The 55,488-nt window shown below is 71.0% G+C and carries 50 protein-coding genes and 2 pseudogenes (1 of these 52 running past the window's edge); 27 read left to right on the forward strand and 25 right to left on the reverse strand.

The window, feature by feature from the left end; translation table 11 throughout:
- Window positions 1-236 precede the first annotated feature (236 nt).
- Window positions 237-455, forward strand: a pseudogene (locus tag ACK4TH_RS03350) (phage integrase N-terminal SAM-like domain-containing protein); the annotation flags it as partial.
- Window positions 456-774: 319 nt separating this feature from the next.
- Window positions 775-1,962, forward strand: coding sequence for an SGNH/GDSL hydrolase family protein (locus ACK4TH_RS03355; RefSeq protein ID WP_409622667.1), 1,188 nt, complete (start codon window positions 775-777; stop codon window positions 1,960-1,962).
- Between the two features lie 34 nt (window positions 1,963-1,996).
- Here the strand turns inward: ACK4TH_RS03355 and ACK4TH_RS03360 are convergent, their stop codons facing one another.
- Window positions 1,997-4,492 (reverse strand): Lon protease family protein, encoded by a 2,496-nt coding sequence (locus tag ACK4TH_RS03360; RefSeq protein ID WP_409622670.1) that lies wholly within the window; start codon window positions 4,490-4,492, stop codon window positions 1,997-1,999.
- A 68-nt stretch (window positions 4,493-4,560) separates the two neighbouring features.
- Between ACK4TH_RS03360 and ACK4TH_RS03365 the strand changes: the two genes are divergently transcribed.
- The gene (locus ACK4TH_RS03365; protein ID WP_409622673.1) at window positions 4,561-5,688 is read left to right on the forward strand and encodes a hypothetical protein; all 1,128 of its coding nucleotides are present in this window, start codon (window positions 4,561-4,563) and stop codon (window positions 5,686-5,688) included.
- Between the two features lie 29 nt (window positions 5,689-5,717).
- Window positions 5,718-6,545, forward strand: a complete 828-nt coding sequence (locus ACK4TH_RS03370) for a UPF0149 family protein (RefSeq protein ID WP_409622676.1) — start codon at window positions 5,718-5,720, stop codon at window positions 6,543-6,545.
- A 24-nt stretch (window positions 6,546-6,569) separates the two neighbouring features.
- Here ACK4TH_RS03370 and ACK4TH_RS03375 read toward each other — a convergent pair whose 3' ends face one another.
- From ACK4TH_RS03375 to ACK4TH_RS03395, 5 genes are read right to left on the reverse strand one after another with little or no spacing between them, the layout of a single operon-like run.
- Window positions 6,570-7,100, reverse strand: coding sequence for a CinA family protein (locus tag ACK4TH_RS03375; RefSeq protein WP_409622679.1), 531 nt, complete (start codon window positions 7,098-7,100; stop codon window positions 6,570-6,572).
- Between the two features lie 4 nt (window positions 7,101-7,104).
- Window positions 7,105-7,590 (reverse strand): phosphatidylglycerophosphatase A, encoded by a 486-nt coding sequence (locus tag ACK4TH_RS03380; RefSeq protein ID WP_409622897.1) that lies wholly within the window; start codon window positions 7,588-7,590, stop codon window positions 7,105-7,107.
- 53 nt (window positions 7,591-7,643) lie between these two features.
- Entirely contained in the window at window positions 7,644-8,528 is an 885-nt protein-coding gene (locus ACK4TH_RS03385; RefSeq protein WP_409622682.1) for an NUDIX hydrolase, read from the reverse strand.
- The gene (thiL, locus tag ACK4TH_RS03390) at window positions 8,525-9,559 is read right to left on the reverse strand and encodes a thiamine-phosphate kinase (protein WP_409622685.1); all 1,035 of its coding nucleotides are present in this window, start codon (window positions 9,557-9,559) and stop codon (window positions 8,525-8,527) included. Before thiL ends, ACK4TH_RS03385 begins: the two co-directional genes overlap by 4 nt.
- 39 nt (window positions 9,560-9,598) lie before the next feature.
- Entirely contained in the window at window positions 9,599-11,602 is a 2,004-nt protein-coding gene (locus ACK4TH_RS03395) for a site-specific recombinase (RefSeq protein ID WP_409622688.1), read from the reverse strand.
- 117 nt (window positions 11,603-11,719) lie between these two features.
- On the opposite strand from ACK4TH_RS03395, the gene rpe reads away from it, so the two are divergent.
- The 10 genes from rpe (at window position 11,720) to ACK4TH_RS03445 (ending at window position 20,203) form a co-directional block, all read left to right on the forward strand.
- Window positions 11,720-12,397, forward strand: a complete 678-nt coding sequence (gene rpe / locus ACK4TH_RS03400) for a ribulose-phosphate 3-epimerase (RefSeq protein ID WP_409622691.1) — start codon at window positions 11,720-11,722, stop codon at window positions 12,395-12,397.
- An 89-nt stretch (window positions 12,398-12,486) separates the two neighbouring features.
- Window positions 12,487-12,681 carry a hypothetical protein gene (locus tag ACK4TH_RS03405; protein WP_409622694.1) on the forward strand — a complete coding sequence of 65 codons (195 nt, stop codon included), beginning with the start codon at window positions 12,487-12,489 and terminating at the stop codon, window positions 12,679-12,681.
- Between the two features lie 111 nt (window positions 12,682-12,792).
- A complete protein-coding gene (locus tag ACK4TH_RS03410; protein WP_409622696.1) occupies window positions 12,793-14,868 on the forward strand; it encodes a methyl-accepting chemotaxis protein in 2,076 nt (691 codons plus the stop codon).
- 141 nt (window positions 14,869-15,009) lie between these two features.
- A complete protein-coding gene (locus ACK4TH_RS03415) occupies window positions 15,010-16,203 on the forward strand; it encodes an MFS transporter (protein ID WP_409622900.1) in 1,194 nt (397 codons plus the stop codon).
- A 97-nt stretch (window positions 16,204-16,300) separates the two neighbouring features.
- The gene (ssb, locus tag ACK4TH_RS03420) at window positions 16,301-16,798 is read left to right on the forward strand and encodes a single-stranded DNA-binding protein (RefSeq protein WP_409622699.1); all 498 of its coding nucleotides are present in this window, start codon (window positions 16,301-16,303) and stop codon (window positions 16,796-16,798) included.
- Window positions 16,799-16,806: 8 nt separating this feature from the next.
- Window positions 16,807-17,409: a sigma-70 family RNA polymerase sigma factor gene (locus ACK4TH_RS03425; RefSeq protein ID WP_409622702.1), complete on the forward strand. Its 603-nt coding sequence runs from the start codon at window positions 16,807-16,809 to the stop codon at window positions 17,407-17,409.
- Window positions 17,410-17,491: 82 nt separating this feature from the next.
- The gene (locus ACK4TH_RS03430) at window positions 17,492-18,529 is read left to right on the forward strand and encodes a permease (RefSeq protein ID WP_409622903.1); all 1,038 of its coding nucleotides are present in this window, start codon (window positions 17,492-17,494) and stop codon (window positions 18,527-18,529) included.
- A 20-nt stretch (window positions 18,530-18,549) separates the two neighbouring features.
- Complete coding sequence (locus tag ACK4TH_RS03435) at window positions 18,550-19,518, forward strand: MBL fold metallo-hydrolase (RefSeq protein ID WP_409622704.1); 969 nt, start codon at window positions 18,550-18,552, stop codon at window positions 19,516-19,518.
- 4 nt (window positions 19,519-19,522) lie between these two features.
- Window positions 19,523-19,759 carry a thioredoxin family protein gene (locus ACK4TH_RS03440; protein ID WP_409622707.1) on the forward strand — a complete coding sequence of 79 codons (237 nt, stop codon included), beginning with the start codon at window positions 19,523-19,525 and terminating at the stop codon, window positions 19,757-19,759.
- Window positions 19,760-19,783: 24 nt separating this feature from the next.
- The gene (locus ACK4TH_RS03445; protein WP_409622710.1) at window positions 19,784-20,203 is read left to right on the forward strand and encodes an OsmC family protein; all 420 of its coding nucleotides are present in this window, start codon (window positions 19,784-19,786) and stop codon (window positions 20,201-20,203) included.
- An 88-nt stretch (window positions 20,204-20,291) separates the two neighbouring features.
- Here ACK4TH_RS03445 and mnmA read toward each other — a convergent pair.
- Window positions 20,292-21,452: pseudogene (mnmA, locus tag ACK4TH_RS03450) on the reverse strand (tRNA 2-thiouridine(34) synthase MnmA); the annotation flags it as partial.
- A gap of 76 nt (window positions 21,453-21,528) precedes the next feature.
- On the opposite strand from mnmA, the gene ACK4TH_RS03455 reads away from it, so the two are divergent.
- Window positions 21,529-21,831, forward strand: coding sequence for a type II toxin-antitoxin system HigB family toxin (locus ACK4TH_RS03455; RefSeq protein WP_409622713.1), 303 nt, complete (start codon window positions 21,529-21,531; stop codon window positions 21,829-21,831).
- A gap of 25 nt (window positions 21,832-21,856) precedes the next feature.
- Window positions 21,857-22,231, forward strand: coding sequence for a type II toxin-antitoxin system HigA family antitoxin (locus ACK4TH_RS03460; RefSeq protein WP_409622716.1), 375 nt, complete (start codon window positions 21,857-21,859; stop codon window positions 22,229-22,231).
- A gap of 18 nt (window positions 22,232-22,249) precedes the next feature.
- On the opposite strand, the gene ACK4TH_RS03465 is transcribed toward ACK4TH_RS03460, so the two are convergent.
- Both ACK4TH_RS03465 and ACK4TH_RS03470 read right to left on the reverse strand, forming a co-directional pair.
- Window positions 22,250-23,530, reverse strand: coding sequence for a glutamate-5-semialdehyde dehydrogenase (locus ACK4TH_RS03465; protein ID WP_409622719.1), 1,281 nt, complete (start codon window positions 23,528-23,530; stop codon window positions 22,250-22,252).
- Entirely contained in the window at window positions 23,527-24,003 is a 477-nt protein-coding gene (locus ACK4TH_RS03470) for a MarR family winged helix-turn-helix transcriptional regulator (RefSeq protein ID WP_409622722.1), read from the reverse strand. Before ACK4TH_RS03470 ends, ACK4TH_RS03465 begins: the two co-directional genes overlap by 4 nt.
- Window positions 24,004-24,122: 119 nt before the next feature.
- On the opposite strand from ACK4TH_RS03470, the gene ACK4TH_RS03475 reads away from it, so the two are divergent.
- From ACK4TH_RS03475 to ACK4TH_RS03490, 4 genes are all read left to right on the forward strand, one after another.
- Window positions 24,123-25,328 (forward strand): 3-hydroxybenzoate 6-monooxygenase, encoded by a 1,206-nt coding sequence (locus tag ACK4TH_RS03475; protein ID WP_409622725.1) that lies wholly within the window; start codon window positions 24,123-24,125, stop codon window positions 25,326-25,328.
- A 27-nt stretch (window positions 25,329-25,355) separates the two neighbouring features.
- Window positions 25,356-26,471 (forward strand): cupin domain-containing protein, encoded by a 1,116-nt coding sequence (locus ACK4TH_RS03480; protein WP_409622728.1) that lies wholly within the window; start codon window positions 25,356-25,358, stop codon window positions 26,469-26,471.
- A gap of 32 nt (window positions 26,472-26,503) precedes the next feature.
- Window positions 26,504-27,223: a fumarylacetoacetate hydrolase family protein gene (locus ACK4TH_RS03485; RefSeq protein ID WP_409622731.1), complete on the forward strand. Its 720-nt coding sequence runs from the start codon at window positions 26,504-26,506 to the stop codon at window positions 27,221-27,223.
- 85 nt (window positions 27,224-27,308) lie between these two features.
- Window positions 27,309-27,914, forward strand: coding sequence for a hypothetical protein (locus tag ACK4TH_RS03490; RefSeq protein WP_409622734.1), 606 nt, complete (start codon window positions 27,309-27,311; stop codon window positions 27,912-27,914).
- Between the two features lie 53 nt (window positions 27,915-27,967).
- Here the strand turns inward: ACK4TH_RS03490 and dacB are convergent, their stop codons facing one another.
- From dacB to ACK4TH_RS03505, 3 genes are read right to left on the reverse strand one after another with little or no spacing between them, the layout of a single operon-like run.
- Window positions 27,968-29,416, reverse strand: a complete 1,449-nt coding sequence (dacB, locus tag ACK4TH_RS03495; protein WP_409622736.1) for a D-alanyl-D-alanine carboxypeptidase/D-alanyl-D-alanine-endopeptidase — start codon at window positions 29,414-29,416, stop codon at window positions 27,968-27,970.
- The gene (locus ACK4TH_RS03500) at window positions 29,416-30,585 is read right to left on the reverse strand and encodes a S1C family serine protease (RefSeq protein WP_409622739.1); all 1,170 of its coding nucleotides are present in this window, start codon (window positions 30,583-30,585) and stop codon (window positions 29,416-29,418) included. The genes dacB and ACK4TH_RS03500 overlap by 1 nt, the downstream gene beginning before the upstream one ends.
- Entirely contained in the window at window positions 30,575-31,039 is a 465-nt protein-coding gene (locus ACK4TH_RS03505; protein ID WP_409622906.1) for a phosphate-starvation-inducible PsiE family protein, read from the reverse strand. Before ACK4TH_RS03505 ends, ACK4TH_RS03500 begins: the two co-directional genes overlap by 11 nt.
- 206 nt (window positions 31,040-31,245) lie before the next feature.
- Between ACK4TH_RS03505 and tsaB the strand changes: the two genes are divergently transcribed.
- From tsaB to ACK4TH_RS03520, 3 genes are read left to right on the forward strand one after another with little or no spacing between them, the layout of a single operon-like run.
- Window positions 31,246-32,016, forward strand: a complete 771-nt coding sequence (tsaB, locus tag ACK4TH_RS03510) for a tRNA (adenosine(37)-N6)-threonylcarbamoyltransferase complex dimerization subunit type 1 TsaB (protein ID WP_409622742.1) — start codon at window positions 31,246-31,248, stop codon at window positions 32,014-32,016.
- A gap of 11 nt (window positions 32,017-32,027) precedes the next feature.
- Window positions 32,028-32,636, forward strand: coding sequence for a ribosomal protein S18-alanine N-acetyltransferase (gene rimI, locus ACK4TH_RS03515; protein ID WP_409622745.1), 609 nt, complete (start codon window positions 32,028-32,030; stop codon window positions 32,634-32,636).
- Complete coding sequence (locus ACK4TH_RS03520; RefSeq protein WP_409622748.1) at window positions 32,633-33,511, forward strand: uracil-DNA glycosylase family protein; 879 nt, start codon at window positions 32,633-32,635, stop codon at window positions 33,509-33,511. The genes rimI and ACK4TH_RS03520 overlap by 4 nt, the downstream gene beginning before the upstream one ends.
- Before the next feature lie 61 nt (window positions 33,512-33,572).
- On the opposite strand, the gene ACK4TH_RS03525 is transcribed toward ACK4TH_RS03520, so the two are convergent.
- The 7 genes from ACK4TH_RS03525 to ACK4TH_RS03555 all read right to left on the reverse strand — a co-directional run bounded on the left by ACK4TH_RS03525 (window position 33,573) and on the right by ACK4TH_RS03555 (window position 41,607).
- On the reverse strand, window positions 33,573-34,628 hold the full coding sequence (locus ACK4TH_RS03525) for an ABC transporter ATP-binding protein (RefSeq protein WP_409622751.1): 1,056 nt from the start codon (window positions 34,626-34,628) through the stop codon (window positions 33,573-33,575).
- Window positions 34,625-35,629, reverse strand: coding sequence for an ABC transporter ATP-binding protein (locus ACK4TH_RS03530; RefSeq protein ID WP_409622754.1), 1,005 nt, complete (start codon window positions 35,627-35,629; stop codon window positions 34,625-34,627). Before ACK4TH_RS03530 ends, ACK4TH_RS03525 begins: the two co-directional genes overlap by 4 nt.
- A gap of 15 nt (window positions 35,630-35,644) precedes the next feature.
- Entirely contained in the window at window positions 35,645-36,556 is a 912-nt protein-coding gene (locus ACK4TH_RS03535) for an ABC transporter permease (protein WP_409622756.1), read from the reverse strand.
- Window positions 36,557-36,592: 36 nt separating this feature from the next.
- Window positions 36,593-37,573 carry an ABC transporter permease gene (locus ACK4TH_RS03540; protein WP_409622758.1) on the reverse strand — a complete coding sequence of 327 codons (981 nt, stop codon included), beginning with the start codon at window positions 37,571-37,573 and terminating at the stop codon, window positions 36,593-36,595.
- Between the two features lie 103 nt (window positions 37,574-37,676).
- Entirely contained in the window at window positions 37,677-39,248 is a 1,572-nt protein-coding gene (locus tag ACK4TH_RS03545; protein ID WP_409622760.1) for an ABC transporter substrate-binding protein, read from the reverse strand.
- 127 nt (window positions 39,249-39,375) lie between these two features.
- A complete protein-coding gene (locus ACK4TH_RS03550) occupies window positions 39,376-40,482 on the reverse strand; it encodes a 6-phosphofructokinase (protein WP_409622909.1) in 1,107 nt (368 codons plus the stop codon).
- 27 nt (window positions 40,483-40,509) lie between these two features.
- Entirely contained in the window at window positions 40,510-41,607 is a 1,098-nt protein-coding gene (locus ACK4TH_RS03555; protein WP_409622762.1) for a murein transglycosylase A, read from the reverse strand.
- Between the two features lie 211 nt (window positions 41,608-41,818).
- Here ACK4TH_RS03555 and ACK4TH_RS03560 point away from each other — a divergent pair, with 211 nt between their 5' ends.
- A complete protein-coding gene (locus ACK4TH_RS03560) occupies window positions 41,819-41,989 on the forward strand; it encodes a hypothetical protein (RefSeq protein ID WP_409622764.1) in 171 nt (56 codons plus the stop codon).
- 35 nt (window positions 41,990-42,024) lie between these two features.
- Here the strand turns inward: ACK4TH_RS03560 and ACK4TH_RS03565 are convergent, their stop codons facing one another.
- Entirely contained in the window at window positions 42,025-42,831 is an 807-nt protein-coding gene (locus ACK4TH_RS03565) for a carbon-nitrogen hydrolase family protein (protein ID WP_409622766.1), read from the reverse strand.
- Complete coding sequence (locus tag ACK4TH_RS03570; protein WP_409622768.1) at window positions 42,828-46,982, reverse strand: YhdP family protein; 4,155 nt, start codon at window positions 46,980-46,982, stop codon at window positions 42,828-42,830. Before ACK4TH_RS03570 ends, ACK4TH_RS03565 begins: the two co-directional genes overlap by 4 nt.
- Window positions 46,983-46,990: 8 nt before the next feature.
- Between ACK4TH_RS03570 and glnE the strand changes: the two genes are divergently transcribed.
- Together glnE and ACK4TH_RS03580 are read left to right on the forward strand one after the other, a co-directional pair.
- The gene (gene glnE, locus ACK4TH_RS03575; protein ID WP_409622770.1) at window positions 46,991-49,765 is read left to right on the forward strand and encodes a bifunctional [glutamate--ammonia ligase]-adenylyl-L-tyrosine phosphorylase/[glutamate--ammonia-ligase] adenylyltransferase; all 2,775 of its coding nucleotides are present in this window, start codon (window positions 46,991-46,993) and stop codon (window positions 49,763-49,765) included.
- 39 nt (window positions 49,766-49,804) lie between these two features.
- Window positions 49,805-50,401: a glutathione peroxidase gene (locus tag ACK4TH_RS03580; protein ID WP_409622773.1), complete on the forward strand. Its 597-nt coding sequence runs from the start codon at window positions 49,805-49,807 to the stop codon at window positions 50,399-50,401.
- A gap of 6 nt (window positions 50,402-50,407) precedes the next feature.
- Here ACK4TH_RS03580 and ACK4TH_RS03585 read toward each other — a convergent pair whose 3' ends face one another.
- A complete protein-coding gene (locus ACK4TH_RS03585; protein WP_409622776.1) occupies window positions 50,408-50,959 on the reverse strand; it encodes a C40 family peptidase in 552 nt (183 codons plus the stop codon).
- A 49-nt stretch (window positions 50,960-51,008) separates the two neighbouring features.
- Window positions 51,009-52,064 carry a DNA polymerase III subunit delta gene (gene holA / locus ACK4TH_RS03590; protein WP_409622779.1) on the reverse strand — a complete coding sequence of 352 codons (1,056 nt, stop codon included), beginning with the start codon at window positions 52,062-52,064 and terminating at the stop codon, window positions 51,009-51,011.
- Window positions 52,065-52,124: 60 nt separating this feature from the next.
- On the opposite strand from holA, the gene rocF reads away from it, so the two are divergent.
- A complete protein-coding gene (gene rocF / locus ACK4TH_RS03595; RefSeq protein WP_409622782.1) occupies window positions 52,125-53,081 on the forward strand; it encodes an arginase in 957 nt (318 codons plus the stop codon).
- A 147-nt stretch (window positions 53,082-53,228) separates the two neighbouring features.
- Here the strand turns inward: rocF and lptE are convergent, their stop codons facing one another.
- Window positions 53,229-53,780, reverse strand: a complete 552-nt coding sequence (lptE, locus tag ACK4TH_RS03600; protein WP_409622785.1) for an LPS assembly lipoprotein LptE — start codon at window positions 53,778-53,780, stop codon at window positions 53,229-53,231.
- Window positions 53,780-55,488: the 3' portion of a leucine--tRNA ligase gene (gene leuS, locus ACK4TH_RS03605; RefSeq protein ID WP_409622788.1), read on the reverse strand. The gene runs 994 nt beyond the window's last position; the window shows 1,709 of its 2,703 coding nt (coding positions 995-2,703); the start codon falls outside the window, past its right edge; it ends in the stop codon at window positions 53,780-53,782. The genes lptE and leuS overlap by 1 nt, the downstream gene beginning before the upstream one ends.

Here is a 55,488-nt window from a genome sequence, read left to right on the forward strand (position 1 = left end):
CAGCTAACGTGTTATAGGGAGCAAAACTGCTGCATAACACCGACGGCTGTCTCCCTAACACCGGCGGCTCGATCGGGCGCAAAGCCTTGCCCAGCCTGCGCTTCCAGGCATTGACTGGATGTTTGTACAGTACTAAATTTCATGCAAATTGGCGCAACGTTCGTACCACGCACTTTGCCTGTGCGCGCGGGCGTGGGCAATCCCCCCCGAAAGGGGGCCCCAAGGGAGAGAACAAGATGCATGACCCCCATCCGCCCGCGGGCAGGCCGCCACGGCGCGGTGAGGCACTGCCGTCTTTGAAATCGACGCGGCTGCTCGATCAACTGCGGGAGCGCATCCGCGCCCTGCACTACAGCCTGCGCACCGAAGAGGCCTATGTGTACTGGTGCCGCGCCTTCATCCGGTTTCACCGGCTGCGTCACCCGGCCGAGATGGGTGCTGCAGCAGGCCAAGCGCGCCGCGCGCGGCTTCACGACGCCGGTACCCTTCAGCATACCTGTGCCATGCTTACTCACATGCCCCTCCCTTCTTGCATGTCGTTGATGATGCGTGCCGCAAAGACTGGCGACACCGGGTCAAGTGTATTCAATTGGTTGATCGCTCGAGCCCGCCCCGCCCACGTGTTGCATGCCCGCGACACCTCCGCACGAACCAACCCTTCGGGAAATTGGGGGCGATCATCCAAGCGGCAACATGTACCGGGTACTTCATCCGCAACGACGCCCCAATGTCGCCCGCCCGACAAACTGCAAGGGAGAACCCGAATATCCAGACATGCGCACGGATTTCTACAATGCAGTATTCGGATTTACCTTGGAGGAGCCACCCACGCGCTGGATGCATCGCCTGACCGCCGTTGCCGTGGCCGCCGTGTTGACCGCTTGCGGCAGTGGCTCCGATGTGACGGCGCTCAAGGTGGCCGGCGACAGCCTCGCCGATGCCGGGACATTCGGGTTCAAGTTCACGGTGCAGGGTGCGACACTGGCCCAGACGCGGATCTGGGTCGATCACGTGGCGGACGCCGTGGACGTGAGCCCACTGTGCCCGCGCTACACGGCCACCGGGCCGAATGCCGTCGCGGCCAACCCGGCGGCGGCCCACTGCACCAGCCACGCCGTCGGGGGTGCGCGCATCAATGTCGCGGGTACGGCCGGGGACAGCACCCCGCTGTCCATCCAGCAGCAACTGCGCGATCTGGGGGCGACCGCCTACGGCGATCGGGACGTGCTGCTCGTCGTGGGAGGTGGCAATGACGCCGCCGACCTGATCGGAGCCTATCTGGGCGCCTCGGCGGACGGTGGGGCGGCATATGTGGCGCTGTTGGGCGAGCTGCTCAGCCCCGCGCAAGTCGCCCAGGCTGCGGCCGGGGGCAATGCCGGGCTCGCGCAGGCGGGCGGACTCTATATGGCCGCGCTGGCCGATCAGTTGGCCGATACCCTGCAGGCACAGGCCTTGGCCAAGGGGGCCAAACGGGTGGTCGTGCTCAACGCGCCGGACGTGACGCGCACCCCGCGCTTCCTGGCGCTGCTGGCAGCCGTCGCCCAATCCAGCGGCGGGGGCGCGACGGGGGCGGCCATGGCCGAGCAGATCGCCACGACGGCCCGCGCCTGGGTGAGCGCCTACAACAGCCGGCTGGCCCAGCGCTTTGCGACCGAATCGCGGGTGGCGGTGGTCGACTTCTTCGGCGCCCTGAACCAGTGGCTGGCCTCACCGGCAACCTATGGCCTGACCAACACGACCTCACCCGCATGCCCTGCCACGGGGACCGATGCCCGGGGTTTGCCGACGTACAGCATCCAAACCTGCACCGAGGCGTCGCTGACCGCTGCCGCGCCGGCCGGCGCGGGCGCGGGTTGGTGGAACAGCTATGTGTTCTCGGACAACTTCCACGGCACGCCCCGCACCAACGCGCTGATGGGCAACCTGGTCAACGACACGCTGCGCGCGCGGGGGTGGATGTAACAGACGCCGGGCGGGTATAACCGCCCGCAGACCCTCACCCCCTGCGCCGCCACGCGCGCGGGTTGCCCGCCCGCAGGCAGGCGCGGCGGTAGGCGACCAGCGTGGCCGCGGCGCGGCCGAGCACGCTGTCGGGCGGGAAGGCGTCGTCCGGCGGGGCGACGCCGCCGCCCACGGCCCGGGCCCCTTCGGCGCCGAAGGGCACGCCGGTCAGCAGGGCCATGCCGTCGGCGACGTGGTCCACCGCCCAGACGTGGAAGCGCCCCGCAGCGACGGCCTCGCAGACCTCGTCGGCGAGCATCAGGTGGCGGCGATTGCGCGCGGGGATGAGGACGCCCTGGCTGCCGTCCAGCCCGGCCGTGGCGCAGACGCGAAAGAAGCCTTCGATTTTTTCGTTGACGCCGCCGATGGGCAGCACCTCGCCGAAGGCGTTGATGGCGCCCGTGACGGCGATGCCTTGCCGCAGCGGCAGCCCGGACAGCGAGGACAGCAGGGCGTAGAACTCGGCGCACGAGGCGGAGTCGCCTTCGATGCCCGCGTACTCCTGCTCGAACATGATGGAGGCGGTCAGCGCCAGCGGGGCCAGGGGGGCGAACAGGGCCGACAGGTAGCTGTGCAGCACCAGCACGGCCTTGTCGTGGATGGGGCCGGAGAGGGCCACCTCGCGCTCGATGTTGAGCAGCCCCTCGGTCCCTGGCAGGGTGCGGGCAGCCACCCGAATGGGCAGGCCGAAGCGGTAGTCGCCCAGGTCGATGACCGACAGGCCGTTGAGCTGCCCGATGCGCGCGCCGTGCAGGTGGACCAGGCGGTCGCCATCGGCCACGGCTTCGCGCAGGCGCTCGTCCGGGTAGTCGTGGCGGCGGTTGCGCGCGGCGATGGCGGCGCAAACGTCCTCGCCCTCCACCCGGCGGGCGCCGCGGCGGCGCGCGACTTCGGCGGCCTCGACCGCCAGGGCCTCGGTGCGCGCAAAGGTGGCGCTCTGGCGCGCGCGGTCTTCAGCTTCGCGGTGGCTGTCCTCGATCAGGCGCGCCACGGCCGCCGCGCTAAAGGGCGGCAGCCCCAGGCGCGCGCCGGTGTGCGCGACGAAGACGCCGGTGGCGCGCCGCGTGGCGTCGTTGGCGCCGAAGGTCTCGGCAAAGTCCACCTTGATGCGGAAGTGCCGCGCAAACTCGGGGTCACCTTCCTGCAGGGCGTAGAACTGCTCGTTGGAGCCGATCAGCACCAGCTTGACGTCCACGTCCACCGACTCGGGCTCGAGTGAGGTGGTGGCCAGCGCCGAAAACATCGTGCCCGGCTCTTCGATCTGCAGCCGGCCGCTGCGCAGAAAGCGGCGCAGCTTCTCCCACACCAGGTCGTCGGCGAACAGGTCGCGCAGGTGCAGCATCAGAAAGCCGCCGTGCGCGCGCAGCAGGCTGCCGGCGCGGATGCGGCTGAAGTCGGTGACCAGCACGTCGTTGTCGGTCTGGTATTCGATGCTGCCGAACAGCGGCCGGTACAGGGGGTTGTTCTCGATGATGACCGGCGCGCCGACCGTCTCGGCGTTGTCCACCACGAGGTTGACGCGGTAGCGCTGCAGCCGGCGCTCCAGCGCGTCGCGGCGGTCGTCTTCGTCCTCGGGGTCGGCGGGCTCGAACAGCTCCAGGTGGTCGAGCACATCCTGCTCGACCGCGTCCAGCCATTGGCCGAGCTTGCGCGTGTCCTTGAACTGCTTGCGCAGGCCCTGGCGGATGGCGTCGAGCTCGCGGTCCAGCACCGGACGCACGGCCTGCCGGCGCAGCGACTCCACGCCGTCGCGCAACGCGCGCTCCAGCGGGCCGGTCACCTCCAGAAACCGCAGGATTTCGGCGCGCAGCTCGCGCTCGCCCTCGTCGTAGGCAACCCGGCGCGCGGGATCGAGCGCGGCCATGGCGTCGGCGGTCAACGGCTCGCCCCGCTCGTCGATGAGGGTGAAGATGAGCTGCCCGCTGTCGCGCCGCAGCGCGAAGTGCCGCGCCCGCGCGAACGCGGACAGGGCGGCATAGGCTTCGGCCTCGCGGTCGCTGTAGGTCTTCTCCAAGGCGGACAGCGCGGCTTTGAAGCTGGGCTCGTTGAGGCGCTTGGGGATCTCGGCCTGCAGGACGCGACAAAACTCGATCATGCGCTGGCGCAGCGCACGCCCCTGGCCTGCAGGCAAGCGCAGCGCACGCGGCCGCTCGGGGGTGGCGAAGTTGTGCAGGTAGCACAGGTCGGGCGGCACGGGGCGGGTGGCCGCGGCGGCGCGCATCTCCTGCTGCAGCAGGGTGGAGCGCCCAGTCCCCACCTCGCCGAGCACGAACAGGTGATAGTGCGGCTGGTCGATCGCCAGGCCGAAGCGGGCGGCGGTTTGCGCCCGCTCCTGCCCGATCCAGGGCAGCGGCTCGTGCGCCAGCTCCGCCGTGTCCTCGAAGCCCAGGGTGGCCGGGTCGATGCGCAGACGCAGCGCGTCGGCCGGCAGCCGCTGCGCACCGCCGGACGGGGCGCCGGCATTTGCGGCGACGGTAGCAGGGTGGTCCATGCGGCCAGTCTAGCGCCGTTCGTCGGCGGCGACTGCAGCGCGGGCGCGACAGGGCCGATATCCCAGCCATGGAAATCGCTCACAGCGCCATCCACCTGCACAGCCAGATGCAGCAAACCCGGGCCACCGTCTTGCACGAGCGGCTGCAGGCGTGGCGCGGCCCACGCCCGGGCGATGCCGGGGGCGCGCCACCGACCCGGGTCCCGGCCTCCACGGCGGCGGGCTCGCGACCGTCGGCACAGGTCGAACTGTCGCCCCAGGCCCTAGCCGCCCGGCAGGCCAAGCCCTCCAAAACGCCCGACGTCCCCGATGCGCCGAGCGCCGCGGAGGACGCGGCGGAACACGCCTCGCTGGATCCGCGCCTGCGCACGCTGGTGCACATGATCGAGGCGCTGACCGGCCTGCGCGTGCGGGTGTTCCAGGCCGAAAACTGGCCCGACGCGGCATCCGCCGAGGCAGTGGCCCAGGTCCCGAGTGGGGTACCGTCTGCCGCCAGCCCGAACGGCGCGGCGGGGGAAGCGCCCGCATCCGTGGGGTGGGGGCTGGCTTACGACCGGGTCGAGATTCGCGTCGAGTCCCAGTCCCTGGCCTTCCAGGCCAGCGGGCGGGTGGTGCTGACCGACGGCCGCACGATCGACTTTCGGTTGGGGTTGCAGTTGCAAAGCAGCTCGGTGGACGTGCGCACGCTGTCGCTGCGCGCGGGCGATGCCGCGCTGCGCCTGAAGGACCCGCTGGTGCTCTCGCTGGACGGCGCAGCGCCGTCCTTGACCGACACGCGCTTCGTCTTCGACCTGGACGCGGACGGCACGGCCGAATCGATGGCTTTCGTCGCGTCGGGCAGCGGCTTTCTGGCGCTGGACCGCAACGGCAACGGTGCCATCGACGACGGTCGGGAGTTGTTCGGTGCCACGAGCGGTGACGGGTTTGCCGACCTGGCCGCCCTGGACAGCGACGGCAATGGCTGGATCGATGCGGCGGACCCCGCCTTTGGGCAACTGCGGGTGTGGACACGGGACGGCGCCGACGGGGGCGACCGCCTGCAGACGCTGGCGCAAGCTGGCGTCGGCGCGCTGTATCTGGGCCGCATCGCCACGCCGTTTGCGCTGGGTGACGCGGGGCGCCTGCGCAGCAGCGGGCTGTACCTGACCGAAGCCGGCACGGCGCGCACACTGCAACAGATCGATCTGGCCGTCTAACCGACGGCGCCGCGCCCTACACTTGGGGGATGAACACCCCGGACACCCCCGATCCCGCTTTGGCGCAGCCACTGTCGGACGACGACTTCGAGCGGCTGGAGAGCATTCTGGACGACTTGGCCGAGCGCAGCGACGGCATTCCCTCCTCGTGGGAGTACTGCGACGGCTTTCTGACCGCGCTGATTTGCGGGCGCCGTCCGCTCGCGCCCAGCGAGTATTTCCCCGTGCTCTTTGGCGGCGCACCGGGGGACGCCGCGGGTTTTGGCAAGGCGTCCTTCCGGGACGAAGCGCAACTGCGCGACTTTTTGTCGCTGTGGATGCGCCGCTGGAACGAAATCGCCGCCGCACTGCAGGCCCCCGTGGAGACGCTGGACGACGAGCGCACGCTGCAACCCTATCTGACAGACGTGCGCACGGTGCTGGCCGAACTGCCGCCCGAGGAGCAGGAGCGGTTTCAAGCGTCTTTTGGCGACGAGCCACTGCCGTCGTTTGCGCAGTACTGGGCGGTGGGCTTTTGGGATGTGGTGCAGGCTTGGCCCGACGACTGGCGCACGCCGCGCGATCGGGAACTGGGGCGCGACTGGGAGGACGCGCTGATGGCCATCGCGGCCTTGCTCGAGGCCGACGAGGACGAGCCTGCGGTCAACCCCGTGCGCGACGATGGACCGCCCACCGTCAGCGCGGATCGGATCGAGCGCTTTGGCGACGCCATCTGGGCGGTGTATGACCTGCACGACATCGCGCGCTCGCTGGGCCCGCCGATCGAGACGGTACGCAAGGCGGCCGAACCCGGCCGCAACGACCCCTGCCCTTGCGGCAGCGGCAAAAAATACAAGCGCTGCTGCGGGGCGAATTGAGCCGCCGGCGGGGGCGTTGAGGCGTCAGCCCGCCCCCACGACCCGGCTGTGCAAGCCCGCCAGCGCATGCCCGACGGCCGCCGCCCGCACCGCGGCGCGGTCGCCGTCGAAACGCTGGCACTGCGTCTGGACTTGCCCGTCCACACACCAACCAAACCAGACCGTCCCGACCGGCTTGGCGGCGCTGCCCCCACTGGGCCCCGCAATGCCGGTGATGGCCAGCGCCGCCTGCACCTGCGCCGCAGCCGCAGCGCCGCGCGCCATGGCCTGCGCGACCGGCTCGCTGACCGCGCCGTGGGCGGCGATCAGGCCGTCGTCCACGCCCAGATCGGCCACCTTGGCGGCGTTGGAGTAGGTGACGAAGCCGCGCTCGAACCAATCGCTGGAGCCGGCCAGCGACGTGCAGCACGCGGCCACCAGCCCGCCCGTGCAGCTTTCCGCCGTGGCCAGGCGCCAGCGACGCGCCAGCAGCGCGACCGACAACTCGGCGAGCAGCGGCCAGACCGTGGGGGGCAGCCACAGCAGCGGCGAGGCGGCAACCGCGGGCGCACTCACTGCCTTACCCCCCGAAGCCGAAGCGCCACAACGCGATGACGAGCAGGGTGCAAAAGGCCGCCACCAGATCGTCGAACATGATGCCCCAGCCCCCGCGCCAACCGGTGCCCTTGCAGACGCGGTCGGCCCAGGCGACCGGCCCCGGCTTGGCCGCGTCGAAAAAGCGGAACAGCGCAAAACACACGAGCTGGCCCCACAGTCCATGCGGCGCCGCCATCCACAGCACGAGCCAGAAGGCCACCACCTCGTCGATGACGACGAAGCTGGGATCGGCCACGCCCGCGCGCCGTGCGGTGGCGGTGCTGGCCCACCACCCCAGCAGCAAGGCCGCGCCGATGAGCAGCGCCCACCCCCGGTCCCCGGGGGCGGCCAACGCATCGATGACCAGAAACGCCGCCCATGCCCACAGGGTGCCAACGGTGCCCGGCGCCAGCCGCGACAGACCGGCGCCGAAACCCAGCGCGATCAGGTGCGACAGCCGCGCGAACATGAAACGGGCGGACGGCACGGCAGGCGGGGCCGCGGCGGCATCGGGGAACGCGCTCACCGGAACCACCCCTCGAACCCATCGAAAGGCTCGAACCGGCCCTCGACCAGCCGCAGCCGGGTCGGCCCGGGCAACGCCCGGGCGCGCACTGGGTGGCGCTCGTCGCCGGGGTAGCACATGGCGCGGTGCTCCCCGTCGCGAAACTGCTCAGGCTGAATGCACGGGGGCGGGCGGTCGGCCGCCTCGGCCCAGGCCGACGCGACATCGGTATGCCGGGCCAGCTGCGCCAGCCCCATGAGTTGGGGCGGGATCAGCTCGATCTCGCGCGCCCAGTAGCGGGTCAGGGCCTCGCGCGGCGTCATCCAGGCGCTGTCGCTGGCCTCGAAGGCGTCGTGCCGGACTTGCGCCCCCCGGGGCAGACAGGCGAGGAAGAAGCGCGTGTCGAACCGCGGTGTGCCCACGGGCGGATGGCGCGGCGTGATCCAGCGCGACCACGGGCGCAGCGCCGCCGTGGTCAAGCGCGCACCGGCCTGGGCCAGCCGTGCGCGCCAGGGACGGGCGGCCTCGGCGAGCTCGTCCGCGGCGCGGGGCAGCGGGGCATCCACCAAGGCCACGCCGGCTTCCTCCCACAGCTCGCGGGCGGCGGCCACGAACAGCGCCTGCGCGGCAGCCGGTGTGAGCGCGGGCTCGCCCAGCCGGGCCGGCAGTCCGGCGGGCGGCTGGTCCAACAGCGCGGCCCATTCGGGCGCGGCATCGTCCGCATCCACTTTGCCACCGGGAAAGACATACAGCCCGCCCAGCACGCGGGAGTTGGGGTGCCGCCGCAGCAGCAGCACCTGCAAGCCCGGCACCCCGTCACGGATGAGGACGACGGACGCCGCATCGCGCGGCGGGGCATCGTCGGCGGTGGGCGGAAGGGGGGGCGCGACGGCGGTGCTCATACCGGCATGGTAGCGAAATGGTCGAACCCCCCCAGCGCCACGCCGGGCGGCAGTGGATACGGCCGCCCTTGGGCGTCGCACAGGTGCACACGCGCCGCGCCGGAGTCCAGCACATGGCCGGCGGGCGGTCCGGCCACGATGTGGCCGATGCGCGTCACCGGGGTGGCAGCCTGTTCGGCCGCGCGCTGCACGGCCGCGCGCCGCTCGGGCGGGGCGGTGAAGACCAGCTCGTAGTCGTCGCCCCCTGCCAGCACGCAGCGCAGCGCCTCCGCAAGGGGCAAGGCGCGCACCGCCGGATGCACCGCGCCCGAGCCGAGCAGCGTTTCCACATCCACCCGCGCGGCCACGCCGGAAGCGGCCAGGATGTGCCCGAGATCGCTCAGCAGACCGTCGCTGATGTCCGCCGCGGCGTGGATGATGCCGCGCAAGGCCAACCCCAGCGCCACCCGGGGCGTGGGCCGCTCCAGCCGGGCACGCGCATGCTCGGCACCGGGCGGCGCGGGGCGCTCACCGAGCAGCACGGCCAGGCCCAGCCGCGCATCGCCCAGCGTGCCGCTGACCCACACGTCGTCCCCGACGCGGGCGGCATCGCGCCGACTGGCCTGCTGCGCCGGCACCTCGCCCACCACGGTCAGGCACAGATTGAGGGGCCCGGCCGTGGTGTCCCCCCCGATCAGCGTGCAGCCGTGCGCATCGGCCAGCGCGAACAGACCACGCGCCAACGCTGCAATCCAGGCCGAATCCGCCTGCGGCAGCGCCAGGGCCAGCGTGAAGGCCAACGGACGCGCGCCCATGGCCGCCAGATCGCTCAGGTTGACCGCCAACGCTTTGTGGCCCAGCGCCTCGGGGTCCACGTCCGGCAGAAAGTGCCGCCCCACCACCAGCATGTCGGTGGATACCGCCAGCGTCATGCCCGGTGCGGGCGCCAGCAGTGCGCAATCGTCCCCATTGCCCAGGCGCACACCACTGCCATCGGGCCGCGCTGCCGCGGCACGCCAGAAATGGGTGCGGATCAGATCGAACTCGCCCATCGGGCATCGGCCTTCTGTGGGTGTTCCGGCCCGCGGCGCTCAGGCGCGCGGCGGCGCGTCGTCCGCCGGCGGCCACAAAAAGCTGCCGGGCGCTTTGCGCCAGCGGTGTGCCAGCGCCTGCTGGATGCGCTGGCGGTTGACGGCATTGATGCCCTGCGCCTTGAGCGCCAGCCGGAACGCCAGATAAAAACTCACCGCCAGATTGATGGGCCCGACCAGCAGCGTCGCCAGCACGGCCGAGGCGACGTCGCCACGCAACAGCGCGTCGGGCCCGAGCGCCGCCACCGCCGCGGTGAGCTGCCCGGTGACCAGCGTGACATGGCGCACTTCGAAACCGATGCCGAAAAACCCCAGCAGCGCGGGCACCAACCCCAGCAGCAAGCCCAGCGAGACATTCGCCGCCAGCCCCGAGACATTGGCCCGCAGCCAGGCGGCCCAGCGACGGGCGCGCGCTGGCCCCAACCAACGCACCCAGGCCGGGTGATGCGCCAGCGCGCTGTCCAGCCGGTAGAGCACGAAGGCATTTTCCGCCCAGCCGGCGATCAGGCTGCTGGCGAACAACAGCACTCCCGTGCCCGCCGCCATCAGCAGGGTCGGCCCCCAAAGCTGATGGGCGGCCAGGATCTGCTCGGCCTTGGCCACACCGATCAGGGGCGCGCCGCGCCAGAGCCGCGCCGCCGCATCCAGCAGCAGCACTGCCGGAATGACCGCCAGCAGGTTGCCGGCAATGGCCGCCACCTGCGAACGCAGCAGGTGCGCCACCTCGTCGACGAAGCGCAGCACCGCCTCGCGGCTGTGCAGATGCTTCAGCCGCGCGGCCAGCGCCGGTGCCGTCATGGCGGGCTGTTTGGTCGCCACCGTCCAATGCAGCAGCATGATGAGCACGAACCACGCGGCATAGTTGAGGCCCGCCACCAGCCCACCCCAAAACGCCGTCAGGCCGAGCGAGGTCAGCGCCAGCTTGCTCCACGTCGTCAGGCCGAGCACGGCGCCACCGCCCAGCGCGCGCCGCAGCATGGCACGGTACTCGGCGCGGTTGCGGCTGATGTAGTGCTCGCCCGTCTCGGCATTGCGCTCGGCCACGCGCTGCGCCAACTGTTGCGACGTGCGCGCCACGAGCGGGCCGATGCGGCGCGCCTCGTGGCTGGCGCGCACCAGCCGCGCCAGCAGGTGCACGGCGGCCCGCTCCTCATTGGGGCTGGCCAGCGCATCCAGCAAGCGTTTGGCACGCAGCACGCGCTCGCGCAACTGGCGCAGGCGGAACACGACGGCGGTGGAAATGCCGTGCTCATCCAAGTGGGCATAGGCCGTGTAAGCCGCGCTGCGGCATTCGTCCAGCCCGTCGCGCAGGGCCTGCAAAGCGGCCCGGGTGGCGGGGGCATCCCGCCCATGCGCGGCCAGCGCATCCCGCAACGCATCGAGTCGGCGACCCAGATCGTGGAAAGCACGGCCGCGCTGCGCCGACGCCGACATGCGGTGCCGCAGCTCGGGCTCGAACCCCGCCACCGCCACCTGGGCGACACAGATGCCCAAGGCATCGAGCAGGGCGGGCCACCACACCGTCGCCGCCGAGAGGGGCGGTCCGTCCGCGGGCGCGAGCAGCCGGGCCAGGCGCTGCACCTGGCGCGCCGGGATCGCGGCCAACCAGCGCGCGTCCAAGGGGTCATCGAACACCCAGCCGAACCACTCCGACACATCGGTCGTCTCGGGCGACACTGGCAGCAACCGCCGCCGCAGTCGGTGTCCGAACTCTGCCCAAAACTCGGGCCGGCGGGCAATGCCTTCGTCGGCCAGCAACGGCGCCCAGTCCAAGCCCTGCGCCGACCAGGCCTGCCACGCCTGCGCCAAGCGGCCCCGCGCGACCGGGTCGGCCTCCAGCGCGCTCAGCCAGACATCCAGCCGGGCCAACACGGCGCGCACCTCGACCTGCAGTCCGCGCAGCCAGCGCACCCAATCCCGCAACCACACCCGCAGCGCAACGCGGCCAGCACGCGGATCGGGCGCCAACAGGGCAGGGGGCGGCAGCGGGGTGGCGACGGTCATCGGGGCATCACACCTTTTCTTTTGGGATAGCCGGATGGTAGCGGCAAGGCCAGGAATCGCGCCACAATAGGGCCCACCCATCCACCCGCCCGCCCGCCCGCACGCACGCCCCAAGCCATGAACCGCTACCGCATTGCCCCGTCCATCCTGTCCGCCGACTTCGCCCGCCTGGGCGAGGAGGTGCGTGCCGTCATCGACGCCGGGGCGGACTGGATTCACTTCGACGTGATGGACAACCACTATGTGCCCAACCTGACCGTTGGCCCGATGGTGTGCCAGGCCCTGCGGCCGCACGCCCGCACCGCCGACGGGCAGCGCGTGCCCATCGACGTGCACCTGATGATCCAGCCGGTGGACGCGCTGGCCAGTGCCTTCATCGACGCGGGAGCGGATCTGGTGAGCTTTCACCCCGATGCCAGCACGCATGTGCACCGCAGCATCCAGGCCATCAAGGCGCGCGGCTGCCAGGTCGGGCTGGTGTTCAATCCCGCCACGCCGCTGGATGTGCTGGACTGGGTCATCGACGACCTGGATCTGATCCTGATCATGAGCGTCAACCCGGGCTTTGGCGGGCAGTCGTTCATCGACGGTGCGCTGCGCAAGGTGGAGCAGGCGCGCCGCCGCATCGACGCCTGCGGCAAGGACATCCGGCTGGAGGTGGACGGCGGCATCAAGGCCGACAACATCCGCCGCGTGGCCGACGCGGGCGCGGACACCTTCGTCGCCGGCAGCGCCATCTTCGGAAAGCCCGACTATAAGGCCGTCATCGACCAGATGCGCGCCGCGCTGGCTTGAGGCGTCTGGTCCAACGCCGGTGAAATGTCACGTTTCCTTGGTGTTTTCTCGCAGCGGGCATGATCCCGTTCTGACCGATACTCGACACCATGCGTAGCAACGTCTTCACCCCCGCAGTGGCACTGCTGCAGCGGCTGTCGATGCCGATCAAGATGATCGGGATGGCAGCGATCGTCGCGGTGCCGATGTTGATCGTGGCTTTTTTGCTGGTGGCCGACAACTGGCGCGCCTTGCAAACCACCGAAGAAGCCCGCGACGGCATCACCGCCATGCGGGAGGTGTAGACCCTCATCCACGCCGTCCAAGACTGGCGCGACGCCGCCGACGTCGTATCGGCCGGTGAGACAACGCTGAAAGGCACCCAGGATCAAGCCGCGCAGCGGGCCGCCGACGGATTGCGAGCGGTCCATGAGCGGCTGCAAGCCCATCCGGAGTGGAATACCGGTGGCCTGTGGAACCCCTTGCGCGAGCAGTTGGAGGGGCTGCTCAAGGACAACCAGCGCGCCGCATCCGTCCGCCACGCCGATGCCACGCAGGCCCTGACCCGACTGCAGCGTCTGAGCGGCTGGATCGGCGACGCCACGGGCGTACAACGCGACACCGACGCCCTGACGGCGCACCGCGCCGCTTTGGCTTTCGAGGGACTGCCGCCGGTGCGCGAGCTGGCCAGCCAGTTGCGCGGCCGCGCCACGGCCATGCTGACCCACCCGGACGCCATGACCGACGCCGTCATCATCTCCAACATGGTGCGGCAGGCGGCAGCGGCGGACCAGATCGAGGCCCTGCTGCCCGCCCTGCAAGAGCGGGCGGATGCCCTGCAGCGTCGCGGAGCCAAGGTGCCCGCGGGCTGGAGCCCCTTCCGCAGTGCCACGGATGAGTTGGTGCGCACGACCGCCGCCCACCTCAAGACCGCGGCGATGACGGTGGACAAAAAAGAGTTTTACGCGCAGGCCACCCGCGCCATCGACGCGCTCGTCACGCTGGAGCGCGAATTGGCCGACGCCGTGGAAGCCGAATGGGCCCAGCGCAGCGCCAAACTGCAACGCGAAAGCGTCATCGTCGCGGCCGGCTGCACGGTGGTGCTGCTGCTGTTGGCCTACATCATGGTGGCGTTTTACCGCGCCACGGTGGGCGGGCTGCACCACCTGAACGACGCGATCGACCGCGCCGCCGAGGGCGACCTGACCGGCGACGCCGTGCTGCCCGGCCGCGACGAGATGGCCGACATGAGCCAGCGCCTGCGCCACATGCTGCAGGCGCTGTCGGAGCTGGTGGCCGACGTGCGCAGCGCCGCGGCGGTGCTGGGCCACGTGGGGCTGCAGCTGGTGCAGGACAGCCAGGAACTCGCCGACCGCACGCAGACCCAGGCCGCCAGTCTGGAGCAAGCCACCAGCAACGTGCGCGCGGTGGCCGAAACGGTGCAAACCAACGCCGACAGCGCGCAGGACATCCGGCGCCTGACCGGCGAGCTCAACCGCGAAACCGAGCGCGCCGGCGAGCTGATGCAGCACACCGTCGGCGGGCTGGGCTCGCTGCAGGCCACCTCGCAGCGCATGACCGAGATCATCGGCACCATCGACGGCATCGCGTTCCAGACCAACATCCTGGCGCTCAACGCCGCGGTGGAGGCCGCGCGCGCCGGCGAGGCCGGCCGGGGCTTCGCGGTCGTGGCGGCCGAGGTGCGCCGGCTGGCCCAGCGCAGCCAGGAGGCCGCCAACGAAGTGCGCCAGCTGATCGCCGAGTCGGCCGAGCGTGTGCAGGGCACGGTGCAAGAGATCCGCTCCGTCCACGAGGCCATGGACGTGCTGGTGCGCGGCATCCGCGACATCGCTGCGCGCATCGGCGAAATGGCCGACGCCAGCCGCCAGCAGAGCACGGCGCTGGCGGAGGTGGTGGCCGCGGTGGGCGACCTGGACAAGGTCACCTACGAGAACTCCGCGATGGTGGAGCGCACCACGCACCGCGCCAACCGCCTGATGGAGCGCACCCGCGACCTGGACGAAGCCGTGCACCACATGAAGCTGCGCCAGGGCACCGCCGACGAGGCCTACGAACTGGTGCAGAAGGCGCTGGCGCACGTGCGTGCGGTCGGCTACGAGCGCGCCGCCGAGGACTTCCACGACAAGAACGGCCCCTTCGTCGACCGCGACCTCTACCTCTTCGTGCTGGACCCGGAGGGCACCTACCGCGTCATGGGACTGGACCGCGCCAAGGTCGGCACGCGCGTGCACGACGCCCCCGGCATCGACGCCGAGGCCTTCCTTGCCGACGTGCGCCACCGCGTCGCGCAGGGTGGCGGCTGGGTCGAGTACAACATCATCAACCCGGTCACCGGCCAGGTGCGCGCCAAGTCCTCCTACGTCGTGCCGCTGGACAACGGGCTGATTCTGGGTTGCGGTGCCTACCGCAGCGCGCTGCGCGCCGAGGCGGCCGATGGGCGGCCCGCGTCGTCGTCGGCGCTGGACGACTGACGCCCCCGGCGATTTCCCCCGAAAAGCCCCGTCGGCGACCACCCCACCAGCGGGGTGCGGCAAAATCCCAGGTTTTCCTGGTCCGTCGCTGACCGCCCCGCCAACGTGGATGCCATGTCCTCCCCCCCCTCCCCCGATCGCATGAGGCCAAGCGAGCGCCGTGCGAGTCTGGCGCTCGCGGGCATTTTCGCGTTGCGTATGCTGGGCCTGTTTCTGGTGCTGCCCGTTTTTGCGCTGGAGGCGGCTCGACTGCCCGGCGGGGACGACCCGGCGCGCGTCGGGCTGGCCATGGGTATGTACGGCCTGGCGCAAGCGCTGCTGCAGATTCCGCTGGGGCTGGCATCGGACCGCTGGGGCCGCAAACGCGTCATCCTGACGGGGCTGGCGCTGTTTGCCCTGGGCAGTGTGCTGGCGGCAACCGCCTCGACGCTGGACATGCTGACCCTTGCCCGCGCGCTGCAAGGCGCGGGTGCGATATCGGCCGCCGTCACCGCGCTGTTGGCCGACCTGACGCGCGATGCCGTGCGCACCAAGGCCATGGCCCTGGTGGGCGTGAGCATCGCGCTGGTTTTTGCCCTGTCGCTGGTCGCCGCCCCGCCGCTGGCGGCGGCGATTGGGCTCGGGGGGCTGTTCTGGCTCACGGGCGCGCTGGCGCTGGCCGGCATGGCGGTCGTGGTGTGGGTGGTGCCAGCGGAGCCCCCCCGATCGATCGCACCGGCGCGGGGCGGGCTGGGCGCGGTGCTGCGCCACCCCGACCTGTTGCGGTTGGACGTGGGGGTGTTGACCCTGCACACGGTGCAGATGGCGATGTGGATGGCCGTGCCCGGCCTGCTGGTCAGCGCCGGGATCGACAAGGCGCACCATTGGCAGATCTATCTGCCGGCGCTGCTGGCGTCGTTTCTGATCATGGGCGGCCTGCTGTTCCGGCTGGAGCGGCGCGGCCACCTGGGTGCGGTGCTGCGCGGCGCCATCGGCTTGCTGGTGCTCGCCCAAGGGGGACTGGCGTGGGCCGCCAGCCACGAGGCCGGCAGCGTACTCATCACCGGGGTGTGGCTGCTGGTGTTCTTTTTGGGCTTCAACACGCTGGAAGCCAGTCAACCCAGCCTGGTTTCGCGGCTGGCGCCGACCCATGCCCGGGGCGCCGCACTGGGGGTGTACAACACACTGCAGTCGCTGGGGCTGTTTGCAGGCGGCGCCCTGGGCGGCTGGCTGATGCGCCACGGCGGGGCCGCCGGCGTCTTCGCCCTGGGCGCCGCGCTGTGCATGCTGTGGCTGGTACTCAGTTGGGGCCTGCGGCCACCTGCGGCCGCCCCCTCGGCGCTGCCGCAGACCTGACCGCTCCCCTCCCCCGCCCAGGGGATGGGGCCACCGGGACGATTGCGGCACAATCGGTCGAATCCTGGGCAATCGCCCCATCCTCGAGGACACCCCCATGGCATCGGTCAACAAAGTCATCCTGGTCGGCAACTGCGGCCGCGACCCCGAAATCCGCTACCTGCCGTCCGGCCAACCCGTGGCCAGCGTGAGCATCGCCACCTCCAGCCGGCGCAAGGACCGCAACTCCGGCGAGATGGTCGAAGACACCCAGTGGCACCGCGTCACCTTCTACGACCGGCTGGCCGAAATCGCCGGCGAATACCTGAAAAAGGGCCGGCCAGTCTACGTCGAAGGCCGGCTGAAGTACGGCAAGTACACCGGCCAGGATGGCATCGAGCGCAACACGGTGGACATCATCGCCACCGAACTGCAACTGCTGGGCAACCGCGAGGGCATGGGCGCCCCGTCGGAGGACGGGGGCTACGCGCCGCGCGCTGCCACCCCCGCCCCGGCACGCAGCGCTTCGGCCCCGGCCAGCCGCCCCGCGCCGCAAACGACCCCCGCGCCGGCCGCCAGCGGCTTCGAAGACATGGATGACGACATTCCGTTTTGAGGACGCTCATGCGCCATGGCACTGGGGTCAAGGTTTCGGGCGCGCGAGCATCCGCCGCTCCCTACCTCTGTGTCGTGCGCGCCTGGCAGGCGCACGAACGCGAGCTGCGGCGCTTTCTGGCTCACCACCTGCACGATGAGGTCGTCGCACAGGACTTGGTGCAAGAGGTGTTCGTGCGCGCACTGCAGGCTGGACGGGACTTTTGTGCGCTGCGTCAACCGCGCGCGTGGTTGTTTCAAGTGGCACGCAACGCCATGGTGGATTGGACGCGTCGGCAGCGGGCGCATGATCCTCTGCCAGACGATGACCAGGCTGGGTTTCTCGCATCACCTGGGCTGGACGACCAGGCCAGCCCGGTGGACGCACTGGCCGACTGCTTGGAAGCGGGGTTGGCCACCCTCTCACCCCAGGATGCCGACATCCTGCGGCGCTGCGATCTGGAGGGCGTCGTACAGTCCAATTACGCTGCCGCGCACAGCCTCAGTTTGCCTGCGACCAAGGCACGCCTGCGACGTGCACGTCTGCGACTGGCCGAAGCCCTGACCCGGCAGTGCGGTGTGCAGCGCGATGCGGACGGCCGTGTCTGCTGTGCGACCACCCCCCGCGATTGATGTGGCGTCAGGGTGCATCCTTTGGCGGGGCAACGCGTCTTCTGCATCAGATGCCCCTGTTGTCAGGATCTGCCCGACCATGATGAACGCCCCTGCTGTGAATTTGCCCCGGCGACATCCACGCCTGTTTCTGGTGCTGGCCGCGCTGCTGTGGTGGGGTCTTTACCAGAGCCTAGTGCCGCTGTCCGAGGCGCTGGTGGCCGCGCTGCCGGTGGCGCGAGACGATCACCTGGGCCGCGCGCTGCAGTTCTTTTTCTACGATGCCCCCAAGGTCCTGCTGCTGCTGACCGGGGTGGTGTTCGTGATGGGCGTGATCAACACTTGGTTCACGCCCGAGCGCACGCGCGCATTGCTGGCCGGACGGCGAGGCGGTTGGGCGAATGTGCTTGCCGCCATGCTGGGCATCGTCACACCGTTCTGTTCCTGCTCGGCGGTGCCGCTGTTTATCGGCTTCGTGCAGGCCGGTGTGCCGCTGGGGGTGACGTTCTCGTTCCTGATCGCGGCCCCGATGGTCAACGAGGTGGCGCTGGCGTTGCTGTTTGGCCTGTTTGGCTGGAAGATTGCCGCGCTGTATCTGGGGCTGGGCTTGGGTCTGGCCATCGTCGCCGGCTGGGTGCTGGGCGTGCTGCGTCTGGAGCATCAACTGGAAGACTGGGTACGCGAAATGCCATCCGTGCAGGCCCGCGTAGACGATGGTGGCCTGCCGCTGGCCGAGCGCGTGCGCGCCGGCGGCCAGGCCGTGCGCACCGTCGTCGGCAAGGTCTGGCCTTATGTGTTGGCAGGCATCGCGGTCGGCGCGGGCATCCACGGCTGGGTGCCGCAGGATCTGATGGCCGCCGTCATGGGCAAGGAGGCTTGGTGGTCGGTGCCGCTGGCCGTGTTGATCGGTGTGCCAATGTACGCCAACGCTGCGGGGGTGCTACCGATCGTGCAGGCGCTGCTGGCCAAAGGCGCGGCACTCGGCACCGTGCTGGCGTTCATGATGAGCGTGATCGCCCTGTCGCTACCGGAGATGGTGATCCTGCGCAAGGTGCTCAAGCCGCGTCTGATCGCCACCTTCGCGGCCGTCGTGGCGAGCGGGATCCTGCTTGTTGGCTACGTGTTCAATGCCGTGCTGTAACGGTCCCCTTGGAGATTTCGTTGGCATGCCTACCCAAAAGCCCACGCCGTCTGCACGCGTGGGCAACCCGCGCGGCTGCAGTCGCCTTAGGCCTGACGCTAGCCGTCGCTGCGCGCGCTGCGCAGGCGCTGGAGATGGCCTTCGAGCCGGTGGCCCCGGGCGTGTACGCCTACGTCGGTGACACCGAAGGCCGCACCTACGACAACGAGGCCCTCAATGCCAATCTCGGTCTGGTCGTCACGCCCCAGGGGGCGCTGCTGATCGACAGCGGGGCCACCCGCAAGACGGCGCAACGCATCGAGCAGGCCGCACGGCGCGTCACGCCGCAACCGATCCGCTGGGTCATCAACACCGGCGGGCAGGACCATCGCTGGCTGGGCAACGGGTACTTCCGGGCCCAAGGCGCCGAAATCATGGCCCACGCCAACGCCCGCGCCGACATGCTGGCGCGCGGCCATGAGCACCTGCGTGCCCTGGCCCCGGTACTGAAGGACAAGCTGGACGGCACCGAGCCGGTGCTGCCGACTCGCTGGCTCAGCGAGCCGGACACCCGGCTGGACCTGGGCGGGGTGGCTGTGCATGTGATCCACCGCGGTGGCGGCCACACGCCGGGCGACAGTATGGTCTGGTTGCCCCAGGCGGGCGTGGTTTTCACCGGTGACGTGGTCTACGTCGACCGAGTGCTGGGCATGCACGCGGTCAGCCGCAGCCGGCCGTGGCTGACCACCTTCGAGGCGCTGGAGGCCCTGCAGCCGCGCGTGGTGGTGCCGGGCCACGGCCGCGTCACCACACTGGCGCAGGCGCAGCGCGACACGGGGGATCTGCTGCGCGCGCTACGGGCGCACATGGGCCGGGCGGTAACCGACGGGGTGGACCTGGCCACGGCCGTGCGCACGTTCGACACCGCCTCCTTCCGGCATCTGAAGCACGCGGAGGTCTGGCTGCCGCAACTGGCCAACCGCACCTACTTGGAAATGGAACACGAGTGACATCATGACGAACATCAAGGTACTCGGCTCGGGCTGCGCCAACTGCCGCAACACGGTGGCGCTGATCGAGCAGGTGGCGCAGGCGCTGGGAGCGCCCATCCAGCTCGAAAAGGTAGAGGATCTGCGCGCTATCATGGCCTACGGTGTCATGAGCACGCCGGCGGTCGTGGTCGACGACCGGGTGGTGCACGCTGGGGGCATCCCCACGCGCGACAAGGTCGAGCAGTGGTTACGTCCCTGAGCCGCATCCACACCGGAGGCAGTCATGGCTGATGCCCCCACGCCGCTCACATTTCAGGTCCGTGCCCAGCGGCTCGATGCGCACGCCAGCCAGGCGCGCTGTAAGCAGGCAGAGCTGGCCATCGACACCGATCTGGCTGGGAACCCGGCTGCCTTCAACCCGGCCGAGCTGCTGCTGGCCGCCTTGGCCGGCTGCATGATCAAGGGTATCGAGCGCGTGGCGCCGATCCTGAAGTTCGAGCTGCGCGGCGTGGAGGTGCGCCTGCACGGCGTACGGCAGGACGTGCCGCCCCGCATGGCCAGCATCCGTTACGAAATCATTGTCGACACGGATGAGCCGGACCGGCGGCTGGCCCTGCTGCACGACAACGTGCGCAAGTACGGCACGGTGTTCAACACGGTGGCGCCGGGCACGGACCTCAGCGGCGAGCTGCGGCGGGCATGATTGGGTGGGCCCCGGCATGCCCGCGACGGGAGGGGACTCGGCTCGAGGGCCGAGTTGCCAGCGGCGGCAGCGGCCGCTCGGTGGCCTCGGCGGCGTGGATGACGCCGCCGCCCAGGCACACCTCGCCGTCGTACAGCACGGCGCTCTGCCCCGGCGTGACGGCCCACTGTGCCTCGTCGAAGCGCAGCTCGAAGGCGGCAGCACCGCCTTCCGTCACCGCCAGCGTGCACGGCGCGTCGGCCTGGCGGTAGCGGGTCTTGGCCGCGTAGCGGCCCGGTGCCGGCGGCGCGCCGGCGATCCAGCTCGCCTCGTCGGCGCGCAGCCAGCGAGACTGCAGCCACGGGTGATCATGCCCCTGCACGGCCCACAGCGCGTTGCGCTGCGTGTCCTTGCGCGCCACGAACCACGGCGCGTGCACGCCGGGCGCGGCCTCGTCGCGCCCGCGCACGCCGCCGATGCCCAGCCCCTGGCGCTGGCCCAGCGTGTAAAAGCTCAGGCCCACATGCCGGCCGATCTCGCGTCCCTGGTCGTCGACAATCGGCCCCGGCGTGCCGTGCAGGTAGCGCTGCAGGAACTCGCGAAACGGCCGCTCGCCGATGAAGCAGATGCCGGTGGAATCCTTCTTGCGCGCGTTGGGCAGGCCGATCTCGGCCGCCAGGCGGCGCACCTCGCGCTTGTGCAGGTGTCCGACCGGAAACAGCGCCCGCGCCAGCTGCGCCTGCGTCAGCCGGTGCAGGAAATAGCTCTGGTCCTTGCCCGGGTCCACCCCCTTGAGCAGCTCGTGGCGCACCGCCTCGGCCGGCAGGCTAGCGGCCTCGTCGCCGTCCAGCACGCGGCCGCTGGCGGCCTCCACCGTCCGCACGCGCGCGTAGTGGCCGGTGGCGATCTTCTCGGCCCCCAGCCGCATGGCGTGGTCCAGGAAGGCCTTGAACTTGATCTCCGCGTTGCACAGGATGTCGGGGTTGGGCGTGCGGCCGGCCTCGTACTCGCGCAGAAACTCCGCAAACACCCGGTCCTTGTACTCGGCGGCGAAGTTGACGTGCTCGACGTCGATGCCGATCACGTCGGCGACGCTGGCCGCATCCAGCCAGTCCTGCCGGCTAGAGCAGTACTCGCTGTCGTCGTCATCCTCCCAGTTCTTCATGAACAGGCCGACGACCTCGTGCCCCTGTTGCTTCAGCAGCCAGGCGCTGACCGCGGAGTCCACCCCGCCCGAGAGTCCCACGACGACACGATGTTTGCTTGCCATGGCGGGATTATCCGCGCGCGGCGGCGTGGGCGACCAAGCCCCACCGATGATCCCGTTCTGGGACTATACTGGAACCATGCGCATCGTCGCCGTCTCTGCCTTGCGCGATTTCTGGCAGCGCTATCCCGATGCCGAACAGCCGCTGCGCGCGTGGGTCGAGGAGGTCAAGGCGGCCGACTGGGCGCAACCGGCCGACGTCAAGGCCCACTACCGCCACGCCAGCATCCTCAAGAACCGCCGGGTGGTGTTCAACATCAAAGGCAACGACTACCGGCTCGTGGTGGCCGTGGCCTACCGGATGCGCATCGTGTACGTCAAGTTCATCGGCACGCATGCGCAGTACGACGCCATCGACGCCGAGACCCACGAGCCGGACTGAACGACCCGACGCACGGAAGGACGCCATGGAAATCCATCCCATCCGCACCGAGGCCGACTACCGCGCCGCCCTGCGCGCGATCGACGCCCTGATGGCCGACGATCCCGAGCCGGACAGCCCGGCTGGCGCGCGGCTGGACGCGTGGGTGACGCTGGTGCAGGCCTATGAGGCGCGTCACCACCCGATCGACCCGCCCGACCCGGTGGAGGCGATCAAGTTCCGCATGGAGCAGGCCGGGCTGACGGCGCGCGACCTGGAGCCACTGATCGGCCGGCGCCACCGCGTCTACGAGATCCTCAACCGCAAGCGCGCGCTGACGCTGCCGATGATCCGGCGGCTGCACCGCGGGCTGGGCATCCCGGCCGAGGCGCTGATCGCCGACCCGGCCCCGGCGCCCTGACCTGCGCCCGCGGCTCCCTCAGCCCCGCACCTCGCCCTCACCGAGCACCACGTACTTCAGCGAGGTCAACCCCGCCACGCCGACCGGGCCGCGGGCGTGGAACTTGTCGGTGGAGATGCCGATCTCCGCGCCCAGCCCGTACTCGAAGCCGTCGGCAAAGCGCGTGCTGGCGTTGACCATCACGCTGCTGGAATCGACCTCGCGCAGGAAGCGCTGCGCGTGGCGGTGGTCGGTGGTGAGGATCGCGTCGGTGTGGTGGCTGCCGTAGCGGTTGATCCACTCGATCGCCTCGTCCAGCCCGGCCACCACCTTGACGCTGATGATCGGCGCCAGGTACTCCTCGGACCAGTCCTGCTCGGTGGCGTCCTTCAGCACCGCGCCGGGCACGCGGCTCAGGAGCGCCTTGGCCTCGGGGCAGCAGCGCATCTCCACCCCCTTGGCGGCGAACACCGCGCCGATGCGCGGCAGGAACGCCGCCGCCACCCCGCGCGCCACCAGCAGGCTCTCGGTGGCGTTGCAGGGGCTGTATTTCTGCGTCTTGGCGTTGTCGGTGACGCGCACGGCCATCTCGAGGTCGCACGGGTCGTCGACGTAGGTGTGGCAGTTGCCGTCCAGGTGCTTGATGACCGGCACCTTGGCCTCGCGGCTGATGCGCTCGATGAGGCCCTTGCCGCCGCGCGGGATGATGACGTCCACGTACTGCGGCATCGCGATCAGGCGGCCCACCGCCTCGCGGTCGGTGGTGGGCACGAGCTGCACCGCCTCGCGCGGCAGGCCGGCTTCCTCCAGCGCCTGCTGCACCAGGGCGGCCAGCGCCCGGTTGCTGTCGATGGCCTCCGAGCCGCCGCGCAGGAGGCAGGCGTTGCCGCTCTTGATCGAGAGGCTCGCCGCCTCGATGGTGACGTTGGGGCGGCTCTCGTAGATCATGCCGAAGACGCCGATGGGCACGCGCATCTGGCCGACGCGGATGCCGCTGGGCTGCTGCTGCAGGCCGATGATCTCGCCGATGAGGTCGGGCATGGCGGCGAGCTGCTCGCAGCCCTGCGCGCAGGTCTCGATCACCTGGGGCGTGAGCTTCAAGCGGTCCACCATCGGCTCGCTCAGGCCCGCGGCGCGGGCCCGCTCCACATCGAGCGCGTTGGCGGCCTGCAAAGGCTGGACGTGGGCGCGCAGCAGCGCGGCCAGGCCGCGCAGGGCGGTGTTTTTGCGCGCGGCACTGGCCTGGGCCATCGCCGCCGAGGCGGTTCGGGCCTGCTGGCCCAGCCGCTGCATCAGTTCGGGAACGGAGGTCGCGTTCATGCGCCCGATTGTCGCACCGACCCCGGGGCGCGGCTGAGCTCGTTGTTGGCATCGACCAGCCGCTGCAGCAGCGCCATGAACTGCGCCTGCTCCTGCGGGTCCAGGGGGGCCAGGATGCGTGCCTGCGCACGTCGCATGTCCGGCACGACGGCGGCCAACCGCGCCTGCCCCTCGGGCGTGAGCGTCAGCCGGCGCGCGCGGCGATCGGCCGGATCCGGCTCGCGCTGCAACCAGCCGCGCGCCTGCAGCCGCTCCACCACCCCGGCGGTGGTGGACGTGTCCTGCGCAATGCGGCTGGCCAGGGTGCGCTGGTCAATGCCCGGCTCGTTGTGCACCGTCTGCAGCGCCGCGTACTGCACCGGCGTGATGCCATGCGCCGCCGTCTCCTGCAAAAAGATGCCGACGGCGATTTGGTGCAGGCGGCGGATGGCGTGGCCTGGCTGGGCGTTGACATCGAGTAGTGGGGCGGACATGGGTGGCGAGGGTCGGCCGGGGATTGCGGGTAAACCCGAAGTGCTGCCCTCGATTTTACGGCTACACTAATCGTCAGTGTACTTATTATTTGCTCTCCACTCCCCACAAAGGTGACCCTATGACACATGCGACGACCCGGGAGCCGGTGCTGGTGGCCGGCGGCGGCATCGGGGGGCTGGCGGCCGCGCTGGCCCTGGCCAACCAGGGCTACGAGGTGCTCGTGTTCGAGCAGGCCGCGCAGATCGGCGAGATCGGCGCCGGCATCCAGCTCGGCCCGAACGCGTTTTCGGCGATGGATGCGCTGGGCGTCGGCGAGCGCGCCCGGGGGCGCGCCGTCTACATCGACGAGCTGGTCATGCACGACGCGGTGGACGCGTCGCTGGTGGGGCGAGTGCCCACGGGGCAGGCCTTCCGCGAGCGCTTTGGCAATCCTTATGCGGTCATCCACCGGGTGGATGTGCACACCTCGTTGCTGGAAGGGGTGCAAGCCAGCGATCGCGTGCGCTTCCACACCGACACGCGCATCGTGCGCGTGGAGCAGGACGGCAACGGCGTGACGGTAGAGGACCAGCGCGGCCAGCGCTGGCGCGGCCAGGCGCTGGTCGGCGCCGACGGTGTGCGCTCGGTGGTGCGCGCGCAGTACGTGGGCGATCCGGCGCGGGTGACCGGCCATGTCGTCTACCGGGCGGTGGTGGACAAGGCGGACTTCCCGCGCGACCTGCAATGGAACGCCGCCAGTCTGTGGGCCGGGCCGCACTGCCACCTGGTGCACTATCCGCTGCGCGGCGGCGAGCAGTACAACGTGGTCGTCACCTTCCACAGCCGCCAGGCGGAGGAATGGGGCGTGACCGAAGGCAGCAAAGAGGAGGTGCAGAGCTACTTCCAGGGCATCCATCCGCTGCCGCGCCAGCTCATCGATCTGCCCAAGAGCTGGAAGCGCTGGGCCACCGCCGACCGCGAGCCGATCGATCGCTGGAGCTTTGGCCGCGCCACGCTGCTGGGCGACGCCGCCCACCCGACCACGCAGTACATGGCGCAGGGTGCCTGCATGGCGATGGAAGACGCCGTGACGCTGGGCGAGGCCCTGCGCGTGCGCGGCGGCGACTGGGACCGCGCGCTGGACCTGTACCAGCGCTCGCGCGTGGCGCGCACTGCGCGCATCGTCCTGTCCAGCCGCGAGATGGGGCGCATCTACCACGCCAAGGGGGTGGAGCGGCTGGTGCGCAACGACCTGTGGCGCGGCCGCTCGCCGCAGCGCTTTTACGATGCACTGGAGTGGCTGTACGGCTGGACGGTGGAGACCTGCCTGGCCGCCCCCCACTGAACCGCCCCAACGAATCGGAGCCGCACCATGCACGCCCTCGGAACCCTGGACGAACTCCCGCCGGACTACCGGCAGGCGCTCAGCGCGCGCAACCTGGTGCCGCTGTGGCCCAGCCTGCGCGCGCTGCTGCCACCGCACCGGCCGGCGCAGCGCACCCGCCCCACGCACTGGGCTTACCGCGACGTCCGCCCGCTGCTGTTGCGCGCGGGCGAGCTCACCCCCATCGAGAAGGCCGAGCGCCGCGTGCTGGTGCTGGCCAACCCCGGCCACGGGCTGGACGCCATGCAGGCCAGCGCCGCCATCTACCTGGGCATGCAACTGTTGCTGCCCGGCGAATGGGCCCCCAGCCACCGCCACACGCCCAACGCCGTTCGCATGGTGGTCGAAGGCACGGGCGCCTGGACCACGGTGGACGGCGAGCAGTGCCCGATGGCGCGCGGCGACCTGATCCTCACCCCCACCGGCCTGTGGCACGAGCACGGCCACGACGGCAGCGACCCTGTGGTCTGGCTGGACGTGCTGGACCTGCCGCTGGTGTATTTTCTGGAGGCCAGCTACCACGAAAACGGCACCCGCCAAGCGGTGCATGGCCGGCACGGCGAGCAGGCGCATGTGCGCGCCGGCATCAGCCCGCGCCCGCTGTTTGCGGCGCCCCACGGCCGCCACGCCCGCTATCCGCTGCTGCGCTACCCCTGGGCCGAAACGCGCGCCGCCCTGCAGACGCTGGCCGCCGGCCAGCCTGCGCTGGAGGCCGTGCAAGTCACCTACGTCCACCCCGAGTCCGGCGCGGACGCCGAGCAGATCCTGGGCTTTCACGCGCTGATGCTGCGCCCCGGCCAGACGCTGGCGCTGCCGGCGCGCTCGCCCGCGATGGTGCTGCACCAGATCGACGGCGGCAGCACCGTGCACATCGACGCCCCGGCCGGGGCGGCCCACGCGGCCACGACCTACACGCTGGACGAGGCCGACACCTGCGCCATCCCCGGCTACACGCCGGTGACGCTGGCCAACCGCTCGACGACCGAGCCGGCCTTTCTGTTCATCGCCGACGAAAGCCCGCTGCACCGCAAGCTGGGGCTGTACGAGGTGCGCCCCGACGCCGCACGCCCCGAGCTGGATGCCGTCGCGCGCGGCGCACAATGAGCCCCTGGCCCCTTCCATCCCACGCTTTGCCCATGACCGCTTACCTCTGGACCCCGCCCGCCCCCGCGTCGCTGGCCGTGCGCGGCACCGATGCCCGCCTGCCCGTCAACCGCCTGTTCTTCGTCGGCCGCAACTACCACGCCCATGCGCACGAGATGGGCGTCAGCGTCGACAAGGCCACCGCGCGGCCGTTTTACTTCACCAAATCCCCCGTCCACCTGGTGGACTCCGGCGCCACGCTGCCCTATCCGCCGGAGACCCAGAACTTCCACTACGAGATGGAATGGGTGGCCGTGCTGGGGCGGGGCGGTTTTCGCGTGCCGGCCGAGCGCGCGCACGAACTGATCTACGGCTACGCGGCGGGACTGGACATGACCCGCCGCGACGTGCAACTGCGCCTGCGCGACAAGGGGCACCCGTGGTGCATGGGCAAGGACGTGGAGGGCTCGGCCGTCTGCGGCGAGGTGCTGCCCATGCCCGGGACGGTGCTGGAGCAGGGCGAGATCGTGCTGGAGGTCAACGGCACCGTACGCCAGCGCGCCGATCTGGGCCTGCTGATCTGGAACCTGCGCGAACTGATCGCCGATCTGTCGCTGTTCTACCACCTGCAACCGGGCGACGTCATCTACACCGGCACGCCCGAGGGCGTCGGCCCGGTGGCGCCGGGCGACCGCCTGCATGGCCGCGTCGCCGGCGTGGGCGACGTGCACCTGACCATCGGCCCGGCGGAGTCGGCTGCGTCGGCTGGGTGATGGGCCGAGTGATGGGCCGGATCAGCCGCGCCCGGCGCCAACCCCGGTACCGGTACGCCCGGGGCAACCCGCTACGATACGGGGCATGTGGCCCCCCGTGATCGTTTGGATCGCCACCGCCGTGCTCGCGCTGGCGGTGGGGGCCTTGCTCGGCGTCCGCTGGGCCCGCCGCCAGATCCCGGCCGATCTGCCGCTGCGCGAGGCGCGCACGGGGCTGCCCAACCGCGCCGCCGCGCTGGACCACTTGCCGCGCGCGCTGTCCCTGGCCGAGCGGCGGGGGTTGAGCGTCACGGTACTGGTGATCGCCCTGGACGATGCGCCCGACTCGCGCACGGCCCTGGCCGAGGCGGAGTACGACATCGCGCGGCGGCTCGCGCCGCGCCTGCGCACCCACGAGGTCTTGGCCCACTGGGGGCCCGGGCAGTTTCTGGTCGTGCTGCCCGATGCGGACGTGCCCAGCGCCCTGGTGCTGGCGGGCGATCTGCGCCAGCTGGCCGCGGCCCCGGCCGCGGACAGGCCGACGGCGCGTGCGGGCGACGCGCCGCGCTCCGTCAGCATCGGGTTACACAGCCGCGCCCCGCGCGGCGGGCAGGATCTGCGCGAGCTGGCCGCCGAAATGGTGATCGCCGCGCAGCGGGCGCTGGAGGTCACCGGCGCCAACGGGCCCGGCCGCATCGAAATCGAACCCTGAGACTGCGCCAGCGGGGCCGTGCCCGTCCACGGCCCCCACGGCATCCCTGGCGTTCAGGGCTGCTCGGCGGCCCACTGCACCAGGGCATCGAGCGCCGGACGGGCGGCACGCGCCTGCGGGTGGTTGACGATCGCCACCAACACCCGCCGCCGACCATCGGGCAGGTGCACGTAGCCCGCCAGCGCCTGCACATCGGCCAGACTGCCGGTCTTCAGATGCGCCAGCCCGCGCCCCATGGCGCTGCGGCGCAGGGTGCCATCGACCCCCGACACCGGCAGCGACGCCATCAGCTCCGGCATCCAGGGGCTGGCATACACCCACTGCAGCAAGCGCACCAGCGCGGTGGCGGTCACCCGTGCCTGGCGGCTAAGGCCCGCGCCGTTGTCGACCTCGGGCAGCGGCACGTCGGGCCCCAGTCGGGCCACCCACCAGTCCCGCACCACGGCCCGTGCCGCCTCGAAGCTTGCTGACACTGGCGGCACGGCCGTCTCCGCCCCCGGCGAAGCCAGCCCCGGTGCGCGCGCCAAAGTCAGCAGCAAGTGCTGGGCCATCACGTTGTTGCTGAACTTGTTGACATCGCGCACCACCTCCGCCAGCGGGACGGAGTCGAACGACAGCCGCGGCGCCAGCCCAGGCGGCACGGTACCGTCGCGCACCCGCCCGCTCAGCCCGCCACCCAACTGCGCCCACATCCCGGCTACCGCGCGCTCGGCCAGGCGGTCCGGCTCGGGGTGGGCGATCGGCCACACGCGCTCGCCACACGCCAGCGGATAGCGCCCCGCGAAGCGCGGCCGACGGGGATCCGACCAATCGGCCCGCAGGGCGGCACGCCAGTCGTCGCACGGACCGTCGCCCAGCGGTACCGAGTCGGGTACGGTCACCTCGGCCAGCGGCGGCTCCAGCCCCACCCGGGCCACCCCGGCGCCCTGATCGGGCACGAAGGTCAGCACCTGGGCGCGAAAGTTGACCAGCAGGGCATCGGGCGCCGCGTTGTAGGGGCGCAGCGGCTCGCCATCGAAGGCGGCCGGATCGTGCGGCGGCAGGGCAAAGGCGCCGCGGTCCAGCACGATGTCCCCCGCGATGTGGCGAATGCCCAGCGCCTGCACGCGCCGCAGCAGCAGCCACAGGCGCTCGGTGACGAGCTTCGGGTCCCCATCCCCGCGCAGATAGAGCGAGCCGGCCAGCACGCCGTCGCGCACCGGAGCGTCGGCATAGACCGCCGTGCGCCAGGTGTAGGCGGGCCCCAGCAGGTCGAGGGCGGCCGTGGTGGTGACCAGCTTCATGACCGAGGCGGGATTTACCGGCACATCGGCGCGGTGCGCCAGCAGCACCCGCCCACCGGGCGCGGCGTCGGCCACCGCGACGGCCAGCGCCGAGGCGGGCACACGGGCACGGGCCAGAGTCTGTTGGACCGCCGGCGGCAGGGTCTCGGCCGCCGATGCGAGCGCGCCCACGGCGCCCATCGCCGCGATCCACACCCGGCCCCAGCGGCGCAGGCCCATCACACCCCCGGCTGCAGGGCCACCGTCACCTCGCGCGTCTGCTCGCCGCGGCGCACGCTCAGCCGCACCGTGTCGCCGACGCGGAAGTCGTCCAGCCGCGCCAGCAGGCGGCCGGGGCCGTCGACGGGCTTGCCGTCCACCGCGACGATCACGTCGCCCGGCACCAGCCCCTCGGGCGCCATGCGCACGCCCTGCAGCCCGGCCTGCTCGGCCGCGCCGCGCGGCTGCACGCGCAGCACGTAGACCCCTTCCACCCCGGTGGCGGCGGCCAGCCGCTGGTTGAGCGTCTCGTCCACCTCGATGCCCAGCGCCGGGCGCACGTAACGACCATGCTGGATGAGCTGCGGCACCACGCGCGCCACGGTGTCCACCGGCACCGCAAAGCCGATGCCAGCGGAGGCCCCCGAGGGGCTGTAGATCGCGGTGTTGATGCCGATCAGCCGCCCGGCCGAATCGAGCAGCGGCCCGCCGGAGTTGCCGGGGTTGATCGCCGCGTCGGTCTGGATCAGGTGCTCGATCGGCGGCTTGCCGGGGCCACCGTCCAGCGTGCGGTCCAGCGCCGAGACGATGCCGGTGGTCAGCGTCCAGTCCAGCCCGAACGGGTTGCCGATCGCGAACACCTTCTGCCCGACCTTGAGGTCGTGGCTGGTGCCGATCGGCACCGGCGGCGGGCGCTTGAAACCCACCCCGATGCGCAGCACCGCGATGTCGTGCGCCGGCGAGGCGCCGATGAGCGCGGCGCGGTAGTCGCGCCCGTCGGCCAGCCGGACGGTGGCCGACGACGCCCCCTCGATGACGTGGTAGTTGGTGACGACGTGGCCGGCGTCATCCCAGATGAAGCCCGAGCCGTTGCCGCGCGGCACCTCCCAGACGTTGCGCGTCCAGGCGTCGCGCACCACTTGCGCGGTGGAGATGAAGACCACCGAGTCGCGCGCCTTCTCGAACAGCTCGATGGTGGCGCGCTCGTCGGCGGCCAGGTCGCCGCGCGGCGTGACGGTGCGCTCGGCCGCCGGGGTGCTGTGCGGCGCCAGCCAGCGCGCCTCCAGCGCCGGCAGCGCACGCCACAGCACCATCAGCAGCGCCGCCACCACCAGCGCCAGCCACAGCAGCCGACGCACGAAAGCATCTCCGCGCCGGGGCGCAGGCGGGGTCCACGGATCAGGGCGCATGGCGAGACTCCCCGTGCGCGGCGGCCGCGGCCCGCTCGGCATCCAGCGCGCGCTGGTCGCGCTCGCGCATCAACCAGTACACGATGCCCAGCGCCAGCGCCGCGCCCGACAGCGCCGCGACCTTGGCCGGCGAGGTCTCGGGGTCCAGGATCACGAACTTGCGCGACAGCGCGATCAGCGCGATCAGCACCACCGTCTTGACTTGCACGATGCTGTCCTGTCCCATCACCACGCGCACGATGGAGTGCTTGAACTCCATCGCGATCAGGACCGTCATGATCATGCCGAAGACGGTCTGGAACATCTTGTGGTCGAGCGGGTTGAAGGCGTCCAGCACCAGAAGCATGAACACCTCGCGGATGAGCTGCACCAGCGACGTGACGACGATGACGGCGATCACCGCGGACAGCACGAGCGCGACGACCTGCTCGAAGCGCTCGTACAGCGTCATCATCGGCCAGCGCTCGCGCAGCGTCGGCCGCGCGTGCGGTTGGGGGGCGTAGGGGATGGACACGGTTCCTCCTCGGGCAAGGGGCGGCGCGGGCTCGGCCGACTGGCGCCGCCATGCGGCCAAGTCTAGCAAGGCCGGCAGTTCGTCCTCGACGGTTGGCCAGACCTCGTCGTCCACCGCCACCCGCCCCGCCGCGGATAATCGCCCCCATGGACGACGCCGCCACCCCGCCCCTGCGCCCCGGCCTGCAGCGCTGGCTGGCGCTGGACACGAGTGCTTCCATGCTCAGCGTGGCCGTCGGCGCGGCCGGCGCCGCCGAGCCGCTCGCCTGGCACGAGGGCGAAGGCGGCGCGCAGGCCTCGGCGACGCTGCTGCCGACGGTCATGGCGCTGCTACGGCGCGCCGGCTGGCGGCTGGCGGAGCTGGACGGCATCGTCTTCGGCCACGGACCGGGTTCGTTCACCGGGCTGCGCACCGCCTGCGCGGTGGTGCAGGGGCTGGCCGCCGGGGCGCGGCCGGGCGGCGTGCCGGTGCTGCCGCTGCCCACGCTGCTGGCGGTGGCGGAAGCCGCACGCGCGCGCCATGCGCCGCTGTCCGCGCGGCTCACCGTGCACGCGGCGCTGGACGCGCGCATGGACGAGGTGTACGTGGCCCGCTACGCCTGGGACGCCGCGCACGGCTGGCGCGAGCGGGCAGGCCCGCACCTGCGCCGCCCGCAAGATCTGCCGTGCGAGGACGGCGCGCTGCACGCCGGCAACGTCGCCGGTGTCTACGGCGAACGGCTGCCGCCCGCCTGGCGCACCGAGGCCGGCAGTGCGACGCAGCCGTGCGCACGCGCCCTGTTGCGCCTGGCGGCTGCGGGCGTGGCCGCCGGCCGCTGCGTCGACGCGTACGGGGCCCAGCCGCTGTACGTGCGCGACAAGGTGGCGCTGACGGTGGACGAGCAGGCCGCGCTGCGCGCCAGCCGGGCGGCCGGTTGACGGGACAGGTCATGGAACCGGTGAATGACCCGATGGGGGACGGCCGCCACCCGACGGCCTCGGCCGGCGCCTGCTGCGCCGAGGCGCGGCGGGTCTGGCGGCCGATGAGCGCCGCCGACCTGGACGCGGTGGCCGAGGTGGCCAAGACCGCCCACGCGCACCCATGGAGCCGGCGCCATTACGAAGACTCGCTGGCCGCCGGGCACTGGGCGCGCGTTCTGGCGCTGCGCCCGGACGCGGCAGTCGATCCGCCGCACTGGGTGCACGCGCCGCGCACGCCCGAGGGCGACTGGCTGCTCGGCTTTCTGGTGGCGATGGAGGGCGTGGACGAGGGGCATCTGCTCGACATCACCGTCGCCCCGGCGCATCAGCGCCACGGCTGGGGCCGCTGGATGCTGCGGGCGCTGGCCGACTGGGGCCGCGCGCAGGGCTTTGCGCAGCTGTGGCTGGAGGTGCGGCGCAGCAACGCCGCCGCGCGCGCGCTCTACGCCCGCTGCGGGTGGGCGGAAGCCGGCGTGCGCAAGGGGTACTATCCCGATACGGCGCAGCGGCGCGAGGACGCCATCGTGATGCGGCTCGACCTGCGCCCCGCCCCCGACACCACCGCGACGATCCGATGAACCTGCCGCGCGCCCTGCCCTGGCTCGACGAGCGCCGCTCGGCCCTGCTGGCCGAGATGGGCGTGTCCCCGTGGTGGCGGCCGCGCGCGCTGCTGCCACGCCCGCCGGGGGGAAGCGACACCGCGACGCCCATCGGGACGACGGTCCGTGCCGCGCCGAGTCCCCACGCGGGGCAGGCCATGCAACCGGGGGCCTCGACCCCTCGTGACCCGACGCCTCGGTCCGACCCCGCCGCCCACACCGACCTCGCCGCGCTCGACTGGCCCGAACTGGAAGCCGCGATCCACGCCTGCCGACGCTGCGGGCTGGGCGCCTGCCGCCAGCAGGCCGTCCCCGGCGTCGGCGACCGCCGGCCCACCTGGCTGATCGTCGGTGAGGCCCCGGGCGAGGAGGAGGACCGCCAGGGCGAGCCGTTCGTCGGCCGCGCCGGACGGCTGCTGGACCGGATGCTGGCGGCGCTCGACCTGCAGCGCGGCCACGGTGTCTACATCGCCAACGTGCTCAAATGCCGTCCGCCGCGCAACCGCAACCCGGAGCCGGAGGAGATCGCGCGCTGCGCGCCCTTTCTGCTGCGCCAGATCGCGCTGCTGCAGCCGCGCATCGTGCTGGCGCTGGGGCGCTTTGCGGCGCAGACGCTGCTCGCCGAAGGCGGCTGCCTGTCGCCGGAGGAGGCGCTGCGCACGCCCCTGGGCCGGCTGCGCGGGCGCGTGTTCCAGGCGCGCCTGGGGGCGCTCACGTTGCCGATGGTGGTGTCCTACCACCCGGCCTACCTGCTGCGCAACCCGGCCGACAAGGGCAAGGCCTGGGTCGACCTGTGTCTGGCCGCCGACACCCTGGCCTTGACCGAGGCCAGCGCCGCAGGCGCAGCGGGCTGAGCCGCGCCGCCGCCCCGCGAAGCCGCCAACGCCCGGAGACGGCGTGGCCCGTGCCGGCGGATCAGATCCGCCCCTCCTGCACCGCGTGGCAAGCCACGCGCACGCCGCCGATCGTCTGCAGCGCCGGCCGCTCGGCCTTGCAGCGCGCATCCGCGTGCGGGCAACGCGGGTGGAAGGCGCAGCCGCTGGGCGGGTTGAGCGGGTTGGGCACCTCGCCCTGCACCGGCGTGCGCGCTTGGCCGGTGGCGTGCAGCTTGGGAATCGCCTCCAGCAGCATGCGGGTGTAGGGGTGGCGCGGCTGCGCGAACAGCGCCCGCTTGTCCGCCAGCTCCACCAAACGCCCCAGGTACATCACGCCGACCTGGTCGCTGACATGGCGCACCACCGCCAGGTTGTGGCTGATGAACAGATAGGTCAGCCCCTGCTGGCGCTGCAGGTCCTTCATGATGTTGAGCACCTGCGCCTGCACCGACACGTCCAGCGCCGAGGTCGGCTCGTCGCAGACGAGAAAATCGGGCCTCGTGGCCAACGCCCGCGCGATCGAGATGCGCTGGCGCTGCCCGCCGGAGAACTGGTGCGGGTACTTGACCATGTCGTGGGGACTCAGGCCCACCGAGCGCAGCAACTCGCCGACGCGCTCGCGCAGGGCTGCGGCGTCGCTCAGCAGGCCATGCTCGCGCAGCGGCTCGGCGATGATGTCCTCCACCCGCCAGCGCGGATTGAGGCTGGCGTAGGGGTCCTGGAAGATCATCTGGATGCGCCGGCGCAGCTGCCGCCCCTGCGCGCTGCCATAGGCGGTGTGCGCATCCTGCCCGTCGAAGAGAAAGCGCCCGCGCGTCGGGCGGTACAGCCCCACCAGCAAGCGGGCGACGGTGCTTTTGCCGCAGCCCGATTCGCCCACCAGGGCCAGCGTCTGGCCACGCGGGATGTCGAAGCTCACCCCGTCCACGGCGTGCAACCATTGGCGCGGCTTGCGCTCCAGCACGCGGTTGAGCCACGGTGCCGACACGTCGAATGTTCGGGCCAGGTCCTCGACGACCACCAGCGGAGTGGCCGGGGTCGGGGGCGCAGCGTGGAACGGCGCCGTGGGCGCCGGGTCGATGACAGCGGTATTCATCGAGTAACCTCCGCCGTGGCCGGCACCTGCGCAAAGGGGGCCTCGGCATGCAGCCAGCAGGCGGCGCGGGTGGCGCCGGCGGGCATCAGTTCGGGACGCTGGTCGTGGCAGCGCAGCATGGCCTTCTCGCAGCGCGGGTGGAAGGCACAGCCGCGCGGAATCTCGTTGAGGCGCGGCATGGCGCCGTCGATCTGGTGCAGCCGCTCGCGCTCCATCTCCATGTCGGGGATGCAGCTCATCAGGCCTGCGGTGTAGGGGTGCGCGGGGCGGTGAATCACCTCGTGCACCGGGCCGATTTCGGCCACGCGTCCCGCATACATGACGGCCACGCGATCGCAGGTCTCGGCGATCACGCCCATATCGTGCGTGACCAGCATCACCGCCGCACCGCGCTGACGGCAGATGCGCTTGAGCAGCGTGATGATCTGCGCCTGGATCGAGACGTCCAGCGCCGTGGTCGGCTCGTCCGCCACCACCAGTTGCGGCTCGGCCGCCAGCGCCAGGGCAATGACGACGCGCTGGCGCATGCCGCCCGAGAACTGATGCGGATAGTGGTCGATGCGCTCTTCCGCGGCCGGAATGCCGGTGTCCTTGAGCAACTGGATGGCGCGCTGCCGCGCCTCGGCCGGCGAGACGTCCAGGTGCGTCAGGATGGTCTCGGTCAACTGGCGACCGATCGAGTACAGCGGGTTGAGCGAGGTCAGCGGGTCTTGGAAGATCGCGCCGATGCGTCGGCCGCGGATGCGGCGCATCTGCGCCGGCGACAGATGGTCGATGCGCTCGCCCTGCAGGCGGATCTCGCCGCCGGCGATGCGTCCCGGGGGCTCCAACAGGCCGATGATGGCCGCGCCGGTGAGCGACTTGCCGGCCCCCGATTCGCCCACCACGCCGAGGATTTCACCCGGCGCGATGTCGAACGAGACACCGTCGAGCGCGCGCAGCACGCCGCGGCGGGTGGGAAACTCCACCACCAGGTCCTTGACTTCGAGCAGTTTGTCCATGGGTGGGCCTTTCGGTCAGCGCAGGCGCGGGTTGAGGGCGTCGCGCAGCCAGTCGCCCAACAAATTGACCGACAACGCAATCAGCACCAGCATCACCCCGGGAAAGATGGTGATCCACCACTCGCCGGAGAACAGGTAGTCGTTGCCGATGCGAATCAGCGTGCCCAGCGAGGGCGAGGTGGGCGGCGCCCCCACACCCAGAAAACTCAGCGTCGCCTCGGTGATGATGGCGGTGGCCACCTGGATGGTGGCCAGCACCAGCACCGGCCCCAGCACATTGGGCAGCACATGCCGGCGCATGATGCGCAGCGGCGCCACGCCAATCACGCGCGCGGCCTGCACATACTCCTTTTGCCGCTCCACCAGCGTGGAGCCGCGCACCGTGCGCGCATACTGCACCCAGCCGGTCAGCGTGATGGACAAAATCAGCACGCCAAAGGCCAGCGTCTCGTGCGCGTTCGGAAACAGCGCCCGCCCCACGCCCGCGATCAGCAGCGCGATCAGGATGGCCGGAAACGACAGCATCACGTCGCACAGGCGCATCAGCAGGGCGTCCACCCAGCCCCCCAGAAACCCCGCCAGCAGCCCAAGCGTGACGCCCAGCAGCACCGACAGCACCACCGACGCCAGCCCGACGAACAGCGAAATGCGGGCCCCGTAGATCAGGGCCGACAGAATGTCGCGCCCCTGGTCGTCGGTGCCCAGGGGAAAGGCCCATCGGCCCTCGTCGTACCACGCCGGTGGCAGCCGGGCATTGCCCAGCTCCAGGCTGGCCAAATCGAACGGATTGTGCGGCGCCACCCACGGCGCGAACAGGGCGGCGAGCGCGCACACCAGCGCGATCAGCGCCGCGACGATCGCCGTGGGCGACGCGCGAAAGCTGTAGCCGATGTCGCTGTCCCACCAGCGCATCCACCAGGATTTCATGAACGTGTCCTTCCTTTGTGGGGAACGGGTTCGCCGTCAGTGGCCGCCGGCCTTGTCGAGGCGCAGGCGCGGATCGACGGCGAAATACAGCAGATCGACGATCAGGTTGATGACCACGAAGATCAGCGCGATCAGGCACAGGTAGGCCGCCATCACGGGAATGTCCGCGAACGTCACCGCCTGGATGAACAACAGCCCCATGCCGGGCCACTGGAACACGGTCTCGGTGATGATGGCGAACGCAATCAGACCGCCGAGCTGCAGCCCGGTGATCGTCATCACCGGCACCAGCGTGTTCTTCAGCGCGTGGCCGAAGTGCACCGCGCGGTCGCTCAGACCGCGGGCGCGCGCAAACTTGATGTAGTCGGTGCGCAGCACCTCCAGCATCTCGGCCCGCACCAGCCGCATGATCAACGTGAGCTGGAAGATGGCCAGCGTCACCGCCGGCAGCACCAGATGGTGCCAGCCCTTGGCGGTCAGCAGGCCCGTGGTCCAGCCGCCCAGGTGGGTCACCTCCCCCCGGCCGAAGCTGGGGAACCACCCCAGATGCACCGCAAACACCAGGATCAGCGCGATGCCGATCAGAAAGGTCGGCAGCGACACGCCCAGCAGCGACAGCGTCATGAACACCTGGGCCAGCCACGTCCCGCGGCGCAGTGCGGCATACACCCCCATGGGGATGCCCACCGCGAGTGCCAGCGCCGCGGCCACCAAGGCCAGCTCCAGCGTGGCGGGGAAGCGCTCGGCGATCAGCCGCGCCACCGGCACGCCCTGGTGGATGCTCATGCCGAAGTTGCCCTGCACGGCATGCACCACGAACTGCCAGAACTGCACGAAAAAGGGCTGGTCCAGCCCCAGTTCGGCCCGCACGGCGGCGACCTGCTCGGGCGTGGCGTCCTGACCCAGGATCTGCAGCACCGGATCGCCCACGTACTGGAACAGCATGAAGGCGACGAAGGCCACGGCCAGCATGACCAGCGCCGCCTGCGCCAGGCGTCGCAAGATGAAGGCAAGCATGCAAAAACTCCTGCGGGCGGCACTGCCGTGCCGCCCGCGCATCACAGGTTGTCGTCGGACACGACCGCTCGGCGCGCGGCCTCGGGCCGCTGGCCAAAGACGATCAGTTGACCTTGACCAGACGCCAGTCGATGCGGTTGTCGGCGCGGTGCACCACGTCGATCGACTTCTTCATCGCCCAGGGGATGATCTGGTTGTGCAGCGGGATGTGCACCACATCATCGTTCTGCAGCTGCAGCGCCTCGGTCAGCAGCCGCGGACGGATGAAGGGATCGGTCTCGGTCTTGGCGCGATCGACGATCGCATCCATCTTGGGGTTGCTGTAGCGGCCGAGATTGTAGTTGCCGTCACCGCCTTGGCCGACGGTGCGCACCAGCGACTGCAGGGTGTAGAGCGCGTCGAACGTCGGCACGCCCCAGCCCAGCATGTAGATGCTGGCCTCGTAGCGCTGGATCATCGGGAAATACGTCACCAGCGGCAGGGTGCGCAGCTTGGCCTTGACGCCGATCTTGGCCCACATGGAAGCGACCGCCTGGCAGATCTGCTCGTCGTTGATGTAACGGTTGTTCGGGCAGGCGAAGTCCACCTCGAAGCCGTCCTTGTAGCCGGCTTCGGCCAGCAGCCGCTTGGCGGCCTCGACGTCATACGGGTAGCGCTTGTGCACCGATTCGCTCCAGCCCGCGACCTGCGGCGCCACCAGCGCACCGGTGGGCTGGCTCAACCCCCGCATGGTGACGCGGTGGATGGTGTCGATGTCGATCGCCTGGTACAGCGCTTTGCGCACCCGCACGTCCTTCAGCGGGTTTTTGCCCTTGATATTGCTGCCGACCAGCTCGTCGCGGTGCTGGTCCATGCCCAGGAAGATGGTGCGGTTTTCGACCCCATCGATGACCTTCAGGTTGGGGTTGTTGCGCAGGCGCGGCAGGTCCTGCGGCGTGGGGTCGAGCACGAAGTCCACCTCGCCCGACAGCAGCGCGGCCATGCGGGTGGCGTCGGCCTTGATCGGGGTGTAGACGATCTGGGTGACGTTGCTGTCGATCTTGCCCCAGTAGTTGGGGTTGCGCTCGAACACCATGCGTTGGTCCGGCACCCATTCCTTGAGGATGTAGGGGCCGGTGCCCATGGCGTTGCGGTGGGCGAACGTTTCTTCGGTCGCCTTGATGTCCTTGGGCTCGACCGACTTGTTCTTCTCTGCCCAGGCCTTGCTCATCATGCGCAGCTCGGTGAGCTGATTGAGCAACACCGGGTTGGGTCCCTTGGTGAAGATGTCGATCGTGTTGGCGTTGACCTTGACCACGCGGTCGATGCCCTGGGTGTAGATGGCGAAGTTGGAGGTCTTGGCCATCGCGCGCTGGATCGAGTAGACCGCGTCGTCGGCCGTGAACGGCGTGCCGTCGTGGAACTTGACCCCTTCGCGCAGCGTGATGCGCAGCTGCGTCGGGCTGACCTCGCGCCAGGCCGTGGCCAGCACCGGTTCGATCTTGAAGGTGCGGCTGTTGTAGTAGACCAGCGACTCGTAGACCGCCGCATGGATGCCGTTTTGCAGCGCGTTGTTCTGGGAGTGGATGTCCCAGGTGGAGATTTCGCCGGCGCTGGCCCATTTGAACGGTTTGGCCTGGGCCACCGACACACCAAAGGCGAGCACCGCGCCGAGCGCGAGAAGCTTGAGTTTCATGCTTGACACCTAAAAAATGGAACGTGCCATAACTATGCACGAGTCATGCCAGCCCACCGGCCGGGGTTTACCCGCAACCGTGGCGCCGACAGGGGGATGCGCGCCGAGCCGCCGACGGACCTGTCGGTCAGCCGACACCCGGCCCGATGCCTGCCCGGACATCCGGCCCGCCGACGCGGTCCGCCTCGCCCAGCGAGACGCCGATCTGGCGCGCGGCGCGCAGCAGGGGATGGTCCAGCGGCACGCGGCGGCTGCCGTGCACCGCCTCGGCCAGCGCAATGCTGCCCAGCCGCCCGTCCTGCAGCGTGACCATGCGATCGAACGCCCCCCGCATGACGAGCTGGGCCGCCTCATTGCCAAACTGCGTGGCGAGCACGCGGTCGAACGGCGTGGGTGAGCCGCCGCGCTGCACATGGCCGAGCACGGTGGCCCGCACCTCCGAGGCCAGCCGCGGCTGCAGCGCCGCCGCCAACGCATGGGCGACGCCGCCCAGCCGGATCGGGTCGGGGCTGTCGGCAATGCGCTGCTGCACCGTCAGCGCGCCGCCGATGGGCTTGGCCCCCTCCCCGATGCAGACGATGGTGTAGCACTGGCGCCGCTCGCGCTCGCGGCAGACCGCGGCGACGGCCTCGATGTCGAAGTCGATCTCGGGCAGCAGGATGACGTCCGCCGCCCCGGCCAGACCGGCCTCCAGCGCAATCCAGCCGGCGTAGCGACCCATGGTCTCGACGATCATCACCCGCCCATGGCTCTGTGCGGTGGTCTGCAGGCGCTCGATCGCCTCGGTGACGGTGGCCACCGCGGTATCGAAGCCAAAGCTGCGCTCGCAGCCGGGGATGTCGTTGTCGATGGTTTTGGGCACCCCGACGATGGGCAGGCCGCGCTGGCTGAGGCCATGCGCGATGGCCATGCTGCCGTCGCCGCCGATCACCACCAGCGCTTGCAGCCCCAGTGCCCGGGCATGGGCCAGGGCGCGCGCCGCCTCCGCCTCGCTGCGCAAGGGGTTGGCCCGGTTGCTGGTGCCCAAAATCGTTCCGCCCTGCATCAGGATGCCGCTCACGCTCGCCCAATCCAGCGGGCGCACGCGCGGCGCCTCGCCCATCAGGCCGCCAAAGCCGCCCTCGATGCCGATCACCTCGGCCCCGCACTGCCGCAGCAGCGACTTGACGACAGCGCGGATGACGGCGTTGAGGCCGGGACAATCGCCCCCGCCCGTCAGGATGCCGATGCGCAGACTCATGGTTCGCATTCCCTCATCGGTTCAGGGCTGCTCGCGCGGCCACAACGCCCACAGCTGCAGCGGCTGCTTCAGGCCCGCGGCCAGGGTATAGGCGCTCTCCCCCCAGCCCGCAAAAAAATCCGCCCGCACCGCCCCGACGATGGCGTTGCCGGTGTCCTGCGCCAGCACCAGCCGCTGCAACTGCGCCACCGGACCGCTGGAGGCCAGCCACAGCGGGGTGCCGTAGGGGATGGCCTCGCGGTCCACCGCAACAGAGCGCGCCGGCGTGAGCGCCACCCCCTGCGCGCCCCGCGGGCCGAACTGGATGTCGAGGGCGGACAGCGCCTCCTCCCGAAAAAACACCACGCGCGGATTGGTCCACAGCAGCTCGTCGATGCGCTGCGGATGGGCTGCCGCCCAGGCGCGGATCGCCTCCCAGGTGCCCTCGCGGATCTCGCGCCGCTCCAGGAGCCAGCGCCCGACGCTCTGGTACGGATGGCCGTTGTGCGCGGCATAGGCCAGCCGCGCCAGGGTGATGCGCCCGTCCGGCTCGAGGATGCGCAGCCGCCCCGAGCCCTGGATTTGCAGCAGCAAAGCGTCCAGCGGATCGGCCAGCCAGGCCAGCACGCGCCCCTCCAGATGGCGCTGGACCTGGGGGTCGCTGTCGATCTGCTGGCGGCTGAACCAGGGACGGCCAGGCGCGGCCGCCAGGGCCGCTGGCGGAGCGTACAGCGGCACGCGATAGGCCCCTTGGCGCACGCGGCTGGCCTGCAGCTCCGGCTCGTAATAACCGGTGAGCAGGCCCGGGCGGTTGCCCCCGTCGGGGGACAGCACCCGGTAGGGTTGCAGGCGCCGCATCATCCAGGTGTGGCGCTCCAGCGCGTCGGCCAGGGCCAGCCGGCGCACCTCGGCACACACCGGGCCCCAGGGCGGCGCCGGCCGCTCGCAACTGCGCAGCCAGGCGTTCCAGGCCTCGTGCAAGGCGTCCCGACCCCAGCCGGGCAGCTCGCTCCAGCGCACCGGTTGCCACAAGGCTGCGCCTCGGCGCAGCGGCGCGGGCAACGGCGCGGCATCGGCCGCCTGCCAATCAGCGTCGCTGGGCGTCAGCACCGCCGGGGCCTGCCCGTCGACCAGGGGCACCGGGGCGGCAACCGAACCCGACGGCGGGGTCGGGGGAACCGGCGCGGGTGCCGGCGCCTCCATGACCACAGGTGCACCGGGCGCACTGGCCTCGGTGGGAACGGCTGGCGGCGCGCTGCCGCAACCCGCCAGCGTGCCTAGAATCCCCCACGCCAGTAGCCGGACCACCCGACCCGCGCCCCACCCCGTCCCCGTCGATGTCGTTGCCGTCATGACTCTGTTGCTGCTCGAAGCGCTCGGCGCGCTGCTGCTGTTCGTCTTCATCGTGTGGTGGACGATGTTCGCCGGCCGCAAGCGCGGCGAACCGGCGGATGCGGATCCGCCCGCATCACACACCGACACGGCCACGGACACCCCCCGCTCGGACGAGCCGCCGCGCTGAGCCCGGTCCCTGCCGCGCACCACCCGCGCACCGCGTCACAGCCGCCGGTGCTGCAGCGCCGGCAGGCGCCGGCGCACCTCCTCCAGCCGGGCGCGGTCCAACTCGGCCACCACCACGCCAGCGCCAGTGGCCTGCTGCGCCAGCACCACGCCCCAGGGGTCGACCACCATGCTCTGGCCCCAGGTCTGGCGGCCGTTCTCGTGCACGCCGCCCTGCGCACTGGCGATGACATAGGCCTGGTTCTCGATGGCGCGCGCGCGCAGCAGCACCTCCCAGTGCGCCTGCCCGGTGACGTGGGTGAAGGCTGCCGGCACCACCAGCACGTCGGCCGCCAAGGCGCGGTACAGCTCCGGAAAGCGCAGGTCGTAGCACACGCTCAGGCCCACGCGCCAGGCGGTGCCGCGGCGGTCGGTCAGCGAGAAGGCCACCGGCTGCGCGCCGGCTTGGAGCACCGCGGCCTCGTCGTAGCCCTGCTGGCCGTCGTGGAAGCGAAACAGATGGATCTTGTCGTAGCGCGCCACGCAGCGGCCCTGCGGGTCGTAGACCAGCGAGGCGTTGGCGGCGCGCTGCGGGTCGTCGGTGGCCAGCGGCACGGTGCCGCCGACGATCCACAGGCCCAGCTCACGCGCGCTGTCGGCCAGAAAATCCTGCACGGTGCCCAGGCCCGGCTGCTCGGCGATCAGCAGCTTGTCGGCATCGCGCTGGCCCATCAGGCAGAAATATTCCGGCAGCACGGCCAGCTCGGCACCGGCCAGGCGGGCCTGATCCAGCAGGGCGTGTGCCTGGGCAAGGTTGTGGTCGAGGCTGGTGCCCGACACCATCTGGATGGCGGCGACTTTCATGGGGTGCGCTCCGGGTTGACGTCGGAAGGCTGGGAAGCAGGTATCGTACGCCGGATGCGCTCGACCTGGGGGTCGGCCCATGTGCCGGTGATGCGAAAGGTCTGCGTGGCCGCCGCCTGCAGCGGCTCGCGCAGCAGCCATTGCGCCAGAAAGGTGCCCAGCCCGGTGACGGGGTTGATCATGGTCGCCACCAGCGAGGCGGTGCCCGCATTCAGCTCGGGCACCACCACGGCCGTCAAGTCCTGGGTTTCGCGCACCAAATCGGCCTGACCTTCGATGAGCACGGCCGCGCTGACGCCCTTCATTTGCAGGTTGTTGGTGCTGGCCACGCCGCGCGCGATGCGGGCGTTGCTGCGCACGAAATCGAACGCGAACCCTTCGCTGAAAACATCGCGAAAGTCCAGCGTCAGGCGTCGCGGCAGGGACTGCAGGCTCAGCACCCCGAGCAGCTTGGCGATGCCCGGGTCGGCCTTGAGGAACTGCCCGCGCTGCACATCCAGCAGCAGTTCGCCCGACAGGCTGGGCATGTGCAACCCCAAGGGCGAGCCCAGCCAGCCCAGCGTACCCTCCAGACGCCCCCGCCCGCCGCGCAGCGTGCCGGCAAACCCAAAGCGCTCCAACAGCGCACCCGCGTCGTCGATGTCCAGCCGCACCTGCAAGGCGGTGCGGCGGGCGCTGGCCGCTTGCCCGGGGCCGGTCACGGCCGCGGTGGGGGCCCAGTTGCCCGATGCGCTCAAGCGCGCCTCCGGCACGGTCAGGCGCAGCGACTGCAGCCGCCATTCGCGCAGCACCTCGCCCCCCTGACCGGCGTCGCGGTTGACCGCCTGGACCTCCAGCCGTCCCAGGGGACGGCCGGCCAGCTCAAAGGCGTCCACCTCCACATCCAGCGCGGGGACCGAGCGGGGCTGGCTGGCCAGCCGCTCGACATCGGCCGCGGCGCTGCGCGGCAGCTCCAGCCGGGCCAGCCGGGCCAGCAGCCGCTCCTGCGCACCGCCCCGGTACTCCAGATAGCCCTCCAACTGGCGGGCCGCCACCGTCAACCGCCACAGCTCCCCCTCGCGCGAGCCACCGGCCGTCAGCGCGTCGAACGATCGACCACCGACCACCAGACGATCCAGCGTGACCCCCAGACGGCTGGGCCAGTAGGCGTCGCTGCCGCGCCAGTCCAGCCCCGCCGCCGCGCTGGCACCGCTGGCGCCACTGGCACGCGGGGGCACAGGCGCGGGGACCGGCTCCAGCAGCGCCAGCCACGCATCGGCGTCCAGCGTGCGCAAGCGCGCCACGCCCGCCACGCCGGAGGCGGGCCAGTCCGGCAGCTCGGCCCCCACAGCCAGCCGTCCACGGCGTACCGCGGTGTGCGGGCCGGCATGTTCGCGCTCGTATTCGGCACGCAGCGGCACGGCGTCGCCCGAGGGTTCGACGGTGAGGCGCAGGCGGTCGCGGGTGACGTGCGACGCCGGATCGGGGCGTGGTCGGGACTCCACCGCCACCTGGACGCGCCAGGCGGCGTCCGCCGCTTTGGCCAGCGGCGCCGGCAGCGCCACACCCAAGCCCCGCAAATCGCTGTCGAACTGCAGGTCCATGCCGTCCGGCCCAAACGCCAGGCCCAGCGCATACCGCGCGGCCCCCTGGGCGCGCGCGCCCAGCCAGCGGGCCCAGTCCCATTCGCGGCTGGCCGCCAACCCCGCAGCGCTCACCGTCCCCTGCCCCTGAAAGCGCACCACCGCGGCGCCGTCGCGCCGGCCCATCCCGCCGCTGAAGCGCAGCTCGCCGCCCAGCACACGCGCACTCGCCTGTGTCACCTCGAAGCCCTTTTCGGTGAAGTCGAGCGTCCCCCGCACACCCTGCAAGGGGGGCACGTCGGGACGCATCTGCACATCGTTGCCGGCAAAGCGCACCTGCCCGCGTACCTGGGTGCGGTCGGTGTGGTTCAGGGGCATGCGCAAATCCAACGCCACGTCCAGCGCACCGGTCGCCCGCGCGGTGTCGAGCACCGCGCCGGTGAAGTCGCGCAGCGGCGATGCGGCCACGAAGCGCAGCGCCTCGTCACCCGCCCCCCGGATCAGCCCCTTGACCTGCAACTGCGGCTCGTCGGCCATGTAGTCGGGAATGACGGCCTCGGCCTGCAACGCCCGCAGCGCCGGCTGCCCCACGACGCTGCCCCCGGCGCGCAGGATCTGCAGGCGTCGCCGCTCGATCAACAGTTCGCCCGCCACGCGCTCCAGCGCCGGCCAGGGGGCGCTGCCCGCCGGCAGCAGGTGCCGCGGGGCGTAATCGAAGGCCACGTCGTGCAGCTGGGCCCGCACCTCGAACGTGCCCTGCTGCGCGTCGGCAAAGGGAAAGTCCCACAAATCCCCGTCGATGCGGAAGGTGGCGTTGCTTGCCCGCCCGGCTCGGATGGCGGTTTGCAGATACTGCCTCGCACTGGCCCCCACCGTGACGGGCAGGTAACGCGCCACGCGCGCGCCGTCGGCGCGCGTCAAGCGCACATCCAGCGCCATGCGCCCGGGGAAGCGGTCCCGCGCCGCGCTGTGGGCGGGGTCGGCGGTACGCCAGCGCACGCTGCCGCTGCCGGCGGCATCGGCATTGGCAAAACTTAGGCGGCTGACGTCCAGCGTGATCGCCGGGCCCTCGATGGTCCAGCGGGCCTCGGCCGACAGCTCGTCGAACGTCAGGCGCGGGTCTTCGAACACACCGGGAAACACCAGCGCCCCGTGGCGCAGCGCCAGCGTCGCCCGGCCCCCCCGCTCGTCCAGCGCAAACTCGACGTCGACACCTTCCAGCCCCGGTCGACCAAAGGCCGTCTCGCCCGGCGCGACGCGCGGCACGGCGCCGGCCCGCAGGCCCAGCCCGCGCACGCGCCCGCGCGCCTCCCAGTGCTCCGGCGCGCCAGGCTTGAGTGGGGCGCTCCAGCGCACCGCCAGTCCCTCGGCCACGCCGGCCGGCTGCGTCTGCTCCGCCCAGTGGTTGACGGCCTCGCCCAAGGGCAGCACCCGCGCCAGCCGCTGGACCACGCCCAAGTCCAGCCGGTCGGAGGACAAGGCCCAGCTCCGCAGCGCTCCGTCCGGCGCCAGGGCATACTCGAAGCGCACATCCCCGCGTGGCCAGTCGCTGCCGTCGCCCGTGGTGATGGTCAAGCCCTGGGTGCTCCAGACGGTGGTGTCGCCATCCCGTTGCAGCCCCAACCGCCCACCCAAATGGGCTACCCGCAGGGGCTCGACCCGCGCCTGCGCGCTCGGCGCCCACACGACATGGACATCGCTCCACTGCACATCCGCGGTGGCGGCGCGCCATTGCGCGCGGCGCACGTCGGCCCACAGCCGCAAGGCGCCGGTGGCGCGCAGCTCGCGCACACCCCACAGGGAGGCGGTGTCCACATAGGCCTCCAGGCGCTGCGCATCCAGGCGCGGCGCCAGTAGGAACAACTCGCCCGACCACTCGCGCCAGCGCCCGGGGTGGGTCTGCCAAAACGGCCGGGCAAAGCGGCCCCGCACGCTGAAGCGGTCGCCCCACTCCGCCGGGGGCGTGGCATCGAGCCGAAACTCGTGCCGCAGGCCGGGATTGCGCACCACCAGGTCCACCGCCGTCAGCGCCAGCGGGGGGGCGTTCGGGCGTTGCTCGTCGATCCAGCGCAGCACCCCGGCCCGCAGGACAAATTCGCGCTGACCAAAAAACCAATCGGCCGCGGGGCTGTCGCCGCCCGTGCTCGCCAGCTCCAGCCCCGCGACCTGCAGACGGCCGTCGGCCAGTCGGCGCACCTCGAGCGTCGGACCGTCGATCACGAGTTGGTCGAAGCCCAGGCGCCACAGCGAGGTCACCGACAGCGCCGCCAACACCCGGGGCAGATGCAGCGCTTCGTGGCCGCGCACATCGTGCAGGCGCACATCGCGCAGGGTCAGCGTAGCGGCCCCGGCAGCGGTCGCGGCCTCGATGGCCCCGACGGTCACGCGCACCCCCAGCGCGCGTGTGGCCACCGCTTCGAGGGTCGGCCGCCAGGCTTCGGCGCGCGGCACAATCCAGAACTGGAGAGCCCCCCACGCCACGATCAGCAACGCCCAGACCGCCACCGCCAGCCCGAGCGCGACACGGGACGCCAGCGTCAGCGTGCGCAGGTGCCACGGGGGGCGGGAGAGGGTCGGGGTTGGAGTCACACGAAATTATGATGTCGAGCGTTAGCGTTGGTTCGGCCCGCGCCGACCACAGCCGCTTCGTGCAACGCGTGCGCCGCCGCTATGACGGCGAGCGTGCCTTGCTGCCCCCGGGGCCCCCCACCCCCGACACGTTGCGCATGGCCCTGGGCGCCCTGCGCGAACGCGGGTACGGGCTGGATGCCGCGCTGCGGGTGCTGCGCCACCTGACGCTCGAGCGGCTGGCCGTGCTGGACTGCGAGCAAGCCGCCCCGCTGGAAGCGGTCACGCGTGGCGTCACCGCGCTGGCCGAGCTGGCGCTGGACGAAGCCGCCCGCGCCGCCTGCGCCGAGTTGGACGCGCTGCACGGCCGGCCCCTGGCACCGGCCGGTGATCCCCCAGGGCCTTTGCCGCCGGGCGAAGGGGGTGAGGCCCCCGAGGGGCGGCGCTGCGCGTGGTGGATCGTCGGCATGGGCAAGTTCGGCGCGCGCGAACTCAACGTCTCCAGCGACATCGACCTGATCTACGTGTACGAGGGCGAGGGCGAGACCGCCGGCAATACCGAAGGACGCAACCGCATCAGCAACCACGAGTATTTCGGCAAGGTCGTCAAACGGATCCACACGCTGGTGGGCGATGTGACGGAGCACGGACAGGTGTTCCGGGTGGACCTGGCCTTGCGGCCCAATGGCAATTCCGGCCCACCTGCCGTCTCTTTGGGCGCGCTGGAGGATTACTTCCAGGTTCAGGGCCGGGAGTGGGAACGGTTTGCCTGGCTGAAAAGCCGCGTGGTCGCCCCGGCCGAGGGCGCCCGCCGCAATGGCACCGGCCAGTGGCTGCGGCCCATCGTTCTGCCGTTCGTCTTCCGCCGCTACCTGGACTACGGCGTATTCGAGGCGCTGCGGCGGCTGCACCGCCAGATCCGCGAGCACGCGGCGCGGCGCGCCGCCGGCCACCCGGAGCGCGCCAACGACGTCAAGCTCTCGCGCGGCGGCATCCGCGAGATCGAGTTCATCGTGCAACTGCTGCAGGTGGTGCGCGGCGGGCAGTTTCCGGAGCTGCGCACCCGTCCGACGCTGCAGGCGCTGCAGCGCGTGGCCCAGGCCGGCCTGATGCCCGCCGACAAGGCGCAGCAACTCGCGGATGCCTACGTCTTTCTGCGCCGGGTCGAGCACCGCATCCAGTACTTGGACGACCAGCAGACCCATGTGCTGCCCACGCGCGACGACGACCTGGCCTGGATCGCCGCGACGCTGGGCTTCGACGGGGCGCCCGCCTTTCTGCGGGCGCTGGACGCGCACCGCGAGGTGGTGGCACAGGAGTTCGACACGCTGCTGGGCGGCGACGGCCACGGCACGGGCTGCAACGGCAAGGGCTGCAACGGGCAGACCCGCTCGGCGGCGGAAGACTTGCAAGCCGTGCTGCCGCAATTACCGGCGGGGTTTGCCGAGCGCGTGGCGACGTGGTGCGACCATCCGCGCGTGCTGGCGCTGCGCGAGGACGCGCGGGTGCGCCTGGCGCGGCTGGTGGAGCGCACCGGGGCATGGATCGAGGCAGGCCGCGTGAGCGAAACCGCCGCCGTGCGGCTGGCCGACTGGATCGAGCCGCTGCTGCGCCGCGAGAGCTATCTGGCGCTGCTGCAGGAACGCCCCGCCGTGCACGAGCGGCTGCTGCGCGTGCTGGGCGCGGCGCGCTGGCCAGCGCGCTATCTGCTGCGCCATCCCGGCGTCATCGACGAGCTGGCCAGCCGCGAGCTGTACGAGGGCCGCTTCGATGCCACCGCGTTCGCGGCCGACCTGGAGGCGCGCCGCTGGTCGCTGCACAAGACCGGCGAGGATGACGACGAGGCACTGCTGGACCTGCTGCGCCGCGCCCACCACGCCGAAGTGTTCCGCACCCTGGCGCGCGACGTCGAGGGGCTGCTGACGGTGGAGCAGGTCGCCGACGACCTGAGCGCCCTGGCCGACGCCGTGCTGCAGATCACCGGCCAGTGGTGCTGGCAGCGCCTCAAGAGCCGTCACCGCGACGAGCCGCGCCACGCCATCATCGGCTACGGCAAGCTCGGCGGCAAGGAGCTCGGCTACGGCAGCGACCTCGACATCGTGTTCGTTTACGACGACGACGACGAGCGCGCCCCCGAAGCCTACGCCGCTTTCGTGCGCAAGCTGATCAACTGGCTGACGGTCAAAACCGGTGAGGGCGACCTGTTCGAAATCGACACTGCGCTGCGACCCAACGGCAACTCCGGGTTGCTGGTCACCACCTTCCAGGCCTACGCCGACTACCAGCAAAACCGCGGCAGCAACACCGCCTGGACCTGGGAACACCAAGCCATGACGCGCGCGCGCTTCGTGGTCGGCAGCCCCGACCTGCGCGCGCGCTTCGACGCCGTGCGCGAGGCCGTCATCACCGCCCCGCGCGACCCCGCGGCGCTGGCCGGCGAAATCCGCGCGATGCGTCAGCGCCTCTACGACGCGCACCCGGTGCGCGCCGGCCGCTTCGACCTCAAGCACAGCCCCGGCGGCATGATCGACGTCGAGTTCGCCGTGCAGTACCTGGTGCTGGCGCACAGCGCGGCGCACCCGCCGCTGCGCGCCAACGCCGGCAACATCGCGCTGCTGCAGCGCGCTGAGGACGCCGGCCTGCTGCCCGCTGGCCTCGGCCATGCCGCCGCCGACGCCTACCGCCACTTGCGGCAACTGCAGCACCGCGCGCGGCTGGACGAGGCCGGCACCCAGATCGACCCCGCAGACGTGGCCGGCGAGCGCGACGCCGTGCTGGCGCTATGGTCACAGGTGCTGGGCTAAATCAGGGAACGCACCGATCCACCCACGCCTCTGACACGCATGAAAACCCGACCCCGTCTGCACACCCTGGCTGCCGCGGCTTTTGCCGTCGCGGCCCTCGCACCGATGAGCACCCCCAGCCACGCCGCCACGGCCACGCCCGCCAACGCCTCCGCCTGCCCCGCCATCCTGCAACACCGCTTCGAGCGGCTGCAGGACGAAAAACCGCAGGATCTGTGCCAGTACGCCGGCCAGGTGGTGCTGGTGGTCAACACCGCCAGCTATTGCGGCTTCACGCAGCAATACAAGGGACTGGAAGAGCTTTATCGCCGCTACCGCGACCGCGGGCTGGTGGTGCTGGGTTTTCCGTCCAACGACTTCGGCCAGCAGGAGCCCGGCAGCAACCAGCAGATCGCCGAGTTCTGCGAGAACACCTTCGGCGTGCAGTTCCCGATGTTTGCCAAGAGCCACGTGCGCGGCCCGCAGGCCAACGCCCTGTTCCGGCAGCTGGCCGAGCGCACCGGCACGACACCGAAGTGGAACTTCTACAAGTACCTGATCAGCCGCGACGGCCGCACCGTGCTGGCCTACAACAGCCTCACGGCACCGGACAGCGGCTCGCTGCGACGCGACATCGAACGGCTGCTCGGTTCCTGAGCGGGATCAACGCGCCAGCGGCAGCGGCGTTTGCGCGGCATCCACCCGGCGCGCGCCGTTGAAGCGCCGCGCCCAGTAGCGATCGTTCATGTCGCTGATCTTGACGCTGTCGCCCTTGCTGGGGGAGTGGATGAACTTGCCATCCCCCAGATAGACGCCGACATGGCTGAACGCCCGGCGCATGGTATTGAAAAACACCAGATCGCCAGGGCGCAGCTCGTCCTTGGCGATGGGGGTGGTGGCCTGTGCCTGCTCGGCGGCGCGCCGTGGCAGCACCAACCCGAGCGTGTTGGCATACACATAGCGCACGAAGCCGCTGCAGTCGAAACCGGTCTCAGCGGTGCTGCCCCCCATGCGGTAGGGCACCCCGATCAGGCCCAGCGCGGTGTTCATCAGCTGGCTGGCCATCAGGCCCGTCTCGGTGCCAACCGATTGCAGCTGGCCGAGCAGGCCCTCTGTGGCCGGCGCGCCGACCTCAGGAGCCGCGGGCGCCACTGGCGCGGCATGGGCGGCCACGGTCATCAGCGCAGACAGGAGTAGGGCGGCGATTCGACGCATAACCATAGATGCTAACAGAAGCCGCAACCGGCCCCGGACACCGCACGGTTCAGCGTGCGGCGGCACACCCGGCTGCCACGGCAAAGGCCAGGCGTTGCAGCGCCAGCCACGGATCGGCCGGCCAGTCGGGGGCGCTCAACCCCTTGACGATGCCATCCACCGTCTGCGCGTCGGCCAGCCAGCGCCCGGTCTGCGCCACCCGCAGCCGGGGCAGCAGGCGCTCGTAGCGCTTCTCGCGCGGGCCCCAGACACGCTGTTCGCGCAGCACCAGCGGCAGCGGCTGCCCGCGGTCCATCGCTTGCCGCGCCCGGTGCAGGGTGCGCACCTCCTCGGCCAACGCCCAGTGCACCGGCACGGGGGCCACCCCTTCGGCGCGCAGCCCGTCCAACATGCGCTGCACGCGCGGCAGCGCCCCGTCCAACACCGCCTCGGGCAGCCGGAAGGGGTCGTAGCGCGCCACGTCCAGCACCGCCGTGCGCACCTGCTCGAAGGACAGCTCGCCCGGTGGGTACAGCAGGCCCAGCTTGGCGACCTCCTGGTGCGCCGCGAGCAGGTTCCCCTCCACCCGATCGGCCATGAAGGCCAGCGTGCGCCGGCCCTCTTCGCCCGCGGCGACATGCTGCCCCTGCTGGCGCAGGCGCTGCGCGATCCAATCGGGCAGTTGCGCCCGCTCGACGGGATCCACGCGAACCACGGCGCCATGCGCCGCCAGCGCCGTCCACCACGCGCTCTTGAGCGCGGTGCCATCCAGCCGGGGCAGCAGCACCAGGGTGACGGTGTCCGCCGAGGCGGCGGCGGACTCGGCCAGGCGCTGCAACGCCTCTGCCCCGTCCTTGCCCGGCTTGCCCGACGGAATGCGCACCTCGATCAGGCGCTTGTCGGCAAACAGGCTCAGGGCGCCGCCGGCAGCCAGGATGCCGCTCCAATCGGTGTGCGCACCCGCCACTGTGAAGACGCTGCGCTCGACATGCCCCGCCGCGCGCGCGGCCGCGCGGATGGCGTCCGCCGCCTCCTGCACCAGCAGGGCCTCGTCGCCGTGCACCACATACAAGGGCGCCAGCGCACGCTGGAGCTGGGCGGGCAATTGGGCGACACCGATCTGCATGGCGGGGATTCTAGGTGGCATGCCACACTATCCGCTTCGTCACTATCGACACCGTCCGCCATGAGCACGACTTCGTTTCCTCCCGTCGCCCTCGTGGGCGCTCCCACTGACATCGGCGCCGGCGCGCGCGGCGCATCCATGGGCCCAGAGGCGCTGCGCGTCGCCGGCCTGCAAGCGGCGCTGGAGTCCCACGGCCTGCAGGTGGAAGACCGCGGCAACCTGAGCGGCCCGGCCAACCCGTGGCGCCCCGCCGTGGATGGCTACCGCCACCTGGACGAGGTGGTGGCATGGAACCGCGCGGTGCACGACGCCGTGTACGCCGAACTGACAGATGGGCGCCTGCCGATCCTGCTGGGCGGCGATCATTGCTTGGCCATGGGCTCCATCAGCGCCGTGGCGCGCCACTGTCGTGCCACGGGTCGCAAGCTGCGCGTGCTCTGGCTGGACGCGCATGCGGATTTCAACACCTCGGCGCTCACCCCCAGCGGCAATTTGCACGGCATGCCGGTGGCGTGCCTGTGCGGCTTTGGTCCCCAGGCGCTGGTGTGCCTGGGCGGCGAAGGCCCGGCGCTGCGGCCGCAGCAGGTGCGCCAGATTGGCATCCGCAGCGTCGATGCGGGGGAGAAGCGCTTCGTCCACGAACAGGGCCTGGAGGTGTACGACATGCGCTACATCGACGAAATGGGCATGCGCCACACGATGGAACAAGCCCTGACGGGCCTGGACGCCGACACCCACCTGCATGTCAGCTTCGACGTCGACTTTCTGGACCCGGACATCGCGCCTGGCGTGGGCACGACGGTGCCCGGCGGCCCCACCTACCGCGAAGCCCAGCTGTGCATGGAGATGATCGCCGACACCGGCCGCCTGGCCAGCCTGGACGTGATGGAGCTGAACCCCGCGCTGGATGTGCGTAACCGCACCGCGTTGCTGGCGGTGGATTTGATCGAGAGCCTGTTTGGCAAAAGCACCTTGATGCGCGAACATCAGGTGCGCAAATCCACGTTTCAAACGTAAACTTGCAAAACTTTGATCCCGCGCAACGCCCACTCTACGCTGCTGCGGCTGGCGCGCGGCCTTCCGGTGCTGGCCATCACCGGGCCGCGCCAGGGCATTGCGGCCTGACCCGTTCCGGGCGGACTTGGCCCGATATCCGCGCAACCCTCAGTTCGGCGACGCCACGGCCGCCAGCCGCACCAGCAACTGGCGCACGACCGCCGCGCGCATGTCGTCGAACAGCAAAGCCTCTTCCGCCTCTTTGCCGAGCACGACGGTTTCGGAGAAGCTCAGCTCGCGCTCCTGCAGCAGCTCGGTGGGCTGGATCAGCTCGCGCCCGGTCGGTGTGCGCAGGACGAACCGGAAACGCCGCCGCAACGCCAGCTCGCGCACCTGGCCGGCCGCCGTGGTGCCGACCACGACCCGCTCGCGCTGGTCCTGCAGCACCTGCAACACCACATCCGCGGCAGGCGCCGGCTCAGGCCCTGGTGCCCCGGCTGCGGATGGCCGCGAGGCATCGAGCACCCCCACCCCCGCCGCCTGGAGCTGGGCGCGCAGGCTGTCGAGCACGTCGGAGTCGGCGGCCGCCTGCAACCGCAGCGTGCGAAACGCAAAGCGCAAGCCCGTCCCCCGAAACTGGAAGCCACAGCCCGCCAGGGCCGCGGCCGCCAAGGCCCCGACCGCCAGCCCACGCACCCAGGCGCGCCGCGTCGCCACCATCAGACCACCACGTTGACCAGACGCCCCGGCACCACCACCACCTTGCGGGCGGGCTGACCGTCGCTGAATCGGGCAAATTCCGGCGAGGCCAGCGCCGCCGCTTCGATGGCCGCGCGGTCGGCATCGGCCGGGACCGTCAGGCTGCCGCGCAGCTTGCCGTTGATCTGCAGCACCAGCTCCACCTCGTCGCGGCGCAGCGCCGCCTCGTCCGCCTGCGGCCACGGCGCATCGAGCAAATCGCCCAGCGCGCCGGCGTAGCCCAGGGACTGCCACAGGACGTGCGTCAGGTGCGGCGTGGCCGGATACAGGCAGCGCAGCAGGATGCCGAAACCCTCGATCAGCGCCACGCCGCCGCCGGCCTCGTCCGCCGGGTCGAACGCCTCCAGCGCGTTGAGCATCTTCATGCAGCCCGACACCACGGTGTTGTACTGCATGCGCTGGTAGTCGTAGTCCACTTGCTTGAGCAGGGTGTGGATCTCGTGGCGCAGCGCCTTGGCGCGCTTGCCATAGGCCACATCGGCCAGCGATGCCGCACCCTGCGCGGCCTGCGTCGCCCCGGCCCAATCGGCCTGCGCGAGCCGCTGACCAAACGCCCAGACGCGCTTGAGGAAGCGGTAGCTGCCCTCCACCGCGGCGTCGTTCCACTCCAGCGTCGCTTCCGGCGGCGCGGTGAACATGGTGTACAGCCGCGCGGTGTCGGCGCCGTAGCGCTCGATCAGATCTTGCGGATCGACGCCGTTGTTCTTCGACTTGGACATCGTGCCGACGCCCTCGTAGTCGATCGGCGTGCCGGCCGGCAGCACGCCATCGGCACTGGGCACATCGCGCTTGAGACGCGCGCCGACGATCTTGCCCCCCTCATCCAGCACATGTTCCACGTCGTGCGGCCAGAAGTACTCCTTGGCCCCCTTGGCGGTGCGGCGGCTGTAGATGTGGTTGAGCACCATGCCCTGCGTGAGCAGGCGCTGGAACGGCTCATCCACCTGCACCAGCCCGAGGTCGCGCATCACCTTGGTCCAGAAGCGCGCATACAGCAGGTGCAGGATGGCGTGTTCGATGCCGCCGATGTACTGATCCATCGGCATCCAGTAGCGCGTCCCGTCGGCCACCATGGCATCCGCATCCGTGGGGTCGCAGTAGCGCATGAAATACCAGGACGAATCGACGAAGGTGTCCATGGTGTCGGTCTCGCGCCGCGCGGGCTTGCCGCACTTCGGGCAGTCGACCTTCAGGAACGCCTCGCATTTGGCCAGCGGGTTGCCGCTGCCGTCCGGGATCAGATCCTCCGGCAGCACCACCGGCAGGTCTTCGTACGGCACCGGCACCGGCCCGCAGTCGTCGCAGTGGATGATGGGGATCGGCGTGCCCCAGTAGCGCTGGCGGCTGATGCCCCAGTCGCGCAGGCGCCACGTCACCTTCTTCTCGCCCAGGCCCTTGGCGGCCAGCAGCTCGGCCACCTTGTCCACGGCGGCCTGATACGGCAGGCCATCGAGCGGCCCGGAGTTGACGCAGCGGCCGCGCTGCTTGTCGGCGTACCACTCGGCCCAGGCCTGCGGCGAGAACGTCTCGCCTTCCACCGCGATGACCGGCTTGATCGGCAGGCCGTACTTCTTGGCGAACGCGAAGTCGCGCTCGTCGTGCGCCGGCACGCCCATCACCGCGCCGTCGCCGTAGCCCATCAGCACGTAGTTGCCGACCCACACCGGCA

This window comes from Tepidimonas sp., assembly GCF_046292505.1.
Classification (GTDB): Bacteria; Pseudomonadota; Gammaproteobacteria; order Burkholderiales; family Burkholderiaceae_C; genus Tepidimonas.

Excerpts from the sequence above, each read along its gene's own strand:
- ACK4TH_RS03355 (WP_409622667.1), top strand. The coding sequence starts at position 775 with ATGCGCACGGATTTCTACAATGCAGTATTCGGATTTACCTTGGAGGAG.
- ACK4TH_RS03360 (WP_409622670.1), bottom strand. The coding sequence starts at position 4,492 with ATGGACCACCCTGCTACCGTCGCCGCAAATGCCGGCGCCCCGTCCGGC.
- ACK4TH_RS03365 (WP_409622673.1), top strand. The coding sequence starts at position 4,561 with ATGGAAATCGCTCACAGCGCCATCCACCTGCACAGCCAGATGCAGCAA.
- ACK4TH_RS03370 (WP_409622676.1), top strand. The coding sequence starts at position 5,718 with ATGAACACCCCGGACACCCCCGATCCCGCTTTGGCGCAGCCACTGTCG.
- ACK4TH_RS03380 (WP_409622897.1), bottom strand. The coding sequence starts at position 7,590 with ATGTTCGCGCGGCTGTCGCACCTGATCGCGCTGGGTTTCGGCGCCGGT.
- ACK4TH_RS03385 (WP_409622682.1), bottom strand. The coding sequence starts at position 8,528 with ATGAGCACCGCCGTCGCGCCCCCCCTTCCGCCCACCGCCGACGATGCC.
- thiL (WP_409622685.1), bottom strand. The coding sequence starts at position 9,559 with ATGGGCGAGTTCGATCTGATCCGCACCCATTTCTGGCGTGCCGCGGCA.
- ACK4TH_RS03395 (WP_409622688.1), bottom strand. The coding sequence starts at position 11,602 with ATGACCGTCGCCACCCCGCTGCCGCCCCCTGCCCTGTTGGCGCCCGAT.
- rpe (WP_409622691.1), top strand. The coding sequence starts at position 11,720 with ATGAACCGCTACCGCATTGCCCCGTCCATCCTGTCCGCCGACTTCGCC.
- ACK4TH_RS03405 (WP_409622694.1), top strand. The coding sequence starts at position 12,487 with ATGCGTAGCAACGTCTTCACCCCCGCAGTGGCACTGCTGCAGCGGCTG.
- ACK4TH_RS03415 (WP_409622900.1), top strand. The coding sequence starts at position 15,010 with ATGAGGCCAAGCGAGCGCCGTGCGAGTCTGGCGCTCGCGGGCATTTTC.
- ssb (WP_409622699.1), top strand. The coding sequence starts at position 16,301 with ATGGCATCGGTCAACAAAGTCATCCTGGTCGGCAACTGCGGCCGCGAC.
- ACK4TH_RS03425 (WP_409622702.1), top strand. The coding sequence starts at position 16,807 with ATGCGCCATGGCACTGGGGTCAAGGTTTCGGGCGCGCGAGCATCCGCC.
- ACK4TH_RS03430 (WP_409622903.1), top strand. The coding sequence starts at position 17,492 with ATGAACGCCCCTGCTGTGAATTTGCCCCGGCGACATCCACGCCTGTTT.
- ACK4TH_RS03440 (WP_409622707.1), top strand. The coding sequence starts at position 19,523 with ATGACGAACATCAAGGTACTCGGCTCGGGCTGCGCCAACTGCCGCAAC.
- ACK4TH_RS03445 (WP_409622710.1), top strand. The coding sequence starts at position 19,784 with ATGGCTGATGCCCCCACGCCGCTCACATTTCAGGTCCGTGCCCAGCGG.
- ACK4TH_RS03455 (WP_409622713.1), top strand. The coding sequence starts at position 21,529 with ATGCGCATCGTCGCCGTCTCTGCCTTGCGCGATTTCTGGCAGCGCTAT.
- ACK4TH_RS03460 (WP_409622716.1), top strand. The coding sequence starts at position 21,857 with ATGGAAATCCATCCCATCCGCACCGAGGCCGACTACCGCGCCGCCCTG.
- ACK4TH_RS03465 (WP_409622719.1), bottom strand. The coding sequence starts at position 23,530 with ATGAACGCGACCTCCGTTCCCGAACTGATGCAGCGGCTGGGCCAGCAG.
- ACK4TH_RS03470 (WP_409622722.1), bottom strand. The coding sequence starts at position 24,003 with ATGTCCGCCCCACTACTCGATGTCAACGCCCAGCCAGGCCACGCCATC.
- ACK4TH_RS03475 (WP_409622725.1), top strand. The coding sequence starts at position 24,123 with ATGACACATGCGACGACCCGGGAGCCGGTGCTGGTGGCCGGCGGCGGC.
- ACK4TH_RS03480 (WP_409622728.1), top strand. The coding sequence starts at position 25,356 with ATGCACGCCCTCGGAACCCTGGACGAACTCCCGCCGGACTACCGGCAG.
- ACK4TH_RS03485 (WP_409622731.1), top strand. The coding sequence starts at position 26,504 with ATGACCGCTTACCTCTGGACCCCGCCCGCCCCCGCGTCGCTGGCCGTG.
- ACK4TH_RS03490 (WP_409622734.1), top strand. The coding sequence starts at position 27,309 with ATGTGGCCCCCCGTGATCGTTTGGATCGCCACCGCCGTGCTCGCGCTG.
- dacB (WP_409622736.1), bottom strand. The coding sequence starts at position 29,416 with ATGGGCCTGCGCCGCTGGGGCCGGGTGTGGATCGCGGCGATGGGCGCC.
- ACK4TH_RS03500 (WP_409622739.1), bottom strand. The coding sequence starts at position 30,585 with ATGCGCCCTGATCCGTGGACCCCGCCTGCGCCCCGGCGCGGAGATGCT.
- ACK4TH_RS03505 (WP_409622906.1), bottom strand. The coding sequence starts at position 31,039 with ATGATGACGCTGTACGAGCGCTTCGAGCAGGTCGTCGCGCTCGTGCTG.
- tsaB (WP_409622742.1), top strand. The coding sequence starts at position 31,246 with ATGGACGACGCCGCCACCCCGCCCCTGCGCCCCGGCCTGCAGCGCTGG.
- rimI (WP_409622745.1), top strand. The coding sequence starts at position 32,028 with ATGGAACCGGTGAATGACCCGATGGGGGACGGCCGCCACCCGACGGCC.
- ACK4TH_RS03520 (WP_409622748.1), top strand. The coding sequence starts at position 32,633 with ATGAACCTGCCGCGCGCCCTGCCCTGGCTCGACGAGCGCCGCTCGGCC.
- ACK4TH_RS03525 (WP_409622751.1), bottom strand. The coding sequence starts at position 34,628 with ATGAATACCGCTGTCATCGACCCGGCGCCCACGGCGCCGTTCCACGCT.
- ACK4TH_RS03530 (WP_409622754.1), bottom strand. The coding sequence starts at position 35,629 with ATGGACAAACTGCTCGAAGTCAAGGACCTGGTGGTGGAGTTTCCCACC.
- ACK4TH_RS03535 (WP_409622756.1), bottom strand. The coding sequence starts at position 36,556 with ATGAAATCCTGGTGGATGCGCTGGTGGGACAGCGACATCGGCTACAGC.
- ACK4TH_RS03540 (WP_409622758.1), bottom strand. The coding sequence starts at position 37,573 with ATGCTTGCCTTCATCTTGCGACGCCTGGCGCAGGCGGCGCTGGTCATG.
- ACK4TH_RS03545 (WP_409622760.1), bottom strand. The coding sequence starts at position 39,248 with ATGAAACTCAAGCTTCTCGCGCTCGGCGCGGTGCTCGCCTTTGGTGTG.
- ACK4TH_RS03560 (WP_409622764.1), top strand. The coding sequence starts at position 41,819 with ATGACTCTGTTGCTGCTCGAAGCGCTCGGCGCGCTGCTGCTGTTCGTC.
- ACK4TH_RS03565 (WP_409622766.1), bottom strand. The coding sequence starts at position 42,831 with ATGAAAGTCGCCGCCATCCAGATGGTGTCGGGCACCAGCCTCGACCAC.
- glnE (WP_409622770.1), top strand. The coding sequence starts at position 46,991 with ATGATGTCGAGCGTTAGCGTTGGTTCGGCCCGCGCCGACCACAGCCGC.
- ACK4TH_RS03580 (WP_409622773.1), top strand. The coding sequence starts at position 49,805 with ATGAAAACCCGACCCCGTCTGCACACCCTGGCTGCCGCGGCTTTTGCC.
- ACK4TH_RS03585 (WP_409622776.1), bottom strand. The coding sequence starts at position 50,959 with ATGCGTCGAATCGCCGCCCTACTCCTGTCTGCGCTGATGACCGTGGCC.
- holA (WP_409622779.1), bottom strand. The coding sequence starts at position 52,064 with ATGCAGATCGGTGTCGCCCAATTGCCCGCCCAGCTCCAGCGTGCGCTG.
- rocF (WP_409622782.1), top strand. The coding sequence starts at position 52,125 with ATGAGCACGACTTCGTTTCCTCCCGTCGCCCTCGTGGGCGCTCCCACT.
- lptE (WP_409622785.1), bottom strand. The coding sequence starts at position 53,780 with ATGGTGGCGACGCGGCGCGCCTGGGTGCGTGGGCTGGCGGTCGGGGCC.